This window comes from Lentzea sokolovensis (genome assembly GCF_033949975.1).
GTDB lineage: Bacteria > Actinomycetota > Actinomycetes > Mycobacteriales > Pseudonocardiaceae > Lentzea > Lentzea sokolovensis.
This window is the reverse complement of the sequence record NZ_JAXAVU010000010.1, coordinates 564,881-621,415: the sequence shown is the minus strand read 5'-3', so window position 1 is coordinate 621,415 and position 56,535 is coordinate 564,881. Positions and strand designations below refer to the sequence as shown.

General features: G+C 68.8%; 57 protein-coding genes and 1 riboswitch (2 of these 58 only partly in view). Of the genes, 37 read left to right on the top strand and 20 right to left on the bottom strand.

Going from position 1 to position 56,535, the window contains the following annotated elements; translation table 11 throughout:
• The 7 genes from dxr to map all read left to right on the top strand — a co-directional run.
• Nucleotides 1-746 carry the 3' portion of a 1-deoxy-D-xylulose-5-phosphate reductoisomerase gene (gene dxr / locus SK854_RS24920; RefSeq protein ID WP_319977521.1) on the top strand. 385 nt of this gene lie to the left of the window's left edge, so 746 of the gene's 1,131 nt are visible here — the last part of the coding sequence; its start codon lies beyond the left edge, outside the window; its stop codon occupies nt 744-746.
• A gap of 7 nt (nt 747-753) precedes the next feature.
• Nucleotides 754-1,965, top strand: coding sequence for a M50 family metallopeptidase (locus SK854_RS24915; protein ID WP_319977520.1), 1,212 nt, complete (start codon nt 754-756; stop codon nt 1,963-1,965).
• Between the two features lie 50 nt (nt 1,966-2,015).
• Nucleotides 2,016-3,146, top strand: coding sequence for a flavodoxin-dependent (E)-4-hydroxy-3-methylbut-2-enyl-diphosphate synthase (gene ispG, locus SK854_RS24910; RefSeq protein WP_036016096.1), 1,131 nt, complete (start codon nt 2,016-2,018; stop codon nt 3,144-3,146).
• Between the two features lie 124 nt (nt 3,147-3,270).
• Nucleotides 3,271-4,122 (top strand): GNAT family N-acetyltransferase, encoded by an 852-nt coding sequence (locus SK854_RS24905; protein ID WP_319977519.1) that lies wholly within the window; start codon nt 3,271-3,273, stop codon nt 4,120-4,122.
• A gap of 18 nt (nt 4,123-4,140) precedes the next feature.
• The gene (locus tag SK854_RS24900) at nt 4,141-5,931 is read left to right on the top strand and encodes a penicillin-binding transpeptidase domain-containing protein (RefSeq protein ID WP_319977518.1); all 1,791 of its coding nucleotides are present in this window, start codon (nt 4,141-4,143) and stop codon (nt 5,929-5,931) included.
• Nucleotides 5,931-6,059, top strand: coding sequence for a hypothetical protein (locus SK854_RS24895; protein WP_319977517.1), 129 nt, complete (start codon nt 5,931-5,933; stop codon nt 6,057-6,059). The genes SK854_RS24900 and SK854_RS24895 overlap by 1 nt, the downstream gene beginning before the upstream one ends.
• A gap of 10 nt (nt 6,060-6,069) precedes the next feature.
• Nucleotides 6,070-6,927, top strand: a complete 858-nt coding sequence (map, locus tag SK854_RS24890) for a type I methionyl aminopeptidase (protein WP_319977516.1) — start codon at nt 6,070-6,072, stop codon at nt 6,925-6,927.
• Here the strand turns inward: map and SK854_RS24885 are convergent.
• The gene (locus tag SK854_RS24885) at nt 6,914-7,594 is read right to left on the bottom strand and encodes an alpha/beta fold hydrolase (protein ID WP_319977515.1); all 681 of its coding nucleotides are present in this window, start codon (nt 7,592-7,594) and stop codon (nt 6,914-6,916) included. The genes map and SK854_RS24885 overlap by 14 nt on opposite strands.
• A gap of 28 nt (nt 7,595-7,622) precedes the next feature.
• On the opposite strand from SK854_RS24885, the gene SK854_RS24880 reads away from it, so the two are divergent.
• Nucleotides 7,623-9,122: a cobyric acid synthase gene (locus SK854_RS24880; RefSeq protein WP_319977860.1), complete on the top strand. Its 1,500-nt coding sequence runs from the start codon at nt 7,623-7,625 to the stop codon at nt 9,120-9,122.
• Here the strand turns inward: SK854_RS24880 and SK854_RS24875 are convergent.
• Complete coding sequence (locus SK854_RS24875) at nt 9,046-9,939, bottom strand: EamA family transporter (RefSeq protein WP_319977514.1); 894 nt, start codon at nt 9,937-9,939, stop codon at nt 9,046-9,048. The two genes, SK854_RS24880 and SK854_RS24875, sit on opposite strands and share 77 nt — an antisense overlap.
• A 73-nt stretch (nt 9,940-10,012) precedes the next feature.
• Between SK854_RS24875 and SK854_RS24870 the strand changes: the two genes are divergently transcribed.
• Nucleotides 10,013-10,903, top strand: a complete 891-nt coding sequence (locus SK854_RS24870) for a LysR family transcriptional regulator (protein ID WP_319977513.1) — start codon at nt 10,013-10,015, stop codon at nt 10,901-10,903.
• Here the strand turns inward: SK854_RS24870 and SK854_RS24865 are convergent.
• Genes SK854_RS24865 through SK854_RS24855 form a run of 3 tightly spaced genes read right to left on the bottom strand, consistent with a single transcriptional unit; the run spans nt 10,900 to nt 13,807 of the window.
• The gene (locus tag SK854_RS24865) at nt 10,900-11,991 is read right to left on the bottom strand and encodes a winged helix DNA-binding domain-containing protein (RefSeq protein WP_319977512.1); all 1,092 of its coding nucleotides are present in this window, start codon (nt 11,989-11,991) and stop codon (nt 10,900-10,902) included. The two genes, SK854_RS24870 and SK854_RS24865, sit on opposite strands and share 4 nt — an antisense overlap.
• Complete coding sequence (locus tag SK854_RS24860) at nt 11,988-13,091, bottom strand: epoxide hydrolase family protein (protein WP_319977511.1); 1,104 nt, start codon at nt 13,089-13,091, stop codon at nt 11,988-11,990. Before SK854_RS24860 ends, SK854_RS24865 begins: the two co-directional genes overlap by 4 nt.
• Nucleotides 13,092-13,135: 44 nt before the next feature.
• Nucleotides 13,136-13,807 carry a FadR/GntR family transcriptional regulator gene (locus SK854_RS24855; RefSeq protein WP_319977510.1) on the bottom strand — a complete coding sequence of 224 codons (672 nt, stop codon included), beginning with the start codon at nt 13,805-13,807 and terminating at the stop codon, nt 13,136-13,138.
• A gap of 54 nt (nt 13,808-13,861) precedes the next feature.
• Here SK854_RS24855 and SK854_RS24850 point away from each other — a divergent pair, with 54 nt between their 5' ends.
• A complete protein-coding gene (locus SK854_RS24850; protein WP_319977859.1) occupies nt 13,862-15,100 on the top strand; it encodes a CynX/NimT family MFS transporter in 1,239 nt (412 codons plus the stop codon).
• Between the two features lie 68 nt (nt 15,101-15,168).
• Nucleotides 15,169-15,573 carry a VOC family protein gene (locus SK854_RS24845; RefSeq protein ID WP_319977509.1) on the top strand — a complete coding sequence of 135 codons (405 nt, stop codon included), beginning with the start codon at nt 15,169-15,171 and terminating at the stop codon, nt 15,571-15,573.
• Here SK854_RS24845 and SK854_RS24840 read toward each other — a convergent pair.
• From SK854_RS24840 to SK854_RS24830, 3 genes are all read right to left on the bottom strand, one after another.
• Nucleotides 15,570-15,983, bottom strand: coding sequence for a hypothetical protein (locus SK854_RS24840; protein WP_319977508.1), 414 nt, complete (start codon nt 15,981-15,983; stop codon nt 15,570-15,572). The two genes, SK854_RS24845 and SK854_RS24840, sit on opposite strands and share 4 nt — an antisense overlap.
• Nucleotides 15,984-16,046: 63 nt before the next feature.
• A complete protein-coding gene (locus SK854_RS24835; RefSeq protein WP_319977507.1) occupies nt 16,047-17,420 on the bottom strand; it encodes a mycothione reductase in 1,374 nt (457 codons plus the stop codon).
• Nucleotides 17,421-17,867: 447 nt separating this feature from the next.
• The gene (locus SK854_RS24830; RefSeq protein WP_319977506.1) at nt 17,868-18,395 is read right to left on the bottom strand and encodes a YbhB/YbcL family Raf kinase inhibitor-like protein; all 528 of its coding nucleotides are present in this window, start codon (nt 18,393-18,395) and stop codon (nt 17,868-17,870) included.
• An 89-nt stretch (nt 18,396-18,484) separates the two neighbouring features.
• Between SK854_RS24830 and SK854_RS24825 the strand changes: the two genes are divergently transcribed.
• The 4 genes from SK854_RS24825 to SK854_RS24810 all read left to right on the top strand — a co-directional run bounded on the left by SK854_RS24825 (nt 18,485) and on the right by SK854_RS24810 (nt 20,796).
• Nucleotides 18,485-19,255: a polysaccharide deacetylase family protein gene (locus tag SK854_RS24825; RefSeq protein WP_319977505.1), complete on the top strand. Its 771-nt coding sequence runs from the start codon at nt 18,485-18,487 to the stop codon at nt 19,253-19,255.
• A gap of 66 nt (nt 19,256-19,321) precedes the next feature.
• Complete coding sequence (locus SK854_RS24820; protein ID WP_319977504.1) at nt 19,322-19,774, top strand: AMIN-like domain-containing (lipo)protein; 453 nt, start codon at nt 19,322-19,324, stop codon at nt 19,772-19,774.
• 12 nt (nt 19,775-19,786) lie between these two features.
• The gene (locus SK854_RS24815) at nt 19,787-20,257 is read left to right on the top strand and encodes an AMIN-like domain-containing (lipo)protein (protein ID WP_319977503.1); all 471 of its coding nucleotides are present in this window, start codon (nt 19,787-19,789) and stop codon (nt 20,255-20,257) included.
• Between the two features lie 62 nt (nt 20,258-20,319).
• Entirely contained in the window at nt 20,320-20,796 is a 477-nt protein-coding gene (locus SK854_RS24810) for an AMIN-like domain-containing (lipo)protein (protein ID WP_319977502.1), read from the top strand.
• 70 nt (nt 20,797-20,866) lie between these two features.
• Here the strand turns inward: SK854_RS24810 and lon are convergent, their stop codons facing one another.
• Both lon and SK854_RS24800 read right to left on the bottom strand, forming a co-directional pair.
• The gene (gene lon / locus SK854_RS24805; RefSeq protein ID WP_319977501.1) at nt 20,867-23,218 is read right to left on the bottom strand and encodes an endopeptidase La; all 2,352 of its coding nucleotides are present in this window, start codon (nt 23,216-23,218) and stop codon (nt 20,867-20,869) included.
• A 76-nt stretch (nt 23,219-23,294) separates the two neighbouring features.
• Nucleotides 23,295-24,005 carry a cytochrome P450 family protein gene (locus SK854_RS24800; RefSeq protein ID WP_319977500.1) on the bottom strand — a complete coding sequence of 237 codons (711 nt, stop codon included), beginning with the start codon at nt 24,003-24,005 and terminating at the stop codon, nt 23,295-23,297.
• Nucleotides 24,006-24,090: 85 nt separating this feature from the next.
• Between SK854_RS24800 and SK854_RS24795 the strand changes: the two genes are divergently transcribed.
• The gene (locus SK854_RS24795) at nt 24,091-24,888 is read left to right on the top strand and encodes an SAM-dependent methyltransferase (RefSeq protein WP_319977858.1); all 798 of its coding nucleotides are present in this window, start codon (nt 24,091-24,093) and stop codon (nt 24,886-24,888) included.
• On the opposite strand, the gene srmL is transcribed toward SK854_RS24795, so the two are convergent.
• Nucleotides 24,861-25,889, bottom strand: a complete 1,029-nt coding sequence (srmL, locus tag SK854_RS24790; RefSeq protein ID WP_319977499.1) for a PheS-related mystery ligase SrmL — start codon at nt 25,887-25,889, stop codon at nt 24,861-24,863. The genes SK854_RS24795 and srmL overlap by 28 nt on opposite strands.
• A 581-nt stretch (nt 25,890-26,470) precedes the next feature.
• Between srmL and SK854_RS24785 the strand changes: the two genes are divergently transcribed.
• Nucleotides 26,471-26,971, top strand: coding sequence for a hypothetical protein (locus SK854_RS24785; protein ID WP_319977498.1), 501 nt, complete (start codon nt 26,471-26,473; stop codon nt 26,969-26,971).
• A 6-nt stretch (nt 26,972-26,977) separates the two neighbouring features.
• Here SK854_RS24785 and SK854_RS24780 read toward each other — a convergent pair whose 3' ends face one another.
• Nucleotides 26,978-28,858: a patatin-like phospholipase domain-containing protein gene (locus SK854_RS24780; RefSeq protein WP_319977497.1), complete on the bottom strand. Its 1,881-nt coding sequence runs from the start codon at nt 28,856-28,858 to the stop codon at nt 26,978-26,980.
• Between the two features lie 96 nt (nt 28,859-28,954).
• Between SK854_RS24780 and SK854_RS24775 the strand changes: the two genes are divergently transcribed.
• Entirely contained in the window at nt 28,955-29,614 is a 660-nt protein-coding gene (locus tag SK854_RS24775; RefSeq protein ID WP_319977496.1) for a hypothetical protein, read from the top strand.
• A 3-nt stretch (nt 29,615-29,617) separates the two neighbouring features.
• Here the strand turns inward: SK854_RS24775 and SK854_RS24770 are convergent, their stop codons facing one another.
• The 4 genes from SK854_RS24770 to SK854_RS24755 are packed head-to-tail and all read right to left on the bottom strand — an operon-like array spanning nt 29,618 to nt 33,591.
• Complete coding sequence (locus tag SK854_RS24770) at nt 29,618-30,157, bottom strand: AAA family ATPase (RefSeq protein ID WP_319977495.1); 540 nt, start codon at nt 30,155-30,157, stop codon at nt 29,618-29,620.
• Complete coding sequence (locus SK854_RS24765) at nt 30,154-30,789, bottom strand: CatB-related O-acetyltransferase (RefSeq protein ID WP_319977494.1); 636 nt, start codon at nt 30,787-30,789, stop codon at nt 30,154-30,156. The genes SK854_RS24770 and SK854_RS24765 overlap by 4 nt, the downstream gene beginning before the upstream one ends.
• Nucleotides 30,786-32,660 carry an ABC transporter ATP-binding protein gene (locus SK854_RS24760; protein ID WP_319977493.1) on the bottom strand — a complete coding sequence of 625 codons (1,875 nt, stop codon included), beginning with the start codon at nt 32,658-32,660 and terminating at the stop codon, nt 30,786-30,788. Before SK854_RS24760 ends, SK854_RS24765 begins: the two co-directional genes overlap by 4 nt.
• 34 nt (nt 32,661-32,694) lie before the next feature.
• Entirely contained in the window at nt 32,695-33,591 is an 897-nt protein-coding gene (locus SK854_RS24755) for an alpha/beta hydrolase (protein WP_319977492.1), read from the bottom strand.
• Nucleotides 33,592-33,660: 69 nt separating this feature from the next.
• Between SK854_RS24755 and SK854_RS24750 the strand changes: the two genes are divergently transcribed.
• The 3 genes from SK854_RS24750 to SK854_RS24740 are packed head-to-tail and all read left to right on the top strand — an operon-like array spanning nt 33,661 to nt 36,224.
• On the top strand, nt 33,661-34,683 hold the full coding sequence (locus tag SK854_RS24750) for a M48 family metallopeptidase (RefSeq protein WP_319977491.1): 1,023 nt from the start codon (nt 33,661-33,663) through the stop codon (nt 34,681-34,683).
• Nucleotides 34,684-34,698: 15 nt separating this feature from the next.
• Nucleotides 34,699-35,475: a S1 family peptidase gene (locus SK854_RS24745; RefSeq protein ID WP_319977490.1), complete on the top strand. Its 777-nt coding sequence runs from the start codon at nt 34,699-34,701 to the stop codon at nt 35,473-35,475.
• A gap of 23 nt (nt 35,476-35,498) precedes the next feature.
• Nucleotides 35,499-36,224, top strand: a complete 726-nt coding sequence (locus tag SK854_RS24740) for a S1 family serine peptidase (RefSeq protein WP_319977489.1) — start codon at nt 35,499-35,501, stop codon at nt 36,222-36,224.
• On the opposite strand, the gene SK854_RS24735 is transcribed toward SK854_RS24740, so the two are convergent.
• Nucleotides 36,196-38,391 carry a tetratricopeptide repeat protein gene (locus SK854_RS24735; protein WP_319977488.1) on the bottom strand — a complete coding sequence of 732 codons (2,196 nt, stop codon included), beginning with the start codon at nt 38,389-38,391 and terminating at the stop codon, nt 36,196-36,198. The two genes, SK854_RS24740 and SK854_RS24735, sit on opposite strands and share 29 nt — an antisense overlap.
• A 93-nt stretch (nt 38,392-38,484) precedes the next feature.
• On the opposite strand from SK854_RS24735, the gene SK854_RS24730 reads away from it, so the two are divergent.
• A complete protein-coding gene (locus SK854_RS24730; protein WP_319977487.1) occupies nt 38,485-39,327 on the top strand; it encodes a ricin-type beta-trefoil lectin domain protein in 843 nt (280 codons plus the stop codon).
• Nucleotides 39,328-39,331: 4 nt separating this feature from the next.
• Here SK854_RS24730 and SK854_RS24725 read toward each other — a convergent pair whose 3' ends face one another.
• Nucleotides 39,332-39,940, bottom strand: a complete 609-nt coding sequence (locus SK854_RS24725) for a LysE family translocator (protein ID WP_319977486.1) — start codon at nt 39,938-39,940, stop codon at nt 39,332-39,334.
• Between the two features lie 148 nt (nt 39,941-40,088).
• Between SK854_RS24725 and SK854_RS24720 the strand changes: the two genes are divergently transcribed.
• On the top strand, nt 40,089-40,823 hold the full coding sequence (locus tag SK854_RS24720) for a serine protease (RefSeq protein ID WP_319977485.1): 735 nt from the start codon (nt 40,089-40,091) through the stop codon (nt 40,821-40,823).
• Between the two features lie 13 nt (nt 40,824-40,836).
• Nucleotides 40,837-41,295 (top strand): GNAT family N-acetyltransferase, encoded by a 459-nt coding sequence (locus SK854_RS24715; protein WP_319977484.1) that lies wholly within the window; start codon nt 40,837-40,839, stop codon nt 41,293-41,295.
• Here SK854_RS24715 and SK854_RS24710 read toward each other — a convergent pair.
• Nucleotides 41,249-42,442 carry an 8-amino-7-oxononanoate synthase gene (locus SK854_RS24710; RefSeq protein WP_319977483.1) on the bottom strand — a complete coding sequence of 398 codons (1,194 nt, stop codon included), beginning with the start codon at nt 42,440-42,442 and terminating at the stop codon, nt 41,249-41,251. The genes SK854_RS24715 and SK854_RS24710 overlap by 47 nt on opposite strands.
• 43 nt (nt 42,443-42,485) lie before the next feature.
• On the opposite strand from SK854_RS24710, the gene SK854_RS24705 reads away from it, so the two are divergent.
• Nucleotides 42,486-43,547, top strand: coding sequence for a cytochrome P450 family protein (locus SK854_RS24705; protein WP_319977482.1), 1,062 nt, complete (start codon nt 42,486-42,488; stop codon nt 43,545-43,547).
• Here SK854_RS24705 and SK854_RS24700 read toward each other — a convergent pair.
• Nucleotides 43,531-44,364, bottom strand: coding sequence for a quinone oxidoreductase family protein (locus SK854_RS24700; RefSeq protein WP_319977481.1), 834 nt, complete (start codon nt 44,362-44,364; stop codon nt 43,531-43,533). The genes SK854_RS24705 and SK854_RS24700 overlap by 17 nt on opposite strands.
• Nucleotides 44,365-44,448: 84 nt before the next feature.
• On the opposite strand from SK854_RS24700, the gene SK854_RS24695 reads away from it, so the two are divergent.
• From SK854_RS24695 to SK854_RS24640, 12 genes are all read left to right on the top strand, one after another.
• The gene (locus tag SK854_RS24695) at nt 44,449-44,955 is read left to right on the top strand and encodes a helix-turn-helix domain-containing protein (RefSeq protein WP_319977480.1); all 507 of its coding nucleotides are present in this window, start codon (nt 44,449-44,451) and stop codon (nt 44,953-44,955) included.
• A gap of 10 nt (nt 44,956-44,965) precedes the next feature.
• The gene (locus SK854_RS24690; RefSeq protein WP_319977479.1) at nt 44,966-45,925 is read left to right on the top strand and encodes a threonine aldolase family protein; all 960 of its coding nucleotides are present in this window, start codon (nt 44,966-44,968) and stop codon (nt 45,923-45,925) included.
• 76 nt (nt 45,926-46,001) lie between these two features.
• Nucleotides 46,002-46,526, top strand: a complete 525-nt coding sequence (locus tag SK854_RS24685) for a hypothetical protein (RefSeq protein WP_319977478.1) — start codon at nt 46,002-46,004, stop codon at nt 46,524-46,526.
• Nucleotides 46,527-46,673: 147 nt separating this feature from the next.
• Nucleotides 46,674-46,789, top strand: a riboswitch (cobalamin riboswitch).
• Nucleotides 46,790-46,827: 38 nt separating this feature from the next.
• Nucleotides 46,828-48,735 (top strand): putative cobaltochelatase, encoded by a 1,908-nt coding sequence (locus tag SK854_RS24680; protein WP_319977477.1) that lies wholly within the window; start codon nt 46,828-46,830, stop codon nt 48,733-48,735.
• A gap of 101 nt (nt 48,736-48,836) precedes the next feature.
• Nucleotides 48,837-49,451 (top strand): cob(I)yrinic acid a,c-diamide adenosyltransferase, encoded by a 615-nt coding sequence (cobO, locus tag SK854_RS24675; RefSeq protein ID WP_090074249.1) that lies wholly within the window; start codon nt 48,837-48,839, stop codon nt 49,449-49,451.
• Complete coding sequence (locus SK854_RS24670; RefSeq protein ID WP_319977476.1) at nt 49,445-50,824, top strand: cobyrinate a,c-diamide synthase; 1,380 nt, start codon at nt 49,445-49,447, stop codon at nt 50,822-50,824. Before cobO ends, SK854_RS24670 begins: the two co-directional genes overlap by 7 nt.
• Before the next feature lie 31 nt (nt 50,825-50,855).
• Entirely contained in the window at nt 50,856-51,887 is a 1,032-nt protein-coding gene (locus SK854_RS24665; RefSeq protein WP_319977475.1) for a cobalt-precorrin-4/precorrin-4 C(11)-methyltransferase, read from the top strand.
• Nucleotides 51,887-52,708: a hypothetical protein gene (locus tag SK854_RS24660; protein ID WP_319977474.1), complete on the top strand. Its 822-nt coding sequence runs from the start codon at nt 51,887-51,889 to the stop codon at nt 52,706-52,708. Before SK854_RS24665 ends, SK854_RS24660 begins: the two co-directional genes overlap by 1 nt.
• Nucleotides 52,690-53,961, top strand: a complete 1,272-nt coding sequence (locus SK854_RS24655; RefSeq protein ID WP_319977473.1) for a cobalamin biosynthesis protein — start codon at nt 52,690-52,692, stop codon at nt 53,959-53,961. The genes SK854_RS24660 and SK854_RS24655 overlap by 19 nt, the downstream gene beginning before the upstream one ends.
• A gap of 103 nt (nt 53,962-54,064) precedes the next feature.
• Nucleotides 54,065-55,438 carry a M4 family metallopeptidase gene (locus SK854_RS24650; RefSeq protein WP_319977472.1) on the top strand — a complete coding sequence of 458 codons (1,374 nt, stop codon included), beginning with the start codon at nt 54,065-54,067 and terminating at the stop codon, nt 55,436-55,438.
• Between the two features lie 125 nt (nt 55,439-55,563).
• Nucleotides 55,564-56,337 carry a S1 family peptidase gene (locus tag SK854_RS24645; RefSeq protein ID WP_319977471.1) on the top strand — a complete coding sequence of 258 codons (774 nt, stop codon included), beginning with the start codon at nt 55,564-55,566 and terminating at the stop codon, nt 56,335-56,337.
• Between the two features lie 50 nt (nt 56,338-56,387).
• Nucleotides 56,388-56,535, top strand: partial view of a PIG-L deacetylase family protein gene (locus SK854_RS24640; protein WP_319977470.1) — the start only. Its footprint extends 566 nt past the window's final position; 148 of the gene's 714 nt are visible here — the first part of the coding sequence; its start codon is at nt 56,388-56,390; its stop codon lies beyond the right edge, outside the window.

The window sequence follows — 56,535 nt, the reverse complement described above, 5'->3', positions numbered from 1 at the left end:
CCAAGCCCGACCAGATCGTGCCGGTCGACTCCGAGCACTCGGCGCTCGCGCAGTGCCTTCGCGGTGGCACCCACGACGAGGTGCACAAGCTGGTGCTCACGGCGTCCGGCGGGCCGTTTCGCGGGAAGACGCGCCAGGAGCTCGAGGCCATCACCGTGCAGCAGGCGATGGCGCACCCGACCTGGTCGATGGGCCAGGTCGTCACGATCAACTCGGCGAACCTGGTCAACAAGGGCCTGGAGCTGATCGAGGCGCACCTGCTGTTCGGGGTCCCCTACGACCGCGTCGACGTCGTGGTGCACCCTCAGTCCATCATCCACTCCATGGTCACCTTCACGGACGGCTCGACGCTCGCGCAGGCGTCGCCTCCGGACATGCGGCTGCCGATCTCACTGGGGCTGGGGTGGCCCGAGCGCGTCGCGGGTGCCGCGGCCGCCTGTACCTTTGACACCGCCACCTCGTGGACGTTCGAACCCCTGGACAGCGTCACGTTCCCGGCGGTCGAGCTCGCGCGGCAGGCAGGCACCACCGGTGGTTGCCTGCCTGCGATCTACAACGCCGCGAACGAGGAGGCACTCGCCTCCTTCGTCGCCGGCAACACGTCGTTCCTGTCGATCGTGGACACCATCGGCCAGGTTCTCGGCGAGGCGAACGAATGGCAGAAGGACCCCGCGGACGTCGCGGAGGTGCTGGCCGCCGAGGACTGGGCACGCGCACGTGCCCGCGAGCTGGTTGGAAGGAACTGAACTTTCCGTGAACACATTCATCAACATCCTCGGGGTGCTGCTGTTCGCGACCGGCATCGCGGTGTCCATCGCGCTGCACGAGTTCGGGCACCTGCTGACCGCGAAGGCCTTCGGCATGAAGGTCACCCGCTACTTCATCGGCTTCGGCCCGAAGCTCTTCTCGTTCCGCAAGGGCGAGACCGAGTACGGCCTGAAGGCGATCCCGGCCGGCGGCTTCTGCGAGATCACCGGCATGACGGCGCTCGACGAGGTGCACCCGGACGACCGCAAGCGCGCCTTCTACAACCAGAAGGTGTGGAAGCGCGTCGTCGTGCTGTCCGCCGGCTCGATCACGCACTTCATCCTCGGTTTCATCATCCTGCTGCTCCTCGCGATGTCGCTGGGCCTGCCGAACAACAAGGACCTGCCGGTTCTCGCCGAGATCACGCCGTGCGTGCAGAACCACACCGTGGGCCTCACCGCGCCGTGCCAGGCGGGCGCCCCGGCCCCGGCCAAGGACGCGGGCCTGCGGCCCGGCGACGAGGTCACGTCCATCGCGGGCAAGCCGATCTCGACGTGGTCGGAGATGCTCAAGATCACCCGTGACCTGAGCGGCCCGACCGAGTTCAAGGTCCTGCGCGACGGCAAGGAGCTGGCGCTCACGGTGAACGTGCCGAAGGTCACCCGCGAGGTGACGGACGGCAAGGGCGGCCGCGAGGTCAAGGAGGTCGGCGCCATCGGCGTCACCTGGCAGCAGAACTTCGAGTACAGCCCGCTCGCGGCGGTCCCGGCGTCGCTGGCGTTCACCGGCGACATGTTCGTGAACACCTGGAAGGGCCTCATGCGCTTCCCGGAGCGCATCCCGGCCGTGGTCAAGGCCATCGGCGGCGGCGAGCGCGACCTCGACACCCCGATCTCCGTCGTCGGTGCGTCCCGCCTCGGTGGTGACGCCGCGGAGCGAGGCCTGTGGGCGTTCTTCATCCTCATGCTGGCGGGCCTGAACTTCTTCGTCGGTGTGTTCAACCTCCTGCCGTTGCTCCCCCTTGACGGTGGTCACATCGCTGTCAACCTCTACGAACGGGTGCGAGACTGGTTGAGGAAGCTGCGCGGGAAGCCCGCCGGCGCCCCGGTCAACTACATGCGCCTGTTGCCGCTCACCTACGTGGTCATCTTCATCGGCGGCGCCATCACGCTGCTGACCGTGACCGCCGACATCGTCAACCCGATCAGGTTGCAATAAGTGATCCACGGAAAGGTGCACAACCCATGAGTGACGGCGTGATGCTCGGAATGCCGGCACTGCCGCCGCCGGTGCTGTCGGAACGTCGCAAGACCAGGCAGCTGATGGTCGGCAACGTCGGTGTCGGCAGCGAGTTCCCCGTCTCAGTCCAGTCCATGACGACCACGTTGACGTCCGACGTCAACGCGACTCTGCAGCAGATCGCGGAGCTGACGGCGTCTGGCTGCGACATCGTGCGCGTCGCCTGCCCGTCGCAGGACGACGCTGACGCTCTGCCCGCGATCGCCAGGAAGTCCCAGATCCCGGTGATCGCCGACATCCACTTCCAGCCGAAGTACGTCTTCGCCGCCATCGAGGCTGGTTGTGCCGCTGTCCGGGTCAACCCGGGCAACATCCGCAAGTTCGACGACCAGGTGAAGGAGATCGCGGCCGCCGCCAAGGACCACGGCACCCCGATCCGGATCGGCGTCAACGCTGGTTCGCTCGACCCCCGCCTGCTGAAGAAGTACGGCAAGGCCACGCCGGAGGCGCTGGCCGAGTCGGCGATGTGGGAGGCGTCCCTCTTCGCCGAGCACGACTTCCACGACATCAAGATCTCCGTCAAGCACAACGACCCCGTCGTCATGGTGCGCGCGTACGAACTGCTGGCCGAGCAGTGCGACTACCCGCTGCACCTGGGCGTCACGGAGGCCGGTCCGGCCTTCCAGGGGACCATCAAGTCGGCCGTCGCGTTCGGCGCGCTGCTGCGCCAGGGCATCGGCGACACCATCCGGGTGTCGCTGTCCGCCCCGCCGGTCGAGGAGATCAAGGTCGGTCACCAGATCCTGCAGTCGCTCAACCTGCGGCCGCGCAAGCTGGAGATCGTCTCCTGCCCGTCCTGCGGTCGCGCGCAGGTGGACGTGTACACGCTCGCAGAGCAGGTCACGGCCGGTCTGGAGGGCATGGAGGTGCCGTTGCGCGTCGCCGTCATGGGCTGCGTCGTGAACGGCCCCGGCGAGGCCCGCGAGGCCGACCTGGGCGTCGCTTCCGGCAACGGCAAGGGCCAGATCTTCGTCAAGGGCAAGGTCATCAAGACCGTGCCCGAGCACGCGATCGTGGAGACCCTCATCGAGGAGGCCATGCGCCTCGCCGAGGAGATGGAACCCGTCGAAGGCGGAACCCCCGCCGTCACCGTCGGCTAGTACCTGAACGACTGAAGGTGAAGGGGGCGTCTCACTTCGCGAGGCGCCCCTTCACCGTGTGTCCAGGCACAGACGCACTGTTGGCTGATGCCACACACACGGGTCATCTGGCACGCTAGATGACGTGCTGAGGCTGGCCGGAGCGCGCGTTCTCGACGAACGCGACCTGATCGATGTGCGCGGGGTCTTCGACAACGACCCCGTAGCCGCCTGCATGGTCGCGGCCAGGGTGGAAGTGGCCGGCCTCGACCCGTGGCGTCTGGGCGGCGAGATGTGGGGCTCGGACTCCCGGCCTCTGCGGGGCCGTGTCGACGGCCTGTGCTTCTCCGGGCCGAACCTGATCCCGCTCAGAGGCAGCGCGTCGGCGATGCGCATGTTCGCGGACCGCGCCCGCCGCAGGGGCCGCATGTGCTCCAGCCTGGTGGGTCCCGCCGAGCAGGTCCTGACGCTCTGGGACGAGTTGCAGCCCGACTGGGGCCCCGCCCGCGAGGTGCGCGGCGACCAGCCGTTGATGGCCCTCTCGTCGAGCCCGAAGATCACTCCGGACCCGCTGGTGCGCCAGGTCCGTCCCAGTGAGATCGGCCGCTACCTGCCGGCCGCGATCTCCATGTTCATCGAAGAGGTCGGCATCGACCCGTGCGCCGAGGACGGCGGTGCGGGCTATCGGGCTCGTGTGTCGGAGCTGATCGCCGCAGGTCGTGCGTTCGCGCGGTTCGAGCACGGCGAGGTCGTGTTCAAGGCCGAGATCGGCGCCATGTCGTCGCGCGTCGGCCAGATCCAGGGCGTCTGGGTGCGTCCGGACCGCCGGGGCGAGGGCATCGGCACGGCCGGAACGGCGGCGGTGGCCGACCGGCTCACCAGGGTCCTCAACCGCACGGCCAGCCTCTACGTGAACGGCTACAACCACGTGGCCCAGGCCGCCTACCGCCGAATCGGTTTCGAACAAGTCGGGCAATACGCCACTGTCCTCTTCTGAACGGGCATACTCGCGCGAGTGCGACTTCTCGCGACGATCACGGTGGTGCTGGTGACGGTGAGCGGCTGTGGGCTGTTCAAGTCGGAACCGGGGGCTCCGGAGATCACCAACGACTTCCTGGCGAAGCTCGCGTCCGGTGACGTGCAGGGTGCCGCAGGGATGACCGACAACCCGAACGACGCCAAGGAGACCCTGGACAAGTTCCGGGGAGCGCTCAAACCGGAAGGCCTGAGCAGCAAGGTCGACCAGATCCGCAAGAACGGCGAGCTGGCGTCGGAGGCGTCCGTCACGCTCGACTGGAACCTCGGCAAGAACCGCCACTGGACGTACTCGACCAAGTTCGACGTGCGCCAGGAAGGCGACACCTGGAAGGTGCACTGGGCGTCGTCGGTGGCGCACCCGAAGCTCGCCCCGCAGCAGTCCGTCAAGCTCGCCGAGCTCACGCCGGACCCGGCGCCGGTGCTCGACCGCGACGGCACGCCGTTGCTCGCACCGGAACGCGTCGTCTCGGTGATGCTCGTCGCGAAGGAGGCCGGTGACGTCGCCGCCGTCTCCAAGTCCCTCGCCGACGCGCTGAACCCGCTCGACAAGGCCATCACCCAGCAGACGATCACCGACGGCGTGGCGAAGACCCCTGAGGGCCAGGCCTACCAGGTGGCGGCGCTGCGCGATCCGGACTACCAGTCCGTGAAGCCGCTGATCTACGAACTGCCCGGCGTGCGGTTCAGCTCGCAGACGTCGTTGCTGGCACCGAGTCGCAACTTCGGCACCCAGGTGCTGCCCGCCGTGCGCAAGCTCGTCGAGAACGACATCGCCGGCAACGCGGGCTTCCGGATCAGCACGGTCGACGCGCAGGGCACCGAGGTCGAGGAACTGCACTCCAAGGCCCCCGAGCCCGCCAAGGCCGTGACCATCGCGCTGTCGCGGGCGATCCAGGCCGCCGCGGAGGACGCCGTCGAGCCGGTCACACAGCCCGCGATCCTCGTGGCCATCCAGCCGTCGACCGGCGACATCCTGGCCGTCGCGCAGAACGACCCGGCCGACGCCCAGGGCGCCCTCGCGCTGACCGGCCGCTTCCCGCCGGGCTCCACGATGAAGGCGGTCTCCGCGCTGGCCGTGCTCCAGTCCGGCAAGGTCAACGCCGACACCCCGGTGCCGTGCCCCGGCAAGACGACCATCGACGGCCGGCGGATCGTGCCGAACTCCAGCGAGTTCGACAAGGGCACGATCCCGCTGCACTCGGCGTTCGCGTTCTCCTGCAACACCACGTTCGCGACGCTCGCCGTCGACATGGCGCCGGAGCTCCTGCCGAACGCCGCCCTGTCGCTCGGCCTCGGCGTCGACTTCGACATCGCGGGCCTCACCACGATCACCGGTTCCGTGCCGCCCGCGACCGACGTCGTGGAACGGGCCGAGGACGCGTTCGGCCAGGGCAAGGTGCTCTCCTCGCCGTTCGGCATGGCGCTGGTCGGGGCGTCCATCGCGAAGGGCTCGATGCCGGTGCCGCAACTGGTGCGCGGCAAGGAGACCAAAGCGGACAAACAGCCCACCGCGCCGCCCATCGCCGCGCTCGACCCGGTGCGCGCGATGATGCGGGAGGTCATCGAGTCGGGCACTGCACCACAACTCAAGCCGTACGGGGACGTGCGCGGCAAGACTGGTACCGCGCAGTTCGGTGACGGCGTGCACTCACACGGGTGGTTCATGGGCTACCGAGGAGATCTCGCGTTCGCGACCTTGGTGCTCAGCGGAGAAACTTCGACTCCAGCCGTGGACGTGGCAGCGAGGTTCCTCAAGGCGGTGCCGTGATGAGCAAGACCAAGGATCTGACCACGCGTGAACGCCTGCTCCGGGCAGGCATCCTGCTGCCCGCGCCGCGGGTGCCGGAGCCGCGGGCGGAGGACCAGGTTCGGGGCAGCACGCGACTGGGCGGCTAATCTGGAGGGCATGCCTGTTCGTGCCCCTCTGCAGCCTGGTGTGCAATCTCCGCGGCGTCAGGTGCCTTCGCGCATCGTGCGTCCCGAGTACGTCGACAAGCCCGCGCCGACGCGCGGCACCGACCCGTGGGTGCAGACGCCGGAGATCATCGAGGCCATGCGGATCGCCGGGCGCCTCGCCGCCCAGGCGCTGCAGGAGGCCGGCAAGGTCGTGGTGCCGGGCGTGACGACGGACGAGATCGACGCCGTGGCGCACGAGTTCTTGTGCGACAACGGCGCGTACCCGTCGACGCTGGGCTACCGCGGCTTCCCGAAGTCGTGCTGCACCTCGCTCAACGAGGTCATCTGTCACGGCATCCCGGACACGACGGTCGTCGAGGACGGCGACATCGTGAACATCGACGTCACCGCGTTCATCGGTGGCGTGCACGGCGACACGAACGCCACGTTCCTCGCGGGCAACGTCTCCGAGGAGGCCAAGCTCCTCGTCGAGCGCACGCACGAGGCGACCATGCGCGCCATCAAGGCCGTGAAGCCCGGCCGTGAGCTCAACGTCGTCGGCCGCGTCATCGAGGCGTACGCGAACCGGTTCAACTACGGCGTCGTGCGTGACTTCACCGGTCACGGCATCGGGCGCACGTTCCACAGCGGGCTCGTGGTCCTGCACTACGACGAGCCGTCGGTGAAGACCGTGCTGGAGCCCGGCATGACGTTCACGATCGAGCCGATGATCACCCTCGGCGACTACGAGGGCGAGATGTGGGACGACGGCTGGACCGTCACCACGAAGGACAAGAGCTGGACCGCTCAGTTCGAGCACACGATCGTCGTGACGGAGACCGGCTCGGAGATCCTCACAGTTTGCTGATCACGGCTTTCAACGCGGCCGCGACAGCCGACGGCGACGTCGCGGCCGCCAGGTGGTGCGACTCCAGGCGCTCCACGGGCCAGCCGAGTTCGGTGGCCTCAGCCGCCGCGGCGTCGTAGAACGGCGACAGCTGCACGTATCCGCACGCCCCGGACCACTCGACGCTCGGGCGCGTCTCCTTCAGGAACTCCCACGGCACCTCGGGTGCCTCGTCGCGCATCTCCTCGCGCAGGCCGGCGGGCACGAGCTTCAGCGGGTCCGAGTCGAACCAGCGGTCCCAGCGCGGCAGCTTGCCGTCCCGCACGGACGCCTTGACCTTGTTCACGAGGGCGGGATCGACGGTCTCGCGCCACGACCTGCCCGGCGTCGGCAGGTCGGAGTCGAGGAACACGAGGCCCGCCACCTCCACTTCGAGGGCGTCGGCGAAGCACGGCAGCAACGGGCCGGCGCCGCTGTGGCCCACGAGCACCAGCGGGCCGCCGACGCCGGAGTCCTCCAGGGCGTCGGAGAAGGCGCCGATCAGCCGCTGGTGCACCGGTGCCTCGTTGATCGTCATCTGCAGGTCGACCAGCAGGACGGCCACCCCGTCGGAGCCCAGTTCGTCGGCGAGCGGGCGCATGCTCGACGGGCCGAGGAACGGGCTGTGCATGAGCACGACGGTGAGCATGGGGGTGATGATGGCAGCATTGGCGTCCATGCGGGGCGCGATGTTGATCTGTGGGACGACCTCGGACGCGGGCAAGAGCGTCCTGGTGGCCGGTCTGTGCCGCTTTCTGGCACGCCAGGGCGTTGACGTCGTGCCGTTCAAGGCCCAGAACATGTCGAACAACTCGTTCGTCACACTCGACGGTGGCGAGATCGGGCGTGCTCAGGCGGTGCAGGCGCGGGCGGCGTTCAAGGAGCCGAGCGTCAGGTTCAACCCGGTGCTGCTGAAGCCGGGCAGTGACCGCACGTCCCAGGTCGTCGTGCTCGGTCAGGCGGTCGGCGAGGTGTCCGCGCTGAGCTACCGCGAACGCAAGCAGCAGCTGCTCGGCACCGTGTTGTCCACTTTGGACGGGCTGCGGCGGGACCACGAGGTCGTCATCTGCGAGGGCGCGGGGTCGCCGGCAGAAATCAACCTGCGCCCCAACGACATCGCGAACATGGGGCTGGCCGTCAACGCGAACCTGCCGGTGCTCGTCGTCGGCGACATCGACCGCGGCGGGGTGTTCGCGCACCTCTTCGGCACGGTCGCGGTGCTGGACGCGGCGGACCAGGCGTTGATCTCCGGCTTCGTCGTCAACAAGTTCCGCGGCGACGCGAGACTGCTCGAACCGGGTCTGCGCCAGCTGAAAGCGCTGACCGGACGGCCGGTGCTGGGCGTGCTGCCGTGGCGCGAGGAACTGTGGCTCGACGCCGAGGATTCGTTGTCCTACAACGCGGACGGCGTGATCGGCAGGCCGCAGCCTCCGGTGAAGGACTGGCTGCGGGTCGCCGTGATCCGGTTGCCGCGCATCTCGAACGCCACCGACGTGGAGGCGCTGGCCTGCGAGCCCGGCGTCTCGGTGCGGTTCGTGACCGAGCCGTCCCGGCTGGCCGACGCGGATCTGGTGGTGCTGCCGGGTTCCAAGGCCACCGTCTCCGACCTCGCGTGGCTCAGGGAAACCGGCCTGGCGCAAGCGATCCAACGCTTCGACGGCCCCGTTCTCGGCATCTGCGGCGGATTCCAGATGCTGTCGAAGCACATCGAGGACGACGTGGAATCCAAGAACGGCACGGTCGACGGACTGGGCCTGCTCGACGTCGACATCCGCTTCCAGCCGCGCAAGACCCTCGCCACACCGTCGGGCACCGCGTGGGACGAACCCGTCACCGGCTACGAGATCCACCACGGCCAGGTCGTCCGCAGCACCGAGGAGCCGTTGATCGGAACGGAAGGCGCCCAGACCGAAAGGATCATCGGCACCCACTGGCACGGCCTGCTGGAGAACGACGCGTTCCGCCGGAGGTTCCTGCGCTGGGCGGCCGAGCGCGCGGGCCGCGACTTCGAACCGGGTGAGGTGAGCTTCCAGGCCGCCCGCGAGGCCCAGTTGGACCTGCTGGGCGACCTGGTGGCAGATCACCTCGACACGAAGGCCGTCATCGACCTGCTGGAACGAGGGGCTCCGGCAGGACTGCTGTTCGTGCCGCCCGGCGCCCCAGCAGCAGCGGAATAGCCAGTCCTGCCAGCACCAGGCCACCGGCCGCCGCCTGCAGCCCGCTCAGGTCCTCGCCGAGGAACGCCCACGCCGAGAGCATCCCGAACACCGGCACCAGCAACGAGAACGGCGCCACGACGGACGACTCGTACTGGCGCAGCAGGAATCCCCAGATGCCGAACCCGAGCAACGTCGAGATCCACGCGACGTACCCGACGGCGGCCGCCCCGCTCCAGTCCAGGCGGCCGAGCGCGCTCATGTCCTCGGTCAGTGCCGACAGCGCGAACAACGGCAGCACCGCCACGGCGCTGACCCACACCATGAACCGCAACGTGTCCGCGGGCCGCGCGTACCGCATCAGCACGTTCGACACGCCCCAGCAGGCCGCCGCCGCGATGATCAGCGCGAACCCGAGCAGCGGCGACGAGAGGCCGTAGTCCCACGCGATCACCCCGATGCCCGCGACGGCCAGGGCGATGCCGGTGATCTGCACGGGCTTCGGCCGCTCGCGCAGCACGATCGCCGCGAACACCGTCGTGAAGATCACCTGGCTCTGCAGCACCAGGCTCGACAGCCCGGACGGCATGCCGGCCTTGAGGCCGATGAACAGGAAGCTGAACTTCGCGACGCCCAGCACCAGTCCGACCGAGATGATCCAGCGCCACGGCACCGACGGCCTGCCGACGAAGAAGAGCGCGGGCACCGCCGCCGCGAGGAACCTCAGCGCGGAGAACAGGATCGGCGGGAACTCGTCCAGGCCGACCTTGAGCACGACGAAGTTGAAGCCCCAGATGGCGGCGACCAGCACAGCGAGCAGGAGGTGACGGGGACTCATGCGACCAAGCTTGCGCGCGCTAACTATTTAGCACCAGTTCCGATTACTAAGCTGATGGGTTTAGCATTGCTACATGCTCGATCTGGGAAGGTTGAAGGCGCTGCACGCCATCGCCGTGCACGGCACGGTCGGCGCCGCCGCGGACGTGCTCGGCTACACGCCGTCCGCCGTCTCGCAGCAGATCGCGAAACTCGAACGCGAAACCCGCACCACGCTGCTGGAACGCAACGGCCGCGGTGTCCGCCTGACCGACGCCGCCCGCCTGCTCGCCGACACCGCCGCCCAGGTCCTCAAGCTGGTCGAGGAGGCGGAGGTGGCGCTGGAGGAACAGCGCGGCGCCGCGATCGGCCGTCTGTGCATCGGCGCCTTCGCCACGGCCTCGCGCGGCCTGCTGCCCGACGTGCTGGTGAGCTTGGCCGAGCAGCACCCGGCCCTGGACGTGCGGCTCACGGAGATCGACCCGCCCTACGCCACCGAGGCCGTCGCCCGCGGTGAGCTCGACCTGGCGATCGTGCACGACTGGGCGAACACGCCACTTCCTGTGCCGGAGTCGCTGTCCCGCCTCTTCATCGGCGACGACGTCGCCGAGGTGCTGATCCCGCACGCGAACCCGTTGTCGCGCAAGGAGTTCCTCGAACCCGTCGACCTGGCCGGCGAGCGGTGGATCTGCCAGACGGAGGGGTCGATCTGCTTCGACTGGCTGGAGCGGACGTTCCACGGCGCGGGCATCGAACCCGTGGTGGCGTACCGGATCAGCGAGTACCGGACGCAGATGGCCTTGCTGGCCAAGGGAATCGGTGTCGCACTGATCCCGCGGCTCGGCAGGGAAGAGGTGCCGGACGGCGTCAAGGCCGTGCCGTTGCGGCCCACGCCCACGCGGCGGCTGTACGCGGTGTGGCGGACCCAGGCTTCGCGCAGGCCCGCCATCACCGCGACCCTCGACGTGATCAGGCAGGTGGTTTAGGGAGCGAGGATCACGTGCGGTTTCTTGGGGGACATCACCTTCAGCACCGCCTTGGCCTCGCGGATGACGCCGGCCATGTCCTTCTTCGTGGTCTTGAAGTACGGCTCGATCGTCAACGTCGCCGCGTCCTTGTTCTCCACCACGTTCCAGGTGCCGCGCAGGAACCCGTCCACGAGGAACGTCGGCGGGAACACGCCGTTGCGCACCGCGCCCCACCGCGACCGCGCGTCCTCGCTCATGATCCGCTTCCGGTCGGCGTGACCCAGCAGCACGTTGTCGAACGCGGGCAACAACCGTGCGGGCGCCGGCACGTCCTCGGACACGATCACGCCGTCCGGCGCGTCCAGCAGCACCTTGCCTTCCTCGTTCTTGTACTCCACCAGATCGAGGTCGGCCGCGTGCGCCTTGAGTCCGATCAACCGCGACCAGGCCTGCATGTCCGCGAGCGTCGCCGGTCCGAACGCCCGCAGATACCGCTTGATCAGCTCCGGTACCGCGGCCTGTTCGGGTAGCTCCCGCCCGAGCCACGAGGCCATCGCGACGTTCTGCGGGACGCCGCCCACGCCCCAGATCCCGCGCGGCGGTACCTGGATCATCGGCACCAGCATCTGCGCCTGCGTGGACATCTCGCGCGCCCTGGCCTCGGGGAAGTGCTCCTCCAGGTGCGCGCCGATCTCCGCGACCGTGCGCGGTTCGGCGTCGATGTACTCGCGCGTGACGCGGGCCAGCTTGTCGAGGTCGATCTCGACGCGGGTGGCGGGCGGCATCACGATCTTCGCCCACTTGTTGAGCTCCGGCTGCAACGCCGTGCGCATCAGGTACACGTCGTTGGCCGAGATCAGGTGCAAAGTTCCGCGCCACAACGTCATCCGCACCAGCGAGCGGTCGATGATGAGTTTGCTCAGCGCGTCGACCTTGTACGGCTTGAGCCGCGTCCACAGCGCGAGGTACGGCGGAATCGGTGCCTGGGCCTGGAGTCCGCCGAGATGTTCGACGGCCTCCACGATCGGCATGGACGTCCGTTCCAGCAGCAGCTGCCGCGCGAGCAGCGTGCGGTTGAGGGTGCGGTTCGAAAGTGTTGTGCTCACAGCGATCCGAAGAACTTCCTGATGTCTTGGACCAGAAGGTCCGGCTCCTCCATCGCGGCGAAGTGACCGCCGCGGTCGAACTCGGTCCAGTGCACGATCGACGGGATCATCTTCTCCGCCAGCGACCGCACCGGCAGGCTCAGGTCGTGCGGGAAGACCGCGACGCCCGTCGGCACCGTCGAAGGCTGCTGCTGACCCCAGGTCGCCGACTGCTCCTTGTACAGCGCCGCCGACGAGCCCGCCGTGCCGGTGAACCAGTAGATCGACACGTTGGTCAGCATCTGGTCGCGGTCCACCGCGTCCTCGGGCGCGCCCTCGTTGTCCGTCCAGTCGTGGAACTTCTCCGCGATCCACGCCAGTTGACCGACGGCCGAGTCCGTCAGCGCGTAGGAGAGCGTGCGCGGCCGGCTGCGCTGCAGGTGCATGTAGCCGGAGAGATCTTTCTGATAGTGGTCGAGCGACTCCAGCGCCCGCAACTCCTCGGGCGAGAGGTCGTTCACGCCCTGCGGCCGGAACGTCTGCAGCATGTTCACGTGCACGCCGATGACCTGCTCGGGGAACACCCGGCCGATCTCCTGCGCGATTCCGGAACCCCAGTCGCCGCCCTGCGTGCCGTAGCGGTCGTAGCCCAGGCCCTCCATCAGCTTCGCGAACGCCCACGCGACGCGCAGGACGTTCCAGCCGGGCTTGCGAACCGTGCCCGAGAAGCCGAAGCCGGGGATCGACGGGATGACGAGGTGGAAGTCCTCGGACAGCGGCCCGATCACGTTCAGGAACTCGACGAACGAGCCGGGCCAGCCGTGGATCAGCAGCAACGGCGTCGCGTCCGGGTTCTGGGAGCGGATGTGCAGGAAGTGGATGCGCTGCCCGCTGATCTCGGTCGTGAACTGCGGGAAGGAGTTGAGCCGCTCTTCCTGCGCGCGCCAGTCGAACCCGTCACGCCAGTACTCGGCCAGCGGGCGCAGGTAGTTCAGCGGGATGCCGTAGGACCAGCCGACGCCCGGCAGGTCCTCCTCGGGCCACCGCACGTTGTCCAGGCGCGAGCGGAGGTCGTCGACGTCGGTCTGCGGGATCTCGATGCGGAACGGCGTGATCTCCATGGCCCCCACGCTATGAGCTCATGCGGACAACCGTTGTCCGCGGTTCAGCAGAACTTCTCGATCAACTCCTCGAAGAAACCGCCCGCCTCGATCGCCGCCTTCTCCTGGTCACCGTCGCGGACCGCGTGCAGCAGCCCGGTGTGCGACACCTGGTCGGTACCAGGCTGGCTGGTGTCGACAGAGGCCGCCACCGAAGCTTTGACGGCCTCGGTCAAGCCCTGGTAGAGCTCGGCTAGAAGCGCGTTGTGCGAGCACTGGACGAGCAGCACGTGGAACGCGGTGTCGTGCTCGATCACCTCTGCCCACTGCTCGGCCTCCATCGCCGTGTCGCGCTTCTGCAGCAACTCGGTGAGGCGCGCCAGCTCGGCGTCCGTGCGGTGCTTCGCGGCCAGGCGCGCGCCCTCCATTTCGAGGGTGCGGCGGACCTGGAGCACCTCCTTCAGCTCCGTCCCGCACATGCGGCGGACCGCGCCGGAGAGCTCGCTGGTCGCGCGGACGAACGTGCCGTCGCCCTGCCGCACCTCCAGCAGTCCGGCGTGGGAAAGCGCGCGCACGGCCTCTCTGACCGTGTTCCGACCCACCCCGAGCGCGGTGACCAGCTCGGGCTCGGGCGGGATGCGCTGCCCGACGGGCCATTCACCAGTCGTGATCGCGCTGCGCATCTGCTCGATCACCTGGTCGACGAGGCCCGCCCGTCGGGTAGTGGCCAACGGCACAGCGTCATCCTTTCATCCGAACATCCTACGTCTGCGATAGTGGTGCCCGTGACGATGAAGCAGACGACTCTTGCCGCACAGACTGCCACCGATCCAGGTCGCAGGGTGACGGTCGTCATTAATCGTCACGTTCCGCTGGTCGGGTCCGCGTTGCTCGCGATCGGGGTCGCCCTCGCTGCCGCGAATCTCCGCCCTGCGGTGACCAGTCTGGCCTCGGTGCTCGGTGATGTCCGCGCCGCCCTTGGGGTTTCGGCCGCTTGGACCAGTGCGCTGACGGCCGTTCCGGCGCTTTGCTTCGGCTTCGCGGCCTTCGCGGCCCCCTGGCTGGGTCGCCGCCTCGGCATGGCTCGTGCGATCGGACTGTCATTGGGGGTGCTCACGCTCGGCCTGGTGCTGCGCGTGATCGACGGTCCGTGGGTCGTGCTGGGCGGCACCTTTATCGCGTGTGCGGGCATCGCGGTGTCCAACGTGCTGATCCCCGTGGTGGTGAAGGCGTCCTTCCCCTCGAAGGTCGGCCTGATCACCGGCGTGTACACGGGAGCGCTCGCCGCTGGTGCGGCTTTGGCCGCGGCGCTGACTCCCCGGCTGGAGGACTGGCTCGGCTCCTGGCGGCCGGCCGTCGGCGCGTGGGCGTTGTTGTCGGCCGGTGCGGTGGTCCTGTGGTTCGCCGCGGCGCGGCACGGTGAGGCGGCGTCCGTGGTGCGGTCGGTCGCGCCGGCCGAGAAGCGGTCGTTGCTGCGCAGCCCGCTGGCGTGGGTGATCACGGTGTTCTTCGGCCTGCAGTCGTTGTTCGCCTACACCGTCATGGGCTGGCTGCCCGCGATGCTCGTCGACTCCGGCGTCGACCGGAACACCGCCGGCATGCTGCTCGCCGGCTCGATGCTGCTGAGCGTTCCGGTGAGCCTGTTCGTACCGCCGATCGCCGCCCGGTTCTCCAGCCAGGCGCCGGTGGTGCTGGCGCTGGGAGTGCTGTCGTTCGGCGGGATTCTGGGCATGCTGGTGGCGCCCGCCGCCGCGCCCGGACTCTGGGTGGTGCTGATCGGGTTCGGCATGGGGATGTTCCCGCTGGCGCTGCTGATCATGTCGCTGCGCACGAAGTCCACTTCGGACACTGCCAGGCTGTCGGCCATGGCGCAGAGCCTCGGCTACCTGATCGCGGCCTCCGGGCCGTTCGCGTTCGGTGTGCTGCGCGAGGCCACCGGCACCTGGACCGTGTCGTTGACGCTGCAGCTGGTGTTGCTGGCCGCGCTGACCGTGCTCGGCATGATCGCCGGGCGTCCCCGGTACGTCTAGCCGATCAGTCGGTCAGTCGGTCAGGAATCGAGAAGCGGCGCGTTCTCGCTGGTCCTAGCGTTACGGCCATGGACATCAGCATTCACACCACGTTCCTCCCGCACACCGACCCCGACGCCTCGCTGGTCTTCTACCGCGACCTGCTCGGCTGGGAGGTCCGCGCCGACGTCGGCCAGGGCACGATGCGGTGGATCACGGTCGCGCCCGTCGGCTCCGGCTCCGCCGTGGTGCTGGAACCGCCGGCCATGGCCGATGGGCTGACAGACGTTCAGCGCACCGCGATCGCCGAGATGATCGAAAACGGCTCGTACGGGTTCATCAACCTGTCCACGCCCGATCTCGAAGCCGCGTTCGACAAGCTCCAGGCCGGTGGCGCGGACGTCGTGCAGGAGCCTGCCGACCAGCCGTGGGGTGTGCGCAACTGCGTGTTCCGCGACCCGGCGGGCAACACCGTCCGGATCCAGCAGGCCTAGTTGGAGACGAACCCGCGGTGCAGCACCGTGAGCTGGTCGGCGAGGTAACGAGCCCACGCCTTCGCCCGATCCCAGTCCGGTGCGGCGCCGCCGAAGCTGATCGGCCCGTGGGCGTTGAGCTTCCGGGCCATGCGCATGACGTCGTTCGGTGCCGGGGCCGTGCCGCGGTGGAACAACCACACGGGCGTGTGTTTGAGGGAAACCTTGTGCCGCCGCACGAACCGATGCGCATCGCGTGTGGCGGCGTCACCCAGAATCACGGCACCGAACCCGTACAGCGTTTCGGCCGCGGTGACCGGGAGCACGATGACTCTCAGCCCGCAGCCCGCGAGTTCGGTGCCGATGATCCGGGCGATCTCGTCGGTGGCGGCGACTTCAGAGGTGTAGGCGACGAGGACTTTGTCTGTCATCGCTGCATCCTGGTCGGAGATCGCCGTTCGCGGCAGCGGCAGAAGTCCTGTCGTTCAAGGACTTCAGTCCAGCGGCAGGTTCAGCAACGCGTTCTCGACCAGTTCCGGCATCGCCGGATGGATCCAGTACTGGCCCTGTGCCATGGACTTCGCGTCCAGACCGAAGCTCATCGCCTGGATCAACGGCTGGATCACCGTCGACGCCTGCGGGCCGATGATGTGCGCGCCGAGGAGCTGTCCGGTGGCCGGGTCCGCGATCAGCTTCGCGAATCCGGTCGTGTCCTCCATCGCCCAGCCGTACGCGATCGATGCGTAGGCCTGGCTCGCGGTGACGTACCGGATGCCCTTTTCCTTGGCCTGTTCCTCGGTGAGCCCGACGCTCGCGATCTGCGGGCTGGAGAACACGGCGGCCGGCACGAAGCGGTGGTCGCTCTTGATCTGCTCGTCCGGGTGTTCCAGGTTGTGCCGGACCACCTTGGCCTCGTGGTTCGCGACGTGCTTGAGCTGGTAGTCCGAGCTGATGTCGCCCAGGGCGTAGATGTGCGGCTGGGTCGTCTTCTGGTACTCGTCCACCTTCACGCGGCCGTCGGCGTGCGTGTCGAGGCCGGCGTTCTGTACCTGCAGCAGGTCGCTGTTGGGCTGCCTGCCCGTCGCGATGAGGAGCTGTTGTGCCTCAACGGTTTCCTCGCCGTTGGGACCCTCCAGGTGGAGCTTCACGCCGGTGGGCGTCTTCTCGGCGCGGGTGGTCTTGCGGTTGAGCAGGACGTTCCACTTCTGCTTCGCGATGTCCGTGAAGCGGGTGGCGACCTCAAGGTCCTCGTGGCGGAGGAGCAGGTTCGAGCGGGCGATCAGCGTGACCTCGACGCCGAAGCTGCTGAAGACGTGGGCGAATTCGGAGGCGATGAAGCCGCTGCCCACGATGACCAGGCTCTCGGGGAGCTCGTCGAGGCGCATGATCGTGTCGCTGGTGTGGAAGCCCGTGGTGTCCAGGTCCGCGATGTCCGGGATGCTCGGGCGGCTGCCTGCCGCTACGACGATCCGGTCCGCGGTGATGGTCTCGCCGGTGCCCGTGTCGATCGTGTGCGCGTCGATGAAGTGTGCGGTGCCTTCGTAGACCGTTACGTTCGCGTTCTCGTTGGCTCGCCAGTTTCGGCCGCCTTCGGCGATCGGGTCGATCCTGTTGAAGATGCGGTCGCGGATTTCTGGCCAGTGGACTGCGTCCAGCGTGGCGTCCACGCCTAGCTTTTTGGCGTTCTGCGGGGCTGCTGCCTGGTCTGCGGTGTGGACGAACATTTTTGTGGGGATGCAGCCCACGTTCAGGCAGGTGCCGCCGAAGGTCCCCTTTTCCAGGATGGCGATCTGCCAGCCTGCCATGGCGTCCGTCGGGATGCTGTTGCCGGAGCCGGTGCCGATGATGACCAGGTCGAAGTGCCTCACGTGTGGATCCAACCATTTTGGGATGGGTCGTGTTCCCTGGTTGGGGGTTACGTGGGGCTTACGGGGGTTGGACGCGGGTTTGTGCCGTGGTCGCCTTGCGGGCGGCCTGTCGCCTTGCGTGCTTCCCCTGGGGGCTCTGCCCCCAGACCCCCGGCAATCTGATCGGGGGAGGGCGCCCTCGGCGGGTTGATGGCACGCCTGTTGCGTTGGGCGGCTGCGCGTTGCTTTGAGGGTTGCGTTGGCGGTGGGGTCCCGTCACGAGCCGAACCAAGAGCGGGCCACATCTGAAGAGGAGGGTCAAGTCGACGAAAAGCGTGTCGACTTGACCCTCCTCTTCAGATGCAGCAAGAGCTGTGGTGCGACTCGTGACGGGACCCCACCGCCCTGACCGCTCGGTAAAGACGGCTCGCCTTCGGCTTCGCGGGCGATCAGGCGTTCGCGCTGCTGTTAGTGCTGGTAGGTCGGGGTGATGATCGCCCTTGCCAGGGTGTGGAAGGCCAGGTTGAAGCTGACGACCGCCGGGGAGGCGTTTTCGTCGACGTCCAGCTTGTCCACGTCCACGGCGTGCACCACGAAGTAGTAGCGGTGCGGGTGGTCGCCCTTGGGTGGGGCGGCGCCGCCGAAGGCTCGGGTGCTGTAGTCGGAGCGGACGTGGAAGGCGTCACCCGGAAGTGTGGCGTCCGAGGTGCCTGCGCCGGTGTCCAATTGAGTGGTGGTGGCCGGGAGGTTCACGGCCACCCAGTGCCAGAAGCCCGAGGGGGTCGGGGCGTCCGGGTCGTAGCAGGTGACTACGAAGCTTCGGGTCTCTTCCGGGAAGCCCGACCAGGAGAGTTGAGGTGAGGTGTTGCCGCCCTCGAAGACCTGGGCGTCGTCGAGCTGTTCGCCGTCGCGCACGTCCGTCGAGGTGACGGTGAAGGTGCCGACCTGCGGGAGCAGCTGGTAGGGGTCGGGAGCGACTGGGCGCTCGAGGCTCATGGGAGTCCTCCTTTTGTGATCACTTCGACCCTATCCCCGTGCAACCATGAGGGCCTGCGCGGCGTCTTTCGCGTGGAGGGGGATTTTTGATGTCGAGGTTGCGGCTTTTTGCTGCGTTTTTACTGGTTGCCGGGGTGGTGGCGTGTGCGGACGCGCCTGATTCCGGGGCTGGTTCGCCGGTGCTGACCACGTCCGTGCCGCCGGTGACGACCACCACGGCCGAGCGGCCCAAGCGGATGTTCGAGCCGCCCTATCCATATGGCACGGTGCAGGCGAAGGCGCCTGCGATCGCTGACGGGATGGTGCCCGTCGTCACGCACGTTCAAACGGACAAGCCGTACGTGTTCATCACGATCGACGACGGGGCCGTGCAGCATCCGAAGGCTCGTGAGCTGATGATCGAGGCCGGGGTGTGGCCGTCGGTCTTCCTGAACACGAAGTACGCCGAGGGGCACAAGGACTACTTCAAGCAGTTGCCCGTCACGGTGCACAGCCACACGTCGAACCATCCGAACCTGCAGGGCAAGGGGTTCGAGTTCCAGAAGAACGAGATCTGCGGCAACGCGGACTTTCTCGCTGGGGATTATGGGAAGCGGCCCACGTTGTTCCGGCCGCCGTTCGGGAACTACGACGCGACTACTCGTCATGCGGCGGCCAGTTGCGGGTTCAAGGCGCTGGTGAACTGGACGGCGGCGGTCAACGACGGGCGCGTGCAGTTTCAGCAGGGGGACAAGCTCAACCGCGGCGACATCGTGCTCATGCACTTCCGCACGACGTTCGTCGAGGACTTCACGGCGTTCCTGAACCGGGCCAAGCAGGACGGGCTGACGCCGGTGCCGCTGGAGGACTTTCTGGGGTAGCGGGCAACCAGGAGGCCCGATCGTGCGTGACCTGCGCGGGCGCCTTTCTGGTGAAGAGGGGGAGAGATGAAGCGAATCGCAGCAGCAGCGCTTGTCGCCGTGGGGATGGCGATGAGCGTCGTGCCTGCCGCGTCGGCGGCTGAGGGGACCGAGTTGACGGCCGTCCGGACCGGGCTGCACGCCGGGTTCGACCGGGTCGTGTTCGACTTCAACGGGCCGCGGCCGAGCGTGACGGAGTACCGGGCGACGTCGCTGGAGCACTGCGCGTCCGGCAAGCCGATCACGGCCAAGGGCGACGAGTTCCTGGTCGTGAGCATGCGGTCCGCGAACGCGCACAACTATCCCGGGCCGCGTGCGTTCGACACGCCTGGGCTGGCGAAGGTCAAGAGCGTCACGAACACGTGCGACTTCGAGGGCCACCTGGACTTCGCGATCGGGTACGCGCCGAAGGGGCTGTCGTACAAGATCACGTTCCTGGACAACCCGACCCGTGTCGTGGTCGACATCAACAACAGCTGACTGGGGAGACGAGTGAAGAAGCGTCTTGGTGCGGTGCTGCTCGCGGTGGCCGCGGTGTTCACGTTCGTTCCGGTTGCGTCGGCGCAGGGGCACGCCGAGCTCACGAACATCCGCACCGGCAAGCACGACGGGTACGAGCGGGTCGTGCTCGACCTGAACGGGCTGCCGAGCAACTCGATGTCCCGGGAGGCGACCGAGGTCTCGAACTGTGCCTCGGGCAATCCGGTTCCGATGGCGGGCAACGAGATCCTGGAGACGATGTTCTTCGGTGCCGCGTCGTACGACGAGAACTTCAACCCCACGTACACCGGTCCGCGCAACTTCGTGCCGCAGGGGCTGACCAATGTGAAGGGCATCGCCTTCACGTGCGACTTCGAGGCGACGATGGGCATCGCGGTCAGCTACGACAACCCGAACTCCTGGCACAAGGTCTTCACGCTGACCAACCCCGACCGGGTCGTCATCGACATCTACTCGTACTGACGCAACTGTGGTCTGGGTCACACGTCTTCAGGGTGTGGGAAGAGCCCTGAGAGGGGGCCGAGATGAACAGACGTCTTGTCGCGGTGCTCGTGGCGGTGCTGGCGGTGTTCACGATCGCGCCGATGGCGTCGGCGCAGAGCACGGCCACGCTGTCGGACATCAGGACCGGGCAGCACAACGGCTTCAGCCGGGTGGTGCTGGACCTGTCCGGGTTGCCGACGGAGTACCGGGTCAGTGAGGTCACCGGCGTGTCGCACTGCGCGTCCGGGAACCCGATCACCGTTGCCGGGCCTGGGATCCAGGAGATCCTGGCGGTCACGTTGATCGGCGCGGCCGCGCACGACGACAACGGGAACCTGACGTACACCGGGTCGCGGAACTTCGCGACGCCTGGCCTGAGCAACATCCGCGGGGTCGCGCTGACGTGCGACTTCGAGGCCACCCTCGGGGTCGCTGTCGGTTACAGCAACCCCTACTCGTGGCACCGGGTGTTCACGCTGACGAGCCCGAACCGGCTCGTCATCGACGTTGGCCTGTAGACACGAAAAAGCCTCGTGGGGGCAGTAGTCGCCGCTACTGCCCCCACGAGGGGTCTAGACGATGAAGCCGTTACGCCGCAACGGTCGTGGCGACGGTCTCCTTCGAGAGCGCGTGCTCCAGCACCTGCGCCACGTCCGAGACGAAGTGCACGGTCAGCTGCTCACGCACCGACTCCGGCACGTCCTCCAGGTCCGGCTCGTTGCGCTGCGGCAGCAGCACGGTCGTGATGCCCGCACGGTGAGCGGCCAGCAGCTTCTGCTTCACGCCACCGATCGGCAGCACCCGGCCGGTCAACGAGATCTCGCCCGTCATCGCCACGTCCGAGCGCACCGGGCGGCCGGACAGCAGTGACGCCAGCGCCGTCGTCATCGTGACGCCCGCGGACGGACCGTCCTTCGGCACGGCACCCGCCGGGACGTGGATGTGCACTCCCCGGTCGGCCAGCGCCGCGGCCCTTTCGTCGTGCGAACGCAGGTACGACAACGCGATCTGCGCGGACTCCTTCATCACGTCGCCCAGCTGGCCGGTCAGCGTGACGCCGGACGCGCCGGTGTCCTTCGGGGCCAGTGAGGCCTCGATGAACAGCACGTCGCCACCGACACCCGTGACCGCCAGGCCCGTTGCCACGCCTGGGACGGAGGTGCGCTCCGCCGATTCCGGCGTGTTCTTCGGGCTGCCGATGTAGGACTTCAGCGACGGCTGGTCGACCGTGATCGGGAACTCCGTCTCGCCCAGTGCCACCTTCGCGGTCGCCTTGCGCAGGATGCGCGCGAGGGCCCGTTCCAGTTGCCGCACACCGGCTTCCCGCGTGTACTCGCTCGCGAGCTGGTGCAGCGCGGGCTTCTCGAACGTGACGTCCTCAGGCGTGAGACCGGCGCGTTCGATCTGGCGCGGCAGCAGGTGGCCGCTGGCGATCGTGACCTTCTCGTCCTCGGTGTAGCCGTCGAGCTGCACGAGTTCCATGCGGTCGAGCAGTGGCGCCGGGATCGTGTCCAGCACGTTCGCGGTCGCGAGGAACACGACGTCCGAGAGGTCGAGCTCGACCTCCAGGTAGTGGTCGCGGAACGTGTGGTTCTGCGCCGGGTCCAGGACTTCGAGCAACGCCGCCGTCGGGTCGCCGCGGTAGTCGGAGCCGACCTTGTCGATCTCGTCGAGCAGCACGACCGGGTTCATCGAACCGGCCTCGCTGATCGCGCGGACGATCCGGCCCGGCAACGCGCCGACGTACGTGCGGCGGTGACCGCGGATCTCGGCCTCGTCCCGGACGCCACCGAGCGCCACGCGGACGAACTTGCGGCCCATCGCCCGTGCCACGGACTCACCGAGCGACGTCTTGCCGACGCCGGGAGGACCCGTCAGCGCGAGCACGGCGCCCGAACGACGTCCGCCCACCACGCCCATGCCGCGGTCGGCACGACGCTTGCGCACGGCCAGGTACTCCGTGATGCGCTGCTTCACGTCGTCGAGGCCCGCGTGGTCGGCGTCGAGGATCTCGCGCGCCGCCTTGATGTCGTAGGAGTCCTCGGTCCGCTCGTTCCACGGGATTTCGAGGACGGTGTCGAGCCACGTCCGGATCCAGCCCACCTCGGGCGACTGCTCGGACGTGCGCTCCAGCTTGTCGACCTCGGCCAGCGCGGCCTTCGCGACCTTCTCCGGCAGGTCCGCCGCCTCGACGCGAGCGCGGTAGTCGTCCTGCTCGGTCGCCGGCTTGCCGTCGAGCTCGGCCAGTTCCTTGCGGATCGCGGCCATCTGCTGGCGCAGCAGGAACTCGCGCTGCTGCTTCTCGACGCCTTCCTTGACGTCCTTCGCGATCGTCTCGTTGACGTCGAGCTCGGTCAGGTGCGCCTGACCCCACTCCACCAGCTTCTCCAACCGGGTGGTGACGTCGCTCGTCTCCAGCAGCCAGATCTTCTGCTGGTCGTCGAGGTAGGAGGCGTAACCCGCGAGGTCGGCCAGCGCCGACGGGTCGCTGATCTGCTGCACCGAGTCGACCATCTGCCACGCGCCGCGCGTCTGCAGGATGTTCGTCACGAGGGCGCGGTACTGCTTCGCGAGCTCGCGGGTCCGGTCGGTGATCGGGGAGTCGTCCGCGATCGTCGCGTTCACCCACAGCGCCGCGCCCGGTCCCGTGGTGCCCGTGCCGATGCGCACGCGCTTGGTGCCGCGCACGACGGCAGCGCGTTCGCCACCGGGCAGGCGGCCGACCTGTTCGATCTCGGCCAGTGTGCCTACTGCTGCGTACTTCCCGTCCAGCCGTGGAACGAGGAGCACTTGATGATTTGCCGCGGTCGTGGCGGCGTCTACGGCCGCACGGGCCTCAGCGCTCGCGTCCGCACCGGAGATGCGGATCGGCACCACCATGCCGGGCAGCACCACGACGTCGTCCAGCGGCAGTACCGGCAGGGCCAGAGTCTCGCCCATCTCGTCACCCTCCAAAGTTGAGTCTGTACCGCTCAACCATCTGGAGTGGGATGGTGTTCCCCTGGCGTGTTCGCTGTCAGCGAGCAGCTGCCCGTAGGCGTCTGACCAGCGCGATCTCGCCGGTCACGCGGGCGAGCGCGGTGCTCGTGGGGCACGCGGCGAGCACGCCCACGGGCTTGCGTCGCAGGTCGAGACGGTCGCCGCCGGGAAATTTCACCGAGCACCGATTGGCCGCCGCGACGAACGGCAGGAGCAGCTCGCCCGCCTCGACCGTACGCCCGCTCAGCACGACAGGGCGGGGCGTCCGGCGGGCGGGAGCGAGGGGAACCGGGGTGTCGAACCGCAGCAGCTCCTCGACGGCGTCCCGCGCGAGCGCCGGTTCGTTCCTGAGCAGCTCGGCCTGGGCCGGATGATCGTGCAGCGCGTGCATCGCGTTCGTGAGGAACGCCTGCGTCGTGGCCAGGGATGTGGCGGCGAACGATTCCACGCCGTGCGCGAGCGTGAACGCCTCGGCCGCAGTGGCTGCAAGCGATTGCGCGAACGTGGCGTCGTCGGCGTCGAGCAACTCGATGGTGCACAGGGTGACCACAGGTCGGACGACCTTCATGGCGTGCGTGATCACCCGTTTGGGTATCGGGTCCGGGCCGCCCGCGTCCAGGCCGAGCACTGTCAGTACGTCGTCGTAACGCGTGATGCACCAGCCACCGATATCGGCGTCGAAGTGCACCGGCGAGCGTTCCCTGAGATGGCGAAACCTCGCGTGGAGCTCAGCGGTGCTGGAGGGCATGTCCTCTCACACGTGACCGAAACCATCCCGGTTCGGATGTGTGGTGGTGGACACCCGTGCGGCGACGACGGAGGATGCGCACGTGATGGAAGAGCTGAAGTGGGTCCCGTCCACGGTCGACGTCACGCGCCCGAGCGTGGCGCGGATGTACGACTACTACCTGGGCGGCTCGCACAACTTCGAAGCCGACCGTGCCGCCGCCAAGCAGGTGGAGCAGATCTTCCCCGGCGTCGCCCAGAGCGCGCAGGCGAACCGCTCGTTCCTGCGCCGGGTCGTCCGCCACCTGATGACGCAGGGCGTCGACCAGTTCCTGGACCTGGGCTCCGGCATCCCGACCGTGGGCAACGTCCACGAGATCGCCCAGCACGACAACCCGGACGCGCGCGTCGTCTACGTCGACTTCGAGCCGGTCGCCGTCTCGCACAGCAACGCCCTGCTGGCCGACAACCCCAACGCGAACGCGATCCTCGCCGACCTGCGCGCGACCTCCACGGTCCTCGCCGGCGCCCGTGAGACGCTCGACTTCTCCCGCCCGGTCGGTGTGCTGGTCATCGCCGCGCTGCACTTCGTCTCGGACACCGACAGCCCGTACGAGGCCATCGCCGAGTACATGGCCGACCTGCCGGCCGGCTCGTACCTCGCCATCACCCACGCCACCTGGGACACGCTGTCCGAGGAGGAACTCGCCGAGGCCCGCGAGGTCGCCAAGATCTACAGCAACTCGGACAACAAGCTCACCATGCGCACGCACGCCGAGGTGACGCGGTTCTTCGACGGCATGGAGATGCTGGAGCCGGGCGTCGTCGCGGTCAACGACTGGCGCCCAGACTCCTTCGACGAGGCCCACGTGGGCATCTACGGCGCTGTCGGCCGCAAGCCCTGAAGCAGCCTGTCCCTGATCTCGTTCGTCTCGCGGTCGGTGAGGGTGCGTTCCGGCGCCCTCATCGTCACGCGGATGAGCACGTTCTTCTGCCCGCGCTTGGTTTCCAGCCTCTGCTGAACGTGCGGCGGTAGTTGTTCCGACGGCGTCTCGCTGAGGATCTCGATCTCCTCGACGACGTCCTCCGGCACGAGCGCGCGGATCCGGTCGCCCAGGGTTTCGGCGTCCTCCTCGTCGTTCGCGATGATCGAGACGTCCCTGATCGCGGCCGGGTGCCGGGAGATCGGCCGGTACTCGGTGAGGTCCAGCATCTGCGTGCTGATGCGCGGGTGGGGGTTGCGCAGCAGGCGGATGTCCGGGATTCCCTTGCGCAGCATCAGGATCCGGTCCAGGCCGAGACCCATCGCGAGACCGTGCGGGTGGTGTTTGACGACGTGCCGCGCGGCCCTGCCGCATTCGGCTATTTCGACCCACTCGCCGTCGTGCTCGACGTCGATCTGCTTGCCGTGCGTGGTGTACGGGTGCTGGGCGTCGATCGTGCGATAACGCTTGCCGGGCAACAGGGTTGTGACGACCGTGTGGATGAGGTCTTCGAGCGGTTCCTCGGCGTTGCTGATCCGCCAGACGTCCAGCTGGTGCGGCGTGCCGGTGTGCAGGCGGTCGACCGTGTCACGGCGGTAGACCAGGCCGGGGCAGAGCAACGTCACGTCCGGCGTCGCGTTCTTGAGCGCCGGCGGGATCATCGCCGTGGTGTGGCTGCGCAGCATGCACGTCTCGCTGACGTACCTGGTGTAGCGGGCGTCCCGGGTGATCGCGTCCCTCGGATAGCCGAGGTGTTCGTAGTTGTGCTCCACCGGGACGAGCGGGTGGTGGCGGACTTCCCGCGGGTTGTCCAGCGCTTGCCTGAGGTCGGCGATGAGGAGTTGCATCGCGTGCGGGCCCTGCGCGGGATCGGTGAGATCGCGGACGTTCAGGGCTTGCACGAGTTCTTCGGTGCGGTACATGGGGTTTCCCGTTCTCCGGTCTGGGTTCCTGACTGCGGAGTCCCCCGACCGACGGGTCTTTCAGGCGCGCGCCACCCACGCAGGTCGGGGGCGGCTAAATCGACGCGTCATGGATTCAAGGCTAGTGGCGCGGTCAAGGCGATAGCGCCGATCGGGTGACGGGATCGTCAACCTGGTAACGCGTGGTGATTGGTCTCCGAAGCACTGTGCAGCCGGCTGCTCCTGCCCACACGACCTCCTCCGCAAAGGCGAAATCCATGACCGAACCGACTCAGGGGCCTATCGGACAGCCACCTGCAGGGCAGCCGCAACCGTTCCAGTGGCAGCCGCAGCCGGATGTACCCGCAGCTGGCGCATCCGTGCAAAGTCCTTTGCCGCCTAGCAAAAAACCGCATGCTGTCGTCTGGCTGGCAGCAGGCATGGCGGTGCTGCTGATCGGCGCGGTGGCGTTGGCGGGCCGATCAGCGAGGCAACACACGACCGCTGCTGGAGCGAGTTCGTCGGCTGTCACCACGACCACGAGAACAACCACGACGACTACGACGACGACCACCACCACCCGACCGAAGTTGCCACCCTCCGTGTTCAAAGGCTCTGGCGACGACGTGATCACGCTCGACCGGCCCGTGGGCTTGAAGGTCGTCAAGTTCGAGTGTCCCGCGTGCACGCGCAACACCGTTCTGAAGTCCGATGGCTTCGATTCCCTGCTGGTGAACGAGATCGGTGCGTACAGCGGTCAGATGTGGATGGACATCCGCGACGGCAGCCGTACGAACACTTTGACGGTCAGTGCGACCGGCGCTTGGACACTGACCGTTGGTGACCTCGACATGGCGACCGTGGCGACCGGGCCGTTGGCAGGCAACGGCGACAGCGTCGTCCTGTACACGGGGAGTTCGAACAAGGCGAAGATCACCAACGCTGGAGCGAGCAACTTCACCGTGCACGTCGTGCCGCTCGCGACCAGCACGATCAACCTGGCGGTCAACCACATCGGTGGCTACGAAGGCACCGTGCCGTTCAACGGACCTGCGTTGGTGCAGATCTCGTCGACCGGTGCCTGGACGATCACGCCGTCCTGATCGCGCCTACTCGGGTGGCGTCAGCCGCAAATCCGGATCCACCGGCGGCACCCCGTCGAACGGCCCGTCGTCCTTGAGCCGCCCGACGTGGTCCAGCGCGACCTCGATCCCGTCCCGGAACGGATCGCCGTCGGCCGGGGGAGTGCGGAACCAGTCGTGCAGTTCGGCCGGGATCTCGAACCGCCGCAGCAACTCCTCGTACAGCGCGTCGCGGTCGGCTGCCTGCTCGCCGAGCTCCTTGTATTCGCGCAACGCCATGCGCAGCCGGATCCAGCGGTAGCGGTCGGTGTTGCGCTGCTGCTGGAACCGCTCGCGCAGCATGTCGCCGGCCTGCTGCCCGCGCAACGCCAGACGCTTGATCGTGGCGGGCGGCATGAACAGGTTCGAGCCGCCCTCGTCGTCGGACTGCCGCACGTGCGCGATGCGGCCGCGGTAGCCGGGGAGCGCGGACTGCATGGTGTCGCGCCAGTCCAGGAACGTGTCCAGGATGGACACCAGGAACCGCGGCACGGAGCCGATCGACGAGTAGGGGGTGCCGGAGGCCGACGCGTCCTGCTCCGGCAGCCACACGTCGGTCTTGTCGCCGTTCGGGTAGGGCTGGATGGTCAGGCCGAACGTGGGCCAGCGCGGCAGCAGCGCGTCGAAGAAGTGGATCGGGAAGTTGCTGGTGATGCCGCCGTCGGAGAACCAGTGCACGCGCCCGTCCCGGCACAGCGGCACGGCGGCGATCAGGCCGGGGAACGACAGCGACATCCGCACGGCGAGCACGACCGGCAGCTGGTCGCGAGGAGGCAGTTCCCGCAACGGCGTGTACCCGTGCAGCGGGCACTTGGCGTCTGTCTCGCGCCCGTTGAGCTGCTCGACCACCCGCTGCGGCAACACGTAGCCGAGGCACTCCTCGCAGTACTGCCACTCTTCCTTGAACGGCAACCGGTACGGCCGTCCCTCGGACAGATCCGTCGTCATCAGCACGAGGTTGATGTCGCCGAGGTCCCCAAACGTCACCGCGTCGGACGTGCCCGCGAGGTCGTCCAGCCGGTCGGCGATCCAGTCGGCCAGCGGCGGCACGCCCGTCGACTTCGGCACCCCGGCCAGCCGATCGAGCCATGACGGCGTGAAGTCACCGGTGCCGGGTACGAGTCCGAAGTGGATGGACGTCGCGTTGGCCTTCAGGAACCGTTGCATCGCATACCCGTACGTGACGATCAACGCGCTGACGGCCGCGAGCGACAGCACCAGCCACACGAGCAGCACGATCGCCGCCGTCGCGTAGTGCCGCGAGAACGCCAGCCCCAGCACGAGTGGCACCGCCGCGAACACCCAGGCAGGCCAAGGCAAACTCGACCGCAACGGCCACAGCACCATCACCAGGCACGCCAGCGCCAGCACGGCGACCAGTGCCGCGATCCAGCCGGGATACGCCGAGGGCGCGAGCCACGCCGAGAACAGCACAGGCCCGCCCAGCCACAACAACGCCATCAGCGCCAGCACCGATTTGGCGCGCAACCCGACCGCACCCAGCAACGCGAAGAACAGGCACGAGATCGCGCTACGCCCAGTCGTCTCGCGCTTCTGCATGGACGCGATGACGATCCGGTACAGCGCACGGGTCTTCTCGGCGGGCTGGAACAGCTGAGCCATCCGCCACCGCTCCGCACCCGACCCGGACGTGAACCAGTCGATCAGCCCGGCCAGCTTCTCGAAACCACCGGAGGCCCGGCCACGTTCGGCCGCCGCCGTGAACCCCGCGGCGATCGCACCGGCGGACGCGCCACCGATCTGCTTGAACTCGTAGTGGCGGGCCAGCGAGGCGACCGCGAGGGGGTACACGACACCGCTGGTCGTGCCGCCCCGCATGGTCAGGTCGCAGTAGCGGTCGTACTCCATGTGCCCATGATCGCGCGATCAGCGCCGGTCGTCGCGAAATTTCACTCGGACGCCATTCGGCCGATCCCCGCTCGTGACCACTGCTTGGATGTCGGCATGACCGCGTACGACGTCGCTCGTCTCCTGCCCTCCATTCCGGAACTGCGTGCGCTGTGCCGTGCGCTGGCCGCGCTGGACGTCGTGCTGAGCCCCGACAGCGAGGACCGCCACCACCACTACAGCACCGCTTGGGCGCCTGGTGAGGAATTGGCGTCGATGCGGGACGGTGCGGGCAACGAGTACGACATCGTGTTCACGGCCGCGGGAGCGTACGTGCGAGGGTTCGACCACGAGTCACCGATGAGTCCTTACGCCACCGATGACGACGAGCCGTGGCCCGGTGTTCTCGACACCGTGCCCGACGTGTTCCGGAAGTGCGTGGAGGAACCGGCGTTCTCCGATGAGTTCGACATGCCGTACCTCACCGTGTGCCTGTGGCGTGAGCACGGCGACACCGCCTGGCGGCACGGAGACATCGCCTTCCCCGATGGAGGTGATGACGGCGCCGCCTGGCTGTTCGCCCTGCTGACCGACGGCACGCCCGAGGCGTTCCAGGACTGGGCGCAGGACTACTACGAGATGCCGGTCGACCTCGGCGCGGTGCGGCACTTCTACGCCGGGCTGCCGCTGACCGCGGACGTCGTGACCGCGCTCAACCCCGCCACCACCCTGGCCGCCGTTACCGATCCGGTCGTCGCCGCCGGGTACCCGGTCTGACGTTCAGTCGGACGCCGACTCGATCGGGAGCCGTTCCGCCGCCAGCCACCACGAGATCACGTCCTGCGCCACCTCGGCCACGGGCTGGTCGGCGTCGACCACGAAGTCCTCGATCCACGACGCCGCGAAGAGCATCTCGAGCTCCTCGGCGCGATTCAGGTGCCAGCGCAGGTCCGCCCCGTCGTGGTGCCGTCGCACGAGCCGTTGGTGGAGGACGGACAGGTCCGCCTTCAACCGGCAGACGTTGAGCTTCGCGCCGATCACTTCGGCGTACCGCTCACGGTCTGCCCTGCTCTCCACCACGCCCGCGAGCACGACGCGGTGCACCCCGGCGGCGACGTAGTTGCGCACGACGGCTTCGAGGTTCCGCAGCTGCAGCTCGAAGTGGAACGGGTCGTCCGCCGGCGCGGGCCAGCAGGACGACAGCCAGTCGAGGTCGATCAGCGCGTGTGGGACCTTGGCCTCGGCCAGCCGGTCGCCGACCGCTTCGGCGACCGTCGTCTTGCCCACCCCGACGGGACCGGTGATCAGCAGTGCCTTCACGGGGCGATCTCCGCCAGCTCGGCCGGTGTGCCCGCCATGATCACGCGGACGTGCTCGGTCACCTTCTCCACCGGCCAGTCCCACCACGCGATGCGTTCCAGCAGCTCGACGTCCGAGTCGCTGTACCGCCTCCGCAGCAACCCGGCCGGATTGCCGCCCACGATGCCGTACGCCGGCACGTCCGACACGACGACGGAACCGGCGGCGATGATCGCGCCGTTGCCGATGCTCACGCCCGGCATGATCAGGGCGTTGTAGCCGATCCAGACGTCGTTGCCCACCACCGTGTCGCCGCGGCTCGGCGCGCCGAGAGCGATGTCGAGCGTCTTCTCGCCCCAGACGCCGCCGAAGATCGTGAACGGGAACGTCGACACGCCCGCCATGCTGTGGTTGGCACCGGACATGATGAACCGCACGCCTTCGGCCAGAGCGCAGTAACGGCCGATGACGAGCTTCTCGGCGCCGAAGTTGTAGAGGACGTTGCGCTGCTCGAACTCCGTGGCGTGGTGCGGGTCGTCGTAGTAGGTGTACTCACCGATCTCGATCTGCGGGTTCTTCACCAACGGCTTGAGCAGCACCGTGCGCGCATAGTCCGGCAACGGATACAGGTTGTCGGGCGAGGGGATGGTCACGGTGCTCCGATCGCTTCTTCGCTGAACTGAGTGCGGTACAGCTTGGCGTAGTGGCCTTCCATGGCCAGCAACGCTTCATGCGTACCACGCTCGACGATCTGACCGGCATCGACGACGAGGATCTGGTCGGCGGCCCGGATGGTCGACAACCGGTGCGCGATCACCAGCGACGTCCGGCCCGCGAGCGCCTCGACCAGCGCCTCCTGCACGGCGGCCTCCGAGCGCGAGTCCAGGTGCGCGGTCGCCTCGTCCAGGATCACCACGCGGGGCTTGGCCAGCAGCAACCGGGCGATGGTCAGCCGTTGCCGTTCGCCACCGGACAGGCGGTAGCCGCGTTCGCCGACCACGGTGTCCAGCTGGTCCGGCAACGACGCCACCAGGTCCGCGAGCCGTGCGCGGGTCAGCGCGTCCCAGATCTCCTCGTCGGTGGCCGACGGAGCCGCGAGGCGCAGGTTCGCGCCGATCGACTCGTGGAACAGGTGCCCGTCCTGCGTCACCATGCCGACGGTCTCGCGGATCGACTCGAACGACAGGTCACGAACGTCCACACCGGACAGCCGGACGGCGCCGGAGTCCGCGTCGTACAGGCGGGGCAGCAGCGACGCGATCGTCGACTTGCCCGCACCCGACGCGCCGACCAGTGCGATCAGCGAACCGGGCTCGGCGACGAACGACACGCCGCCGAGGATCACCTCGCCGCCACGGGTGTCGAGCGACGCCACCTCCTCCAGCGACGCCAGCGAGACCTTGTCCGCGGACGGGTAGGCGAACTTCACGTCCGCGAACTCGACGCGCACCGGACCATCGGGAACGACGACCGGCTCAGGCTTCTCCTTGATCAACGGCGGCAGGTCCAGCACCTCGAAGACCCGCTCGAACGACACCAGCGCCGTCATCACGTCCACCCGCGCGCCGGCCAACGCCGTCAACGGCGCGTACAGACGAGTCAGCAGCAGCGCCAGCGTCACGATCGTGCCCGGCGCCATCTCCCCGGCGAACACGAAGTACCCGCCCAGCCCGTAGACCAGCGCCAACGCCAGCGAGGACACCAGCGTCAACGCCACGAGGAACAGCCACTGCGCCACCGCCGTCCGCACACCGATGTCGCGCACGCGCCGTGCCCGCGATCCGAACTCGGCGCTCTCGATGGAAGGCCGGCCGAACAGCTTGATCAAGGTGGCACCCGGCGCGGAGAACCGCTCGGTCATCTGCGTCGTCATCGCCGAGTCCAGGTTCGCGGCCTCGCGGTGCATGGACGCCAAACGCTTGCCCATCCGCCGCGCCGGCAGCAGGAAGATCGGCAGCAGCACCATCGCGAGCACCGTGACCTGCCACGACAGCGTCAGCATCACGATCAGGGTCAGAACCAGGGCGATCACGTTCGTGACGACACCGGAGATCGTCTCGGAGAACGCCCGCTGCGCCGCGATCACGTCGTTGTTCAGCCGCGACACCAGTGCACCGGTGCGCGTGCGGGTGAAGAACGCGATCGGCATCCGTTGCACGTGGTCGAAGACGGCCTGTCGCAGCCGCAGGATCAGGTCCTCGCCGACGCGCGACGACTGCCACCGCTCGGCCAGCGAGAACCCGGCCTCCAGCACCGCCACCCCGGCGATCGCCAGCGCGAGCCACACGACCAGACCGAAGTCGCGGCCGCCGATGATGGTGTCGACGACGCGTCCTGCGAGCACCGGCGAGGCCACCGCGAGCACCGCCGCGACCGAGGAAGTGGCCAGAAGTCCGTACACGGCACGCCGTTGCGGATGGGCGAACCGGGCGACACGCTTCAACGTCGCCCGGCTCACGCGACGGCTTTTCTCGTCCTGCATCGCGCTTTCGAGCGCGTACCAGGCGTTGAAGTCGATGTTCATGACGACCAGTCTCGAACCTCGACCTACAACGAGGTCAAGCCGTTTTCAGGAACTCGTCCACCTCGGCGAGCGCCGCCGCACGCACTGGCTCAGGCGACAGGAACAGGTCGTGCATGCCGGCCTTGATCTCCACGACCCTGACCGATGATCCGATCTTCGGACCCCACTTGCGCATTCCCTCGACGTCGAGCACGGCGTCCGCCTTCGAGACGTCCTCGCTCCACTCGCGAGCGTTCAACATGCTCTTGTCGGAGTGCAGCACCAGCACCGGGACCCGCACGTCCAGTCCGTTGTGGACCTTCTCCTGCGCCAGCAGCACCGCCCGGATCCACCCGGCCAGCACCGGGAAACCGGCCAAGGGCTTCCACTTCAGGTCGAAGTCCCACTCGCCGTTGCGCGAGTTGTGGATCGCGGCCCCGTACGCCTCGCCGAGGTTCGCGCGGATCTTCACCTTCGGTGCGATCCCGCCGATCAGTTTCACGACCTGCCGCATGAACGGCGGCTCGACGACGTCCAGCCACGGGCTGTTGAGCACCAACGCGTCGATCAGGTCGCTGGAGCGTCGTTCGTGCGCCCACAACGAGGTGGTGAGGCCGCCGGTCGAGTGCCCCATCAGCACCACACGCGAATGCTCTTCACGAATGACGGCGATCGCGGCGTCGATCTCCTCGAAGTACACGGCCATGTCGGTCGTGTAGTTCGGCACCTCGCCATCGCGCAGCGACCGACCGTATCCGCGCAGGTCAACGGCGTAGAAGTCATAGCCCTGGGCCGTGTAGTGCGCGGCCACGTGCTCCTGGAAGAAGTAGTCCGCGAAACCGTGCACGTAGAGGACCGCCCCACGGTCGTTGGCGACCGCACGGCGGCGGACCAGAGTCGCTGAGGCCCCGCCGCGCAACGGCAGAACTGTGGTGTCTTCGTCGCTGCTCACCGCGCAAGTTTGCAACGGTCCAGTCGTGATTCCGTGCACCCTTGTCCGGATCGTGTCTAACCTGGGGGAGTGACGGGGGATATTGAGCAATCATCGAGGGTGCGGTTCCCGGGCATCAGCCCACGCGCCTATGAGCATCCTGCCGACCGAGGCGCCCTCGCGGTGCTGAGGGCGGTGCCCGCCGTGGCACCGATCCTCAAGGCGGTCGCCGGAGCCTTTACCGAGCGGGGTGAGCGCCTGCTTCAGGTGGCGTCCTCCGTCCGGGTGGGCCCCAAGCAGTACCCGACGCTCGACCGCATCCGCAACGAGGTGGCGGCGACGTTCGACCTCGCCGAGGTGCCCGAGCTCTTCGTCGAGCGCAACGCGCAGGCGTACGGCTACACCTACGGCATCGACAAGCCGTTCATCGTGATCAGCACCGGCTCGGTCGACCTGCTCGACAACGAGTCGCTGCGCTTCCTGATCGGTCACGAGATGGGCCACGCGATGTCGGGCCACGCGCTCTACAACACGTTGCTGCGCAGGCTGGTCGACCTCACGACGTCGTTCGCGTGGGTGCCCGCGGGTGCGATCGCCATGCGCGCGGTCATCGCGGCGCTGCGCGAGTGGCAGCGCAAGACCGAACTGTCCTGCGACCGGGCGGGCCTGCTGGCCTGTCAGGACCCGCAGGCCGCGCTGCGCACGCACCTCGCGCTCGCGGGTGACCTCGGTCAGCAGGTCGACATCGCGTCGTTCCTCGCCCAGGCCAAGGAGTACGAGGAGGTCGAGGACATTCGCGACAGCATCCTCAAGCTCCTGCACACCGAGACCCGCACGCATCCGCTGGTCGTGGTGCGGGCCGCCGAACTGCAACGCTGGTCGGCGAGCGAGGAGTACCGCGAGATCCTGACCGGCACGTACGCGCGCCGTGAGGACGACAGGCCGACGACGAACCTCGGCGACGACATCAAGTCCGCCGCCCGGTCCTACAAGGACTCCATGAGCAACTCCGCCGACCCGTTGATCAAGACGATCAACGACATCGGCGAGTCGGTCATGGGCGCGGCAGGCAGGGTCTGGAGCAAGGTTGCTCCGAACGGCCCAGCGGAGTAGCTACCATCTGGAGTCATGAGACGACTCCTGGTGCTGGTTCTCTCCGCATTGCTCGCCTCAACGGGCACCGCCGCCGCCAACGAGCAGGTCGTTGGCGGTGAGCGGGCGTCCATCGAGGCCAACCCGTGGGCCGTCTACCTCGTCGACGACCGCGGTGGCCAGTTCTGCGGTGGCACGATCGTCGCGCCCGCGAAGGTGCTCACCGCGGCCCACTGCGCGCTCGGCCGCTCGCCGAGCGAGCTGAAGGTCGTCGCGGGCCGCGAGGACAAGCAGGACCGCACGGCCGGGGTGACGGCGACCGTCACGAAGATCTGGATCCACAAGCAGTACGTCTCCGCGGACGAGGGCGAGGACGTGGCCGTCCTGACCCTGAAGGACGCGCTGCCGTACCGGCCGCTACCACTGGCCGAACTGTCCGATCGGGTGCTCTACCAGCCAGGAACGCAGCTGCGCGCGCTCGGCTGGGGGCGCACGGCGGAGAACGGCAAGACGTCCCGCTACCTCATGCAGGCCACCGTGCCGGTGCTGCCGGACGACTTCTGCGTCGACACCTACCCGCAGTTCGTGAAGGCGGACATGTTCTGCGCGGGCTACGAGGGCGGCAAGGTCGACACCTGCCAGGGCGACTCGGGCGGCCCGATCGTGGTGGACGGCAAGCTCGTCGGCGTCACGTCGTGGGGCGAGGGCTGCGCGCGCAAGAACAAGCCCGGCGTGTACGTCCGGATCTCCCGCTACGCCAAGGATCTTCACTCGGTCGTGGATGCTTCGCCGCCTGGGGTTGTCGACCCGTAGGCCGCTGGGCTCTGCTGGTCCACATGCGACTGCCGGCGGTTCTGCTCCTGCTCGTGATCATGGTGACCCCGGCGCACGCCGCCCCTCGGATCGTCGGCGGTGAAGTGGTGGACGACGTCGGCGAAGTGCCGTGGATGGTGGCCCTGACGACGTCGTCGGGCGACCAGTTCTGCGGCGGCGCGCTCCTCGGTCCCGGGCAGGTGGTCACGGCGGCGCACTGCGTCCAGGGCCGCGCTCCCGGTTCGATCACCGTCGTCGGCGGGCGGCTCGACCTGCGCACCGACGGCGGTTCCACCTCGGTCGGCACGTCGTACGAACTCGTCGACGGCTACTCGACTCCCTCGCGTGGCAAGGACATCGCCTTGCTGACGCTCGCCGAACCGATGCCGTACCGGACGCTGCCGGTCGCCGGGCCAGGCGTCTACATGAACGGCAGCGTCGGTGTCGTGTACGGCTGGGGGCGGCAGGCGGAGAACGACACGGCCAAGAGTCCGTTGCTGCACAAGGCCTACGTGCCGATCATGCCGGACGAGCAGTGCGCCGCGACCTATGCGCGCTACGACGCCCAGGCCATGTTCTGCGCGGGATATCCCGATGGCGGCATCGACGCGTGCGTCGACGACTCCGGCGGCCCGTTCGTGGTCGACGGCCGGTTGGCGGGCATCGTGTCGTGGGGCATCGGCTGTGCTCGTCCGAACGCGCCCGGCGTCTACACCCGCGTCACGACGTACCTGAGCGGAGTTTCCTGACCACGTCGGCCCGGTGGCGCAGACCCGCGCTCTCCGCTCGTTCGATCGCCTTGTCGTACAACGCCTCGTCCTGCGTCAGCGCGGCTTTGCCCGCCAGCGCGCGCACCTCGATGATGCGGAACCCGGCGTCGGCCGCGCGCCGCAGCACCTCGTCGTACCCGGCGACCGACCGGTTGATCTCCGCGAGCACCAGGCAGGCGTCGACCTCGATGAACAGGTCGTCGTCGCCTGCCAGTTCGAGCGCGCGTTCAGCGTGGTCACGAGCTTCTTCGCGGCGGCCTACGGCGATGAGCAGCTCCGCGTACTCGACCCGCGCGGACATCTCGATCGGCCGCAGCCCGTGGCGGCGCGAGAGGTCGAGGGACTCGCTGAACGCGGCTTCCGCGTCCGCGTGCCGTTGCCGGGCCGCGAGCACCACGCCGAGGTTGTTGAGGCCGTTCGCCAGGTGCTGCCAGTCGTCGATCTCCCGGGCCAGTGCGACGGACCGGCGCAGCGCGTCCTCGGCGGAGGAGAGACCGCCGAGTTCGAGGTCGACCAGCCCGAGGTTGCCGAGACCGCCGATCAGCTGCGACCGCATGCCGTGGGGCCCGTAGAGCTCGATCGCCGACGCGAGGTGCTCGCGGGCGCGGGCGAGGTCGCCGAGGTCGTGGTGGATCCCGGCGAGGATGTTGAGCGCGGTGGCCTCCTGGGGCTGCGAGCCGGCGGCGCGGTACTCGGCGATGGCCCGCTCGCTGTGCTCGATCGCCGTCCGGTGCTCGCCGGACCGCCAGTCGAGGTAGGCGAGACACACCCGCATCGCCGCCGCGCGCTGCCCGGTCTCGCCGCCGTCCAACGCGGCGCGCGCGATCGTGCGCAGGTCGGCGTACTGGCCGGTGAGCAGCAGGTACGGCCTCGTGGCCACCACCAGCGCCGCGTCGGGGTGGTCCTCGGCGAGCGCGACGAGGTTCGGCCGTTCCGTCTCGAACCAGGCCATCGCCGCCTCGCGGTCCGCGAACGCGACGGAGTCCGGAGTGGACGGAAGCAGCCGGGTGAAACCGACCTGCAGCTGGGCTTCGGCGCCGTCGGCCCGCCTGAGATACCAGTCGAACACCGTCCGCCGGTCCTGCTCGGTCGCCCGTTCGTGCGCGTAGAGGCGCAGCAGGTCGTGCAGCTGATAGCGGTTGTTGTTCTGCTGCACCAGGTTCGCCGCGACCAGCTCGTCGGTCGCGGCTCCGGCCAGGTCGCGCGGGATGTCCGGGCCGGGCACCGCGCCGAGGAAGGCGAACGTCCTGCGCGCCCGCGGCGAGAGCTTCCGGTACGAGAGGTCGAACGTCGCCTGCACGGCCGTGTCGTCGTCCTCGATCTCCAACGCCGCAAGGCGGTGTTCGCGCAGCTCCTCGACGTAGTCCGGCAGGTGCCGCCCGGCGAGGTTCGCCCCGGCGATCCGCAACGCCAGCGGCAGCCGCGCGCACAGCCCGATCAGCTCGCTCGTGTCGCCCTCGACCCGCATGCCCTTGAGCAGTTCCCGTGCCTCCTGCTCGGCCAGCACGGACAGGGTGACCTGCGCGAACTGCGGCAGGTCCTGGCGGCTGGTGATCAGCGCGGCGCAGCCGGGCATGGCCGGTAGGAGGGGCTCGACCACCTCGGCGGTCGCGTTGTCGAGCACCACCAGCACCCGCCGGTTCCGCAGCAGCTCGTGGTAGTCGTCGTTCGGCCCGCCGCCCAGCGCCTTCACGAACCGCTCCAGCGCCTGCCCGACCGTCATGGCCGGCCCGGTGGAGAAGCCGCGCAGGTTGACGTAGAGCTGGCCGTCCGGGAACTCGGGCCGCAGCCGGTGCGCCTCCCTGATCGCGAGCACGGTCTTGCCGACGCCGGGCAGCCCGGTGATCGCCCGCACCGGCTCGTCGATCAGCTCCAGCCGGGCGATCTCCTCCCTTCTGCCGACGAAGTCCGGCAGGTCCGCGGGCAGCTGGCACGGCACGGGCGGGCGCGGCACCAGCCGGTACCCGGTCGGTTCGGTGATCACCTGCTCGCTGCCGCGCAACCGGCTGACCAGCGTCCGCAACGCCGCGCGCGGATGCATCGGCGGCTCGTCCGGCCACACCTCGGCGGCCAGCACGTCGAACGGCACGGGCTCGCCGGGACGTGCGGCCAGCGCGTCCCGCAGCGACTGCAGTCGATCCGCCACGAACCCGATCGTAGATCCGTAGCGTGTGGGGGCATGGGGAAAAGATCATTGGGTGTCGTTGCCGCCATCGCGGCCGCGCTCACCCTGGGGGCAATGACCACAGTTCCCGCGAGCGCCGAGCCCGCCGGGAACCCGATCGTCGAACTGAAGAACGTCGCACGGAACCAGTGCATGACATCGGCCAGGAGCGACTACTTCCAGGTCGAGATGGCGGACTGCACCGGCGCCGCGACCCAGCGGTGGGAGAAGGTCGGCCTGCCGGACGGGCAGTTCTTCCTGCGCAACATCGCCGACCGGTGGTGCGTCGACGGGGAGCGTTCCTTCGTCACCGAAGCGTGCGACGAGGCCGACGGGAACCAGCGCTGGGAGTTCGTCACCGACGCGTCCGGCGCCACGAAACTCAAGGCCGCGACGTGGCCGGGGTACGCCGACACGACCTGGTACGACGAGTTCGATCTCAAGATCATCCCGGACTCGTCGCAGGACAGCGACCACCAGCGGTGGGTCGTGACCGAGGTCGGCTCGGTGCCGCCGTTGCCGGACACCACCGGCGCCCTGGTCACCCTGGAGAACTCCAGGTGGTGGGCCGTCGAGCTGACCGACTACTGCGCAGAGGGGGCCGGCATGGGTCCGTGCCCCGGATCGCCGTACCAGCGGGTCGAGCTCGGCGGCGGCGCGTTCCAGCTGCGGGTGGGCGACGTCTGTCTTCGTTCCAAGCCGGACACGAGGTTCGTCGACCTGGCGGGGAACTGCGCCGCGGCCGATCCGGCGCAGCAGTGGCGGCTGGAGGGACCTGACCTGTTCGGTGGTCACCTGGTCCGCAACGTCGGCAGCGGTGACTACCTCACGCCCGGCTCCGGAGGCCTGACCCTGTTCCAGAAGGATCCGCCCGGCCGGTACGCGCAGGTGCAGAGGTGGTACCTGCACCTCGCGTGAGTGACTAGAGGACCAGTCCGACCGACATGGTGAGGAAGACGGCCGCGCAGACAGCGTCGAGCGCGGTCGTCACACCAGGCCGCTTGAGCTTCCCGGCCACGCGGGAGGCCGCCAGCACGATCATCAGCTCCCACACCGCCGCCAGTCCGAGGAACACGACGGCGAGCATCGCGAGCTGAGGCGCCGGTTCACCCGATCCGATGAACTGTGGCAGGAACGCGAGCGAGAACAGGATCATCTTCGGGTTCGTGATGTTGGTCAGGAAGCCCTGCCGGAACGGCCGCGTGCTCATGACCTCCTCCGGCTCGCCGCCGGAGCGCCTGATCAGGCCGCGCGTGATGGAAATCGCCAGGTAGAGCAGGTAGCCGGCGCCGATCCAGCGCAGCGCCGTGAGCACCATCGGGTACTGCGCGAGCACCACTCCGAGACCCGAGATCACCAGTGCGACCTGGACCGCCGCGGCCGAGTGGATGCCGCCCAGCGCGAGCAGTCCGGCGCGGGTGCCCGACCGCAGTGACGTGCGCAGCAACAGGAACGCGTCGACACCGGGGGTCACGATGACGACCGCGCACGCGATGAGAAAGGCCGGAACCTGGCCGAAGTCGAACAACACCGTACATACCCCCGTGATCTAAGTCATAGACCGCAAAATCTCCGGCCTGATGGGACATTAACACGAGAATCTCCGGTTTTGACGCCGTCCTAGCGCGATCGCTACCGTTGGTGACCGATCGTCCACCTGGCGCAACGAGGAGTGGTCCGTGAGGGGTAAGCGGTGTGCCGTGCTGGTAGCGGTGATCGCGCTGGTCAGCGGTGGTTCGTCCGCTGATGCGATCGTTGGGGGGACACCCGCGCGGGTGGCCGACACCCCGTGGGTTGTGGCGATCACCACCACGGACGGTCAGCTGATCTGCGGTGGCGCGCTCGTCGCCCCGGACAAGGTCATGACGGCCGCGCACTGCGTGACGCTCAAGGGCGTGCTCGGCAAGAACCAGCGCCCCGCCGAGCAGTTGCGGGTGGTCGCCGGCCGCACCGACCTGCGCAGCAAGGGCGAGGGCGTCGAAGCGGCGGTCGCGGGCGTGTGGCGGCACCCCGACTACGTCGAGGTCACCAAGGGCGACGACGTGGCGATCCTGACGCTCGCGAACCCGGTGCCGTACCGGACGATCGCGCTCGGCGAGGTCGGTGACGACGGCGTGGTGCTCGGCTGGGGCCGCACCGCCGAGAACACCCCGCCCGCCATGTCGCTGCGCAAGGTGACGGTGCCGATCCTGTCCGACTCCGAGTGCCTGCTGAAGGAGCCGGACTACCGGCCGGGCGCGATGCTGTGCGCCGGGCGAGGTGGCCGGGACGCCTGCACGGGCGACTCGGGTGGCCCGCTCGTGGTGCGCGGCAGGCTCGCGGGCGTCGTGTCGTTCGGCCGCGGTTGCGCACGCGCAGATGAACCTGGTGTCTACACCCGGCTCGCTCACTACCGGCAGACGCTGGGCTTCTGATATCCACGACCAGGTGCGAACCACACAGTTTCCGGCCACCCTGCGCCGTCAGTGGGGGCTCGACCTGAGCCCCGCCCAGCTCTACGCGATCTTGCGGCTGCGCCAGGACGTTTTCGTCGTGGAGCAGAACTGCGTCTACGCCGACGTCGACGGTCGCGATCTCGACCAGGGCACACGGCATTTCTGGCTGGAGTCCGAGGGATCGCACGAGCCGCTCGCGTACCTGCGACTGCTCGAAGAGGCGGACGGCACGTTCCGCGTCGGACGCGTCGCCACCGCGCGCATGGCCCGTGGCCGCGGCTACAGCCGTCGCCTCATGCAGGCCGCGCTCGTGGACATCGGTACCGCGCCGTCAGTGCTCGACGCGCAGACGTACGTCGCCGACTTCTACGCGTCGTTCGGGTTCGTCGCCGAGGGCGCCGAGTTCATCGAGGACGGGATTCCACACCTGCGGATGCGGCGCTCTGCCTGATCACGCGCACCGCGCGCTCGATGTCGGCCTCGGTCAGATCGGCGCGCGCGGTGAGCCGCAGCCTGCTGATCTGGTCCGGCACCGACGGCGGCCGGAAGCAGCCGACGACGACACCGCTCGCGCGGCAGGTCTCGGCCCACTGGAACGCCTGCTCAGGCGACGGCGCGCGCACGCTCACCACGGCCGCGGTCGGCGTGCTGACCTGGAAACCGGCTTCCTTCAGGCGGTTGCTCAGGTCGTGCGCCACGGTCAGCGCCCGTTCGGGACGGTCCGGCTCCTCACGCAGGATCTTGATCGCCGCGAGGGCCGCCGCCACGCTGCTGGGCGCGAGACCGGTGTCGAAGATGAACGGGCGCGCGGTGTCGATCAGGTGCTTGATCACCCGGCTCGGGCCGAGGACCGCGCCGCCCTGCGCGCCCAGCGACTTGCTCAGCGTCAGCGTGGTGATCACGTCCGGCGCCTTGATGATGCCCGCCTCGGCGACCGCGCCCCGGCCGCCGGGTCCGACGACACCGAGTCCGTGCGCGTCGTCCACGACCAGCGCCGCACCCGTCGCGCGGCAGGCCTCGTGCAGATCGTTGAGCGGGGCGATGTCGCCGTCGACGCTGAACACCGAGTCCGTGACGACGATCGCGCGCCGCTTGCCGCGCGTCTCCAGCGCGTGCCGGACCTTGCCGACGTCGCAGTGGTCCGCGACCACGACGTCGGCCTTCGACAGGCGCGTGCCGTCGATCAGCGACGCGTGGATGTGCTGGTCCGCGACGATCGCCGTGCCGGGGCCCGTCAGCGCCGTGACCGCGGCGAGGTTCGCCATGTAGCCGCTGCTGAACACCAGCGCGGACTGCGAGCCGCAGAAGTTCGCGAGCTCGAACTCCAGCTCGGCGTGCAGCTCCGTCGAGCCCGTGACCAGGCGCGATCCCGTCGAGCCGGAACCCCACTTCAGCGTGGCGGCGGCCGCGGCTCCCGCGACGCGCTTGTCCTTGGCGAGCCCCAGGTAGTCGTTGCTCGCGAGGTCGAGGTCCGTCGAGTCCGACGTGCGCGGCCGCAGCCGCCGGCTCAGACCAGCCTTGGCTCGCGCTTCAGAGCGGACGTCGATCCAGTCGAACGTCGACTCACCACCACTGGAAATCGCCTCAGTTGTGCTCACGGTCACCGCCTGAGTCTCCCATCCGCCCGCTAGCGTGCCGCTCGTGGACCTGTTCACCTTCACGCGCGCCGAACTCACCTCGCCGGTGCAGTTGCTCGGCGGCCGTTGGGTGGTGTCGGCCTACGACGACGTCCGCGCCGTGCTGGCCGATCCGGTCACCTACCTGCCCGACAACGCGCTGACCGCCGTGACTCCGGTGGGCACTGCCGCGTTGCGTTCCCTGGTCCGCGCCCGCTTCTCCCTGCCGCCGACCTTGGCGAACAACGGTTCCGACTCGCATGCTCAGTTGCGCCGCCTCGTCGCGTCGTTCTTCACGCCGGTCCGCGTTGCCGCTGCGGAGCCTCGCATCCGTTCCCTGGTTTTGGAACGGCTGGGTGGCACGGATCTCGTGCGCTCGCTCGCGTGGGACCTGCCGGCGATCGTGCTGATGGAGCTGCTGGGGCTGGAGAACGTCGACATCCCGACCCTGAAGCGCTGGAGCTCCGGGTCGCTGGAGTTCTTCTGGGGTGACATCTCGCGTGAACGGCAGCTGGAGCTGGTCGACGACGTCGGCGACTTCCACCAGTGGCTGATCAAGCGCTACCACGCCCGCGACGGCGAGTTGTTCTGCGCGCTGGCCGATGCCGGAGTGTCCGCTGAGGACTCCGCCGGTCTTTGCTACTTCCTGCTGATCGCGGGCCAGGAGACGACCACTCAGTTGTTGTCCACGGCGTTGCGCCGGGCGTTGCAGGACCGCGCGTTGTGGGCGCGTCTGGGTTCGCCTGGTGTGGCTGAGGCTTTCGTCGAGGACGTGCTGCGGACCGAGACGCCCGTGGTGACGTGGCGGCGGCTGACCGCGCGTGACGTCGTGCTGTCCGGTGTGCACGTGCCTGCCGGTGCGGAGCTCGTGTTGTTGTTGAGCGGTAAGGAAACCGATCCCCGGCATCTGGCGTTCGGCTACGGCCGCCACTTCTGCCTCGGTGCCGGGCTGGCTCGGTTGGAGGCCGCGGTGACGTTGCGGACGGTGGCCGAACGCGAACCGTCGCTGCGGCTGGACGGCTCGGAACCGGAGTGGCTTCAGCTGTTGTCGTTCCGTGCGCCCAAGTCGGTCACGGTCGCGCGATGAGCTTGCCTGTCGTGGTGCGGGCTTCGAGTGCCCGGTGGGCTTCGGCGATCTCGTCGAGCCGGTAGACGTCGCCGAGGTTCGGCTTGAGTCGCAGCTCGAACACCTCCTCCGGCGTGACGTCGCGGGGAAGCCCCATGACTGCGACGCCCTTGCGGAAGATGTCGCTCGCGGTCACGTCCAACGGCTCACCGCTCGCGTAGCCGAACACGACCATGCGGCCGACACCGTCCTTGAGCAGCTCGAACGCGCGTTTCCCGACCTCGCCCCCGATCGACTCGAAGACGACGTCGACCGGTTCGAGGCCGTCCCAGTCGTAGCCGAGACCGCCCTTGCTGGACGCCGCGAGCACGGTCGCGCCCGCTCGTTCCGCGAGCTGCACGAGCAGACTGCCGACGCCACCGGACGCCGCTTCCACGAGCACCCGGTCGCCCGGCTGGACGCGGGCCTCCTTGGCCGCCGCGACGGCCGTGGTGCCCTGCAGGAGCAGAGCGAGGGCCTCGTGGTCGCTCACGTCGTCGGGCACGTCGATCGGGTTCTCGACGACGGCTTTCGTGGCGTAGGCGCCGTCGCGTGGCACGCCCATGACCCGTCGGCCTTCTCTTGTGGTGCCAACGACTTCCGAGCCGAGGATGACGGGGAGCGACGGTCCCGGATACCACGGGAAGAGCTCCCTGCCCTTGCCTCGGCGGATGACCGTCTCGCCGTAGTTGAGCCCGATGGCGGTGACGTCGACGAGCGTGTCGCCCGCCGGGTCCGGCACCTCCTCGACCTTCAGCACCTCGGGCCCGCCGAACTCGTGGAACCGCACTGCCTTCATTCGCTGCCTCCCCTGCATAACCGGACCGCTGGTCCGGTTGCTAGAATACGGACTGCCGGTCCGCTTGTGTCAAGGGAGAGTTCGTTGGAACGTGCCGATGCCGCCCGCAACCGGGCAGCGATCCTGGCCGCCGCCACCCGGCTGATCGGCGAGCGCGGCATCGACGCCGTGTCCGTGGAGGACGTGGCCTCGGCGGCGGGAGTCGGCAAGGGCACCGTGTTCCGGCGGTTCGGCGACAAGGCGGGCCTGGTCAGGGCCGTGGTCGATGAGACGGCCGCCTCCTGGATCCAGACGGCATCGTTGGAGTGCCGCTCCGCCGGAGAGTTCGCCGGCACGCTGTTCGACCACGTGCTGGCGTCGTTGCCGCTGGTCATCGCCGTGGAGCGGACGACGGTGCGCAGCTGCGAGGGCAACTTCCGGATCACCGTCGAGCGGCTGGCCAGGTTGGTCGGCTCGACGTTCAAGGCGCACACCGTGCTGGCCGTGCTGCGGGGCGAGCACATCGAGTTCCTGCTGGCCCAGGGCATGAAGGCGGCCGAGATCAGGGCAGGCGTCATCTCGCTCGCGGACACGCTCGCCGCTGAGGTTTGATGCCTGAGTGATGAACCGACAGCTCTCCGGAACCCGCAAGAAGACGCTCCTGGAGAGGCTCGGCCCGGTGCCGGACGTCGACCCCGACCGCTACGGCGACGGCGGCCCGGTGGGCGCGCTGGAGACGCGCGTCGCACAGCTCCTGGGCACCGAGGCCGCCCTGTTCGTGCCGACCGGGACCATGGCGCAGCAGATCGCGCTGCGGTGCTGGGCTGACCGCACGCACAACCCGATCGTGGCGATGCACCCCCAGGCTCATCCGTTGAACCACGAGGACGACGCACTGACCGTGCTGTCCGGCCTGCGTCCGATCAAGGTGCCGAACGCCGAGGTCGCCACCTGCCCGGAGCCGTACGGGACGCTGCTGCTGGAGGTGCCGGACCGCGAGGCCGGTTTCATCCTGCCGACCTGGGACGAGTTGACCTCGCTCGTCGACGCCGCCCGCGAACGCGACGCCGTCGTGCACCTCGACGGTGCCAGGCTGTGGGAGAGCACGTTCGGCCTGGGCAAGCCGCTGTCCGAGATCGCGGGCCTGTTCGACTCGGTCTACGTGTCGTTCTACAAGTCTCTCGAAGGCATCTCCGGCGCGGCGCTCGCCGGCACCCAGGACTTCGTCGACCAGGCACGGGTGTGGCGGCACCGGTACGGCGGCATGCTGTTCCAGCAGTGGCCCGCGGCACTGTCCGCGTTGCACGGCCTGGACACCGTGCTGCCCCGGCTGGGCACCTACGTCGAGCACGCCAAGGTCGTGGCCTCCGCCATGGGCCTCCCGGAGCCGCACACCCACCAGTTCGCGCTGCACCTGCCCGGCGACCCGCAGCGGCTGACCGAGGTGAGCGGCAAGTTCCTCGGCAACTTCTGGCGGGACGGCGTGCTCGCGAAGAACGAGATCACGATCGCCGAGCCCGCGCTGGAGTGGACGGCGGACGAGGTCGCGGAGGCCTGGGCGGAGTTCCAGAGCCTGATCTAGGGCGACGTCGCTCAATCGTGTCGCCAAGCCTTCTGTCACGATCAGATCTCGGGACGTGATCAGGAGGCAGTTCGGCATGACCGCCCACGTGTTCGTGGACGAGACCAAGGAGAAGGGCTACCTGGTCACTGCTGCCGCGTTGGTGCCCGGTGACCTCGCGTCAGCTCGTCGCATCGTCCGCGGCCTGATCATGGCCAACCAACGGCGCATCCACTTCCACAAGGAGTCCGATCAGCGGAGGAAGCAGATCCTCGACGTCGTCGTGGAGATCGCGCCCGAGGTCACGATCTACGACGGGTCAGCGCACGCCCGTCGGCGCCAGCGTGATGCTTGCCTCGTCCGGCTCGTCGCCGACCTCGCCGCTTCGGCTGTCTCGATGCTGGTCCTCGAACAGGACGACTCGGTCCTGGAGGCGGACAAGAAGCTGCTTTACCGCTGCGTTCGGGATCTCGGCTGCCACGACACACTCGTCTACCGGCACCATCGCGCCCACGAGGAACCCTTGCTGGCGTTGCCTGACGCGATCGCGTGGTGCTGGCATCGCGGTGGCCACTGGAAGAAGAGGGTGGAACCCTTGGTGGCCTCGGTAGAAGTCCTCTGAAATACGCGAAACCCGGCCCACCCACCGTCCGGAAGGCTGCCGGGTCCACTTCACAGCGCTAGTGCGACTGCGCGAACCGAGAATACCGCATTCCTGACGCGACGTCGCTCACCTGGCTGTTGGACCCGGCGGTGCGAAATGCGACGATGCCGGGGCTGTGAGGGGAGTGCGAGGAAGCCGGTGCGAATCCGGCGCCGTCCCGCGACTGTGACCGGTAGTGAGAGAACCGGGAGTCAGGAACTCGTTCCCCTCTTGATCACCGACCGCGGGCGTGGACACCCGAGGAAGGACTTCGCCGAGCATGTTCCCCTTTTCGGCTGTCGTCGGCCATGACGACCTCCGGCTTGCCCTGCTGCTGAACGCCGTACATCCCGGCATCGGCGGCGTTCTCGTCCGCGGTGAGAAGGGGACCGCGAAGTCGACCATCGTGCGCGCCCTCGCCGCGCTCCTGCCCGAGCTGGACGTGTCGAAGGGCTGCCGTTTCGGCTGCGTGCCCGGCAGCACCGACTGCCCCGACGCGCCTCACGACGGCGTCGAACGTCGTCCGGCCAAGCTCGTCGAACTGCCCGTCGGCGCCACCGAGGACCGGCTGGTCGGGTCGCTCGACCTGGAGAAGGCGCTGACCGAGGGCGTGCGCGCGTTCCAGCCCGGGCTGCTGGCCTCGGCGCACCGGGGCGTGCTCTACGTCGACGAGGTCAACCTGCTGCACGACCACCTGGTCGACCTGCTGCTCGACGCCGCCGCGATGGGGCGCGCGCACGTGGAACGCGAGGGTGTGTCGGTCTCGCACTCGTCGCAGTTCCTGCTGGTCGGCACCATGAACCCCGAGGAGGGCGAGCTCCGGCCGCAGCTGCTCGACCGGTTCGGGCTGACCGTGGCGGTGAAGGCGGCGCGGGACGTGAGCGTGCGCACCGAGGTGATCCGGCGCCGGCTCGCCTACGAGGCCGACCCCGTGACGTTCGCGGCGAAGTGGGAGGCGGAGGACGCGAAGCTCAAGCAGCAGATCGCCGACGCCCAGCAGAAGCTGCCGCGAGTGTCCCTTCCGGACAGTGAGTTGCGCCGGATCGCCGCCGTCTGCGCGGCTTTCGAGGTCGACGGCATGCGCGCGGACCTCGTCGTCGCCCGTGCCGCCACCGCCCACGCGGCGTGGCGAGGTGCCGAGAGCGTCGAGGAGACCGACGTCGAGACCGCGGTTCGGCTCGCCCTGCCGCACCGGCGCCGCCGCGACCCGTTCGACGAGCCCGGCATCGAGGAACAGCAGCTCGAAGACGCGATGCGCCAGGCCGCCGAGCACGCGGAAGAACCCGACGATCAAGGCCCGGACGACGACGGTCCCGGTGGCGGCGAGCTGCCCGAGCCGCAGGAAGGCCCGAAGGGCAACGGGAACGCTCCCAACGACCGGCCGGCACCGGAGCCGTCGCCCGCGTTCAAGGCGCGGCTGCTGGAGGTTCCCGGAGTCGGGGAAGGCGCGCCGGGCAAGCGTTCGAGGGCCCGTGCCCGCACCGGCCGGATCGTCCGTTCGTCCAAAGTGGATGGAAACGGGCTGCACCTGGTCGACACGCTCTCGAACGCCGCGCCGCACCAGCGAGCGCGTGGCCGCAGCGGCCCCGGACTGCTGCTCACCGCCTCCGACCTGCGCAAGGCGGTCAGGGAGGGCAAGGAGTCGAACCTCGTCCTGTTCGTCGTCGACGCCTCCGGCTCGATGGCGGCGCAGAAGCGGATGTCGGCCGTCAGCGGCGCGGTGATCTCGCTGCTGCGCGACGCCTACCAGCGCCGGGACAAGGTCGGCGTGGTGACGTTCCGCGGCACCCAGGCCGAAGTCGCCCTGCCCCCGACGACCTCCGTGGACGCGGCGGCCACCAGGCTCAAGAAGATGCGCACCGGAGGCCGGACCCCGCTCGCGGACGGCCTGATGAAGGCCCACCGCGTCCTGGAGATCGAACGGATGCGCGACCCGCAGAAGCGCCCGCTCGTCGTGCTGCTCACGGACGGCCGCGCGACGTCGTCCGGCCTGGGCGGCGACCCGACCAAGGACGCGCTCAAGGCCGCCACCCTGCTGGAGAAGACCGCCGTCGTGGTCGTCGACTGCGAACAGGGCCACGTCCGGCTCGGCCTCGCGCAGAAGATCGCCGAGGCGTTGCAGGGCACCTGCGTGAAGCTCGACCAGCTCAGCGCCGACCACCTCGCCGGCGTCGTCCGGGCCGCGTGAGTTCGCGCTGGTCGTCCGGCCGAAGCGGCGGCCGGACGACCAGCTTCCCGGCGAACTCACCGGAGTCTGCGGAGCAGCGACCAACGAGCAAGGAGAACCCAGTGCCTCAAGGACAACCCACCGAGGTGCCGAAGGACGGCCTGACCACCCGCCAGCGCCGCAACCGGCCGTTGCTGATGCTGCACACCGGTGAGATGAAGGGGAAGTCGACGTCGGCGTTCGGCATGGCGCTGCGCGGCTGGAACCAGGGCTGGGACATCGGCGTGTTCCAGTTCGTGAAGTCCGCCAAGTGGAAGGTCGGCGAGGAGTCCGCGTTCAAGGCGCTCGGCCGGCTGCACGACGAGACCGGCGAGGGCGGCGCGGTCGAGTGGCACAAGATGGGCGAGGGCTGGTCCTGGACCCGCAAGCAGGGCACCGAGGACGACCACGCCACCGCCGCTCTTGAAGGCTGGCACGAGATCCAGCGCCGGATCAACGCCGAACGCCACGGCTTCTACGTGCTCGACGAGTTCACCTACCCGCTGCACTGGGGCTGGATCGACGTGGACGAGGTCGTGGAGACCCTGGCGAACCGGCCCGGCCACCAGCACGTCGTCATCACCGGCCGGTACGCGCCGCAGAAGCTGGTCGACGCCGCCGACCTCGTGGTGGAGATGACCAAGGTCAAGCACCCGATGGACGCCGGGCAGAAGGGCCAGCGGGGGATCGAGTGGTGAACAGGCTGGTCGTCGCGGCCCCGGCCTCGGGCAGCGGCAAGACCACCGTCGCGACGGGCCTGATGGCCGCGTTGCGCCAGGCGGGGTCGCGCGTCGCGCCGTTCAAGGTGGGACCCGACTACATCGACCCCGGCTACCACTCGCTCGCCACCAACCGGCCCGGCCGCAACCTCGACCCCGTGATGGTCGGTGAGCACCGGATCCCCGGCCTGTTCGCGCACGGCTCCAAGGGCTGCGACATCGCCGTGGTCGAGGGTGTGATGGGCCTGTTCGACGGCCGCATCGACACCGCCGGCATCGGCTCGACCGCGCACGTGGCCAAGCTGATCAACGCACCCGTGTTGTTCGTCGTGGACGCACGCGGGCAAAGCCGGTCGCTCGCCGCGTTGCTGCACGGCTTCCGCGGCTACGACCCGACCGTCCGGCTCGGCGGCGTGATCCTCAACCAGGTCGGCTCGGAACGGCACGAGCAGGTGCTGCGGTCGGCGTGCGACGAGGTCGGCCTCGACGTGCTCGGCGTGCTGCCGCGCGATCCGCAGTTCTCCTTGCCCTCACGGCATTTGGGACTCGTGACGGCGGCGGAGCACGGTCCGGAGGCCGTCGCCGCGGTCGACGCGATCGCCGCCGCGGTGGGCAAGCACGTCGATCTCGACGCGGTGCGCAGGCTGGCGTCGTCGGTGCCTGCGATGGCCGTCGCCGCGTGGGAACCCCAGGTCGACCGCGTCGCGAGCGAACCGGTGGTCGCCGTGGCGGGCGGAGCGGCGTTCACGTTCGGCTACGCCGAGCACGTCGAGGTGCTGAGGGCGGCGGGAGCTGCCGTCGCCGTCGTCGATCCGCTGCACGACGAAGATCTTCCGGAGGGCACGGCGGGCCTCGTCCTGCCCGGCGGATTTCCGGAGCAACACGCGGAAGCTTTGTCCGGCAACGCGAAGTTGCGCGAGGCAGTGGCCCGGTTCGCTCGTTCGGGTGCGCCGGTCCACGCCGAGTGCGGAGGGTTGCTGTACCTCGCGAGGTCACTGGACGGGCACCCGATGTGCGGTGTGCTCGACGCCGAGGGGTTCATGACCCCGAAGCTGACCCTCGGTTATCGGGACGCGGTGGCCTCCGCGAGCTCACCGCTGCACCCGCCGGGCAGCCGCGTGACCGGCCACGAGTTCCACCGGACCCAGCTGTCCACACCGCACTCCACCCCACCCGCGTGGCACTGGCGCGGCGTCGATTCACGGCCCGTCGCCGAGGGCTTCGTGGTGGGCGGCGTGCACGCGTCGTACCTGCACACGCACCCCGCCGGTGATCCGGAGGCCGTAGCCCGATTCGTGCGGGCCTGCCACCCGTTCGTGGCAGGAGTGGCAGACGGTACGGTCATCGCTTAAGTCTCTCCCCGAAACCCCCTGTGGAGCTGTCGTGACGACGACCGGTCGGGTCTCCTTCGTCGGCGCCGGTCCCGGTGCCGCCGACCTCATCACTCTCCGAGGCGCGCGCCGCATCGCGGAAGCCGACGTCGTCATCTGGGCGCCCACGGCGGTGGACGCCGAGTGCGTCCGCGAGCACGCCCGCGCCGACGCCGAACTGGTCGACTTCTCGCGCGTCACGCCGGAGGAGATCACGGACGTGTACCGCCGTGCCGCCGCGTCGCGTCAGGTCGTCGTGCGCCTGCACTCGGGCGACGCCGCGACCGGTGGTGGCGTCCAGGAGCAGCACGACCTGTGCGTGCGTCTCGGTCTTGAGGTCGAGGTCGTGCCGGGCGTGTCCGTCGTCGCCGCCGCTGCCGCCAAGATCGGCCGCGAGCTGACGCTGACCGAGGCGTCGTCGACCGTGCTGATCTCGCCGGAGAGCAGCGAGCTCGTGAGCGAGTTCGCCGCGCTGCAGACCACGATGGCCGCCACGGTCTCGGGCGCGCGCGTCGGCCAGTTCGTGGAGAAGCTGCTGCAGGGCGGGTACTCCGAGGCCACGCCGGTCGTCGTCGCCTACAAGGTGAGCCAGGCCGACGAACTGATCGTGCACACCACGGTCGGCGAGCTGGAGTCGGTGGTGAAGCAGCACAAGCTGTACCGCCCGACGCTGTTCCTCGTCGGTGCCGCGGTGAAGGCGCCCACGCGTCGTGTCTCGGCCTCGGCGACGACGTCGGTGGACGAGCCGTTGCGCGCCGCCCGCCCGACCCGCTGGTCCCGCCGTGCCGCCTCGCGCATCGCGACCCGCGTGGACGAGCCGATTCCCACGTCCGCGCCCGCTCCCGTCGCCGAGCCGAACCCGGCGTGGACGGCGGTGGAGGAAATACAACAGTCGGTGCGCAAGCCCGCCGAGGAGCCCGCGCCGAAGCCGAAGCTGGTGGTGGTCGCGGCGGAGAAGCCGAAGCCGCCGACGGTCCGCGCTTCGACGGCCACTCCCAAGAAGCGGCCGTCCGCCCGTAAGCCCAAGCGCACCGCCGGCAACTGATGTCGGTCGAGAAGCTGCTGGAGGCAGCGGGCCGCCCCGTCGAGATCGTCGACGCGGCGGACGGCCTGCGCCCCGCGCTGAACGTGTGCCGCGCCCGCTCCGCCGTGCTCGTCAAGCTGGCCTCCGGCATCGGGCCCGCCGAGATCGGCGCGGGCCTCGCGGGCTGGCGCCGATCCCTGATCGTGCAGGACTCGGGCGAACTGACCACTGTGGACCCACGGGACGCGGTGACGAGGCGCTGGACCGCACCGGAAGCCGTGTTGTGCCTGGCGGACAACGAGTTCCTGCGCGCGACCGACGGCTGGGCGTTGCCGGACGACGCCTTCGGGAGCCGCACGCACGTGCTCGGCGCCGAGGTCCGCGCGTTCGTGCTGGCCCGCCTCGCTCCCCGTCCCGGTGTGCTGGTCTGGGACGTGCTGGCCGGTTCCGGCGCGGTGGGCATCGAGTGCGCCCGGCTCGGTGCCGCGGTGATCGCGGTCGAGCCGGATCCCGTGCAGTGCGTGCGCATCATCGCGAACGCGTCCGCGCACGGTGTCGACGTCCGCGTCGAGGAAGGCGAGCTGGACGCGCCCTCGTTGCCGCGCCCGGACGCGGTGTTCGTCGGCCGCGGCAATCTGAGCGCGGTCAAGGCGAGCGCGGCGGCCTCGGCCAAGCGCGTCGTCGTAGCGACGGAGGGCGTGGACGAGATCGTGCCCGCGCGCGACGCGTTGCAGGCCGCGGGATACGAGGTCGAGGGCGTGCACTGGACCGCCTCGCGCCTGCTGGACTCCGGGTTCGCGCCGGCCGTGCCGGTGACCGTGCTGTGGGGAACCAAGAAGTGATCGGGGTGTTCGCCGGCGCCGCCCACCGCGGTGACGCCGCAGATCTGGCCGGGCTGCTCGGTGCCGACGCCGTCGTCCCCGACGGTCCCGTCAAGCCCGCCGTCCGAGGCCTCTGGCCCCGGCTGGGCGCGGTCGTGCTGTTCCTGGACGCGGCCACCGCTGTCCGGTTGATCGCGCCCTTGTTGCGGGACAGGCGATCCGACCCCGCCGTGGTGTGCGTGGACGAGCACTTCGTCGTCGCCCTGGCCGGTGACGTGGACGTGTTCGCCCGCCACGTCGCGGACCTGCTGAACCGCACCGCCGTGGTGACCAGCGGCCCGTCCATCGACTCGGTGCTGGACGAGCTGGTCGAGCAGCTCGACGCCACCGCGGACGGCGACGTCGAGGCCTGCACCGCCGCCATCGACGCAGGCGAGAAGGTCGTGCTGCGCAACCCGTTGAACTTCCCGTTGCCCGCGCTGCCGCCCAACGTCGTGGCGGGCGGTGAGGACGCGACGTGGGTGATCGTCATCGACGACCGGGCCGCCGCGACCAAGGACAACGTCCTGCGGATCGTGCCGCGCACGCTCGTCGTCGGTGTCGGCTCGACGCGCGGTGCTTCGGCCACGAGCGTGGGGGCCGCACTGTCGGAACTGGACACCCGCGGTGGCCTGGATCTGCGTGCCATCAAGGCATTCGCGACGGCGGACGCCAAGGCGGACGAACCCGGCATCGTGGACGCCGTGGAGGACTGGGGTTTCTGGCACGGCGACACCGCCGAGCTGCTGACGTTCCCGACCGAGGAGCTCGCCGAGATCGGCGTGCCGAACCCGAGCTCGGTGGTGCGCAACTCGATGGGCACCGCGAGCGTCGCGGAGGCGGCCGCGTTGCGGGGCGCGCGCAGCATCGGCCACGGTGGTCAGATCGAGCTGGCGGCCGAGAAGTTCAAGCGGGACAACGTGACCGTGGCCGCGGCACGCGTGTTGCCGCGCGGCCGGCTCGCGCTGGTCGGGCTCGGTCCTGGCTCGGCGGAGGAACGCACACCGCGGGCGGAGGCGGAGATCCGGCGTGCGGCGTTCGTGATCGGGACGCCGGAGGCGATCGACGCCGTCGGACCGCTTCTGCGCTCTGGCACCGAAGTCGGCCACGAGGGCGCGTGCGATTTGGCCTCACGTGGGGCCGCGGTCGCGTTCGTCGCTTTTGGAACCGGACCAACGCTGGACAATCCGGTCGAAGCCGACGTAATTGTTGTTCCCGGAGTATGGGAACGCTGATGTTTTTCCTTCTTTCGTAGGGTCTCCGCCGAAGTTTTCTTGATTAGCGTCGCCATGCACACGGCCCACCCCTGCACCGGGCCCGAAAGCACTGGAGACCGGCATGAGAGCCCGTCGTCTCGTCGCTGTCGCCTGCACCGCCGGCGTCGCGCTGTCCCTGCTGACGATCACCGCCCAGGCCGCCGCACCCAAGGAAGGCCTGCGGCTGCTGACCGTTCGCGACTCACTGACCGCCACGCACACCTGGTACGAGCAGACGTTCGACGGAAAACCAGTGCTGGGCTCCTACTACGTCGAGCACGTCGACAAGGCGACCGGCGTGAAGACCGTGGACGACGGCAGGATCGCGGTCGGCGCGGTCGACGTCACTCCCGCCGTCACCGCCGAGGACGCCAAGTCGAAGTCCGCCGGCGTTCCCGAGGGTGCGAACCTGAAGGTGCTGCCCGGCACCGGCCTCGTCTACGAGGTGATCTCCGACAACGGCAAGGGATCCGAGCGCACGCTGGTGCACGCGGAGTCCGGTGCCGTCGTGAAGACCGAGAGCCTGGTCAAGCACGCGAACGGCACCGGCAAGGTGTTCAGCCCGAACCCCGTTGTCTCGCAGCAGAACCAGAACCTCAAGGACGCCAACGACGCCGACTCGGCCGTGCCCGCCGCCGCGTACAAGACGGTCACGCTGTCCGATCTGGACGGTTCCGGCTACCTCAAGGGCAGCTACGCGACGATCACCGGTGCCAAGGGCAAGCTCGCGTACAACAAGACCAACAAGTTCGAGTACACGCGGAACAACGACTTCTTCGAGCAGGTCAACGCCTACTGGGGCGTGACGGAGGCGCAGAAGTACATCCAGAGCCTCGGGTTCAAGAACATCAACAACGAGGCGCAGAAGATCACCACGCTGGGCCTGACCGAGGACAACTCGTTCTACGACCCGTCGAAGGACCAGATCACCTTCGGCACCGGCGGGGTGGACGACGCCGAGGACGTCGAGGTGGTGTGGCACGAGCTCGGCCACGCGATCCAGGACGCACAGGTGCCGGGCTTCGGCTCGTCGCTCGACGGCGGCTCGATCGGTGAGGGCTTCGGCGACTGGTGGGCGTTGGTCCTGTCCTCGCGTGACTCGCAGGACACGGCCACGGCCCCGTTGGCGTGCATCATGGACTGGGACTCGACCTCGTACACGACCACGACGCCGCACTGCATCCGTCGTGCCGACACCGAGTTGAAGGTGGGCGACCGGCAGAACGAGGTGCACTTCGACGGCCAGATCTGGTCGCGGGCGCTGTTCGACATCTTCAAGGCGTTCGGCAGGGACAAGGCGGCGAAGATCGTGCTGGAGTCGCAGTTCTCCTACACGCCGAACACCACGTTCAAGGCTGCTGCCGAGGCGACCGTCGCCACGGCCAAGAAGCTCTACGGTGACGCGGATGCCGCCACGGTTACGGCCGCGTTCAAAGCTCGCGACATCCTCAAGTAGGTCAAATGTGAAGTCGGACATGTGCGACTAATGGCGGTTACGCCGCCGAATCCTTGCCCGTGACGCTGTGTGTGCCGCTGTTGTACACCCTGCACACACAGTGTCATTGGGAAGGACTGGCAAACATGGCGAAAACCCTGCATCGCCTGATCGTGTCCGTCGTGGTGTCCGCTCTCGCGAGCATCTTCTTCATCGCCCCGGCCAATGCGAGCGACGTGTCGCCGATGATCGTCGGTGGTACGCGGGCAAGCACTTCGACCTATCCGTGGGTGGTCTACCTGGCTTCGACCTCCGGCTCGCAGTTCTGCGGAGGCACGCTGACGAAGGCCAACAAGGTCGTCACCGCCGCACACTGCGTGAAGGGCAGTTCGGCCTCCAGCGTGCGCGTCGTGCACGGCCGTGACGACAAGCAGAGCACCGCGGGCACGGTCGCGAACGTGACCAGGATCTGGGTGCACCCGAGCTACACCACCGCGACCGCCGGATACGACGTGGCCGTGCTGACGCTGGACCGCAACATCAGCTCGGCCACCCTGCCGCTGGCCACGCCGTCCGACACCGCGCTCTACGCGGCCGGCAACTCCGCACTGATCCTCGGCTGGGGCACCACGTCCTCTGGCGGTTCCGCCTCGCGGTACCTGCTCAAGGCCAACGTGCCGCTGACCTCGGACGCGACCTGCAAGACCGCGTACTCGCAGTACAGCAACAGCTCGATGATCTGCGCGGGCTTCCCGCAGGGCGGCACCGACACCTGCCAGGGCGACTCCGGTGGCCCGCTGGTGTTCGGCGGCAAGCTCATCGGTGACACCTCGTGGGGCCGCGGCTGCGCCGGTGCCGGCTACCCCGGCGTGTACGGCCGGATCGCCACGTACTACTCGGCGATCACCGCTCAGCTGTAAGCCGTTATTTGCCTGTTGCAGGGTGCGCGCGTGGCGCGCACCCTGCACGCATGGCTGATCTAGAACCTGTACCGGAAGACTGGTCGAACGCGCTGGTCGTCGTCGCTCACCCCGATGACATGGAGTACGGCGGTGCAGGCGCCATCGCGCGGTGGACCGCTCAAGGCAAGAACGTCGTGTACCTGCTCGCGTGCCGTG

Coding starts and splice junctions, on each gene's coding strand:
- SK854_RS24780 (WP_319977497.1), bottom strand. CDS start 28,858: ATGGAGTACGACCGCTACTGCGACCTGACCATGCGGGGCGGCACGACC.
- SK854_RS24660 (WP_319977474.1), top strand. CDS start 51,887: ATGTCGGTCGAGAAGCTGCTGGAGGCAGCGGGCCGCCCCGTCGAGATC.
- SK854_RS24795 (WP_319977858.1), top strand. CDS start 24,091: ATGGAAGAGCTGAAGTGGGTCCCGTCCACGGTCGACGTCACGCGCCCG.
- SK854_RS24845 (WP_319977509.1), top strand. CDS start 15,169: ATGGACATCAGCATTCACACCACGTTCCTCCCGCACACCGACCCCGAC.
- SK854_RS24860 (WP_319977511.1), bottom strand. CDS start 13,091: ATGGAGATCACGCCGTTCCGCATCGAGATCCCGCAGACCGACGTCGAC.
- SK854_RS24685 (WP_319977478.1), top strand. CDS start 46,002: ATGACCGCCCACGTGTTCGTGGACGAGACCAAGGAGAAGGGCTACCTG.
- map (WP_319977516.1), top strand. CDS start 6,070: ATGCCTGTTCGTGCCCCTCTGCAGCCTGGTGTGCAATCTCCGCGGCGT.
- SK854_RS24775 (WP_319977496.1), top strand. CDS start 28,955: ATGACCGCGTACGACGTCGCTCGTCTCCTGCCCTCCATTCCGGAACTG.
- SK854_RS24700 (WP_319977481.1), bottom strand. CDS start 44,364: ATGAAGGCAGTGCGGTTCCACGAGTTCGGCGGGCCCGAGGTGCTGAAG.
- SK854_RS24760 (WP_319977493.1), bottom strand. CDS start 32,660: ATGAACATCGACTTCAACGCCTGGTACGCGCTCGAAAGCGCGATGCAG.
- SK854_RS24650 (WP_319977472.1), top strand. CDS start 54,065: ATGAGAGCCCGTCGTCTCGTCGCTGTCGCCTGCACCGCCGGCGTCGCG.
- SK854_RS24885 (WP_319977515.1), bottom strand. CDS start 7,594: ATGCTCACCGTCGTGCTCATGCACAGCCCGTTCCTCGGCCCGTCGAGC.
- SK854_RS24800 (WP_319977500.1), bottom strand. CDS start 24,005: ATGCCCTCCAGCACCGCTGAGCTCCACGCGAGGTTTCGCCATCTCAGG.
- SK854_RS24840 (WP_319977508.1), bottom strand. CDS start 15,983: ATGACAGACAAAGTCCTCGTCGCCTACACCTCTGAAGTCGCCGCCACC.
- SK854_RS24810 (WP_319977502.1), top strand. CDS start 20,320: ATGAACAGACGTCTTGTCGCGGTGCTCGTGGCGGTGCTGGCGGTGTTC.
- SK854_RS24875 (WP_319977514.1), bottom strand. CDS start 9,939: ATGAGTCCCCGTCACCTCCTGCTCGCTGTGCTGGTCGCCGCCATCTGG.
- SK854_RS24645 (WP_319977471.1), top strand. CDS start 55,564: ATGGCGAAAACCCTGCATCGCCTGATCGTGTCCGTCGTGGTGTCCGCT.
- SK854_RS24850 (WP_319977859.1), top strand. CDS start 13,862: ATGAAGCAGACGACTCTTGCCGCACAGACTGCCACCGATCCAGGTCGC.
- SK854_RS24825 (WP_319977505.1), top strand. CDS start 18,485: ATGTCGAGGTTGCGGCTTTTTGCTGCGTTTTTACTGGTTGCCGGGGTG.
- SK854_RS24730 (WP_319977487.1), top strand. CDS start 38,485: ATGACCACAGTTCCCGCGAGCGCCGAGCCCGCCGGGAACCCGATCGTC.
- lon (WP_319977501.1), bottom strand. CDS start 23,218: ATGGGCGAGACTCTGGCCCTGCCGGTACTGCCGCTGGACGACGTCGTG.
- SK854_RS24895 (WP_319977517.1), top strand. CDS start 5,931: ATGAGCAAGACCAAGGATCTGACCACGCGTGAACGCCTGCTCCGGGCA.
- ispG (WP_036016096.1), top strand. CDS start 2,016: ATGCCGGCACTGCCGCCGCCGGTGCTGTCGGAACGTCGCAAGACCAGG.
- SK854_RS24870 (WP_319977513.1), top strand. CDS start 10,013: ATGCTCGATCTGGGAAGGTTGAAGGCGCTGCACGCCATCGCCGTGCAC.
- SK854_RS24740 (WP_319977489.1), top strand. CDS start 35,499: ATGCGACTGCCGGCGGTTCTGCTCCTGCTCGTGATCATGGTGACCCCG.
- SK854_RS24880 (WP_319977860.1), top strand. CDS start 7,623: ATGCGGGGCGCGATGTTGATCTGTGGGACGACCTCGGACGCGGGCAAG.
- SK854_RS24680 (WP_319977477.1), top strand. CDS start 46,828: ATGTTCCCCTTTTCGGCTGTCGTCGGCCATGACGACCTCCGGCTTGCC.
- srmL (WP_319977499.1), bottom strand. CDS start 25,889: ATGTACCGCACCGAAGAACTCGTGCAAGCCCTGAACGTCCGCGATCTC.
- SK854_RS24745 (WP_319977490.1), top strand. CDS start 34,699: ATGAGACGACTCCTGGTGCTGGTTCTCTCCGCATTGCTCGCCTCAACG.
- SK854_RS24820 (WP_319977504.1), top strand. CDS start 19,322: ATGAAGCGAATCGCAGCAGCAGCGCTTGTCGCCGTGGGGATGGCGATG.
- SK854_RS24830 (WP_319977506.1), bottom strand. CDS start 18,395: ATGAGCCTCGAGCGCCCAGTCGCTCCCGACCCCTACCAGCTGCTCCCG.
- SK854_RS24690 (WP_319977479.1), top strand. CDS start 44,966: ATGAACCGACAGCTCTCCGGAACCCGCAAGAAGACGCTCCTGGAGAGG.